General features: G+C 70.3%; 54 protein-coding genes (2 of these 54 running past the window's edge). 30 read left to right on the plus strand and 24 right to left on the minus strand.

Features of this window, described 5'->3' with window-relative positions:
* The 7 genes from ACQ5SO_RS00475 to ACQ5SO_RS00505 form a co-directional block, all read left to right on the plus strand.
* On the plus strand, positions 1-348 hold the final stretch of the coding sequence (locus ACQ5SO_RS00475; protein ID WP_430939593.1) for an ABC transporter ATP-binding protein. 741 nt of this gene lie to the left of the window's left edge; 348 of the gene's 1089 nt are visible here — the last part of the coding sequence; the start codon falls outside the window, past its left edge; it ends in the stop codon at positions 346-348.
* A 95-nt stretch (positions 349-443) separates the two neighbouring features.
* Positions 444-1562 carry an extracellular solute-binding protein gene (locus ACQ5SO_RS00480; protein WP_430939594.1) on the plus strand — a complete coding sequence of 373 codons (1119 nt, stop codon included), beginning with the start codon at positions 444-446 and terminating at the stop codon, positions 1560-1562.
* A 128-nt stretch (positions 1563-1690) separates the two neighbouring features.
* Positions 1691-1984: a DUF1330 domain-containing protein gene (locus tag ACQ5SO_RS00485; RefSeq protein ID WP_430939595.1), complete on the plus strand. Its 294-nt coding sequence runs from the start codon at positions 1691-1693 to the stop codon at positions 1982-1984.
* Complete coding sequence (locus ACQ5SO_RS00490) at positions 1977-3245, plus strand: ABC transporter permease (protein WP_430939596.1); 1269 nt, start codon at positions 1977-1979, stop codon at positions 3243-3245. Before ACQ5SO_RS00485 ends, ACQ5SO_RS00490 begins: the two co-directional genes overlap by 8 nt.
* A gap of 7 nt (positions 3246-3252) precedes the next feature.
* Positions 3253-4107: an ABC transporter permease gene (locus ACQ5SO_RS00495; protein WP_430939597.1), complete on the plus strand. Its 855-nt coding sequence runs from the start codon at positions 3253-3255 to the stop codon at positions 4105-4107.
* A complete protein-coding gene (locus ACQ5SO_RS00500) occupies positions 4107-4910 on the plus strand; it encodes a hypothetical protein (protein WP_430939598.1) in 804 nt (267 codons plus the stop codon). Before ACQ5SO_RS00495 ends, ACQ5SO_RS00500 begins: the two co-directional genes overlap by 1 nt.
* Before the next feature lie 112 nt (positions 4911-5022).
* Positions 5023-5583: a hypothetical protein gene (locus tag ACQ5SO_RS00505; RefSeq protein ID WP_430939599.1), complete on the plus strand. Its 561-nt coding sequence runs from the start codon at positions 5023-5025 to the stop codon at positions 5581-5583.
* Positions 5584-5655: 72 nt separating this feature from the next.
* Here the strand turns inward: ACQ5SO_RS00505 and ACQ5SO_RS00510 are convergent, their stop codons facing one another.
* From ACQ5SO_RS00510 to ACQ5SO_RS00530, 5 genes are all read right to left on the minus strand, one after another.
* Complete coding sequence (locus ACQ5SO_RS00510; protein WP_430939600.1) at positions 5656-6303, minus strand: hypothetical protein; 648 nt, start codon at positions 6301-6303, stop codon at positions 5656-5658.
* 117 nt (positions 6304-6420) lie between these two features.
* Positions 6421-7209: an SDR family NAD(P)-dependent oxidoreductase gene (locus tag ACQ5SO_RS00515; RefSeq protein ID WP_430939601.1), complete on the minus strand. Its 789-nt coding sequence runs from the start codon at positions 7207-7209 to the stop codon at positions 6421-6423.
* A gap of 2 nt (positions 7210-7211) precedes the next feature.
* A complete protein-coding gene (locus ACQ5SO_RS00520) occupies positions 7212-8252 on the minus strand; it encodes a phosphotransferase family protein (RefSeq protein ID WP_430939602.1) in 1041 nt (346 codons plus the stop codon).
* Between the two features lie 41 nt (positions 8253-8293).
* Entirely contained in the window at positions 8294-8824 is a 531-nt protein-coding gene (locus tag ACQ5SO_RS00525) for a MaoC family dehydratase (RefSeq protein ID WP_430939603.1), read from the minus strand.
* Positions 8824-9648, minus strand: a complete 825-nt coding sequence (locus ACQ5SO_RS00530) for an SDR family oxidoreductase (protein ID WP_430939604.1) — start codon at positions 9646-9648, stop codon at positions 8824-8826. The genes ACQ5SO_RS00525 and ACQ5SO_RS00530 overlap by 1 nt, the downstream gene beginning before the upstream one ends.
* 213 nt (positions 9649-9861) lie before the next feature.
* Here ACQ5SO_RS00530 and ACQ5SO_RS00535 point away from each other — a divergent pair, with 213 nt between their 5' ends.
* The 8 genes from ACQ5SO_RS00535 to ACQ5SO_RS00570 all read left to right on the plus strand — a co-directional run bounded on the left by ACQ5SO_RS00535 (position 9862) and on the right by ACQ5SO_RS00570 (position 18281).
* A complete protein-coding gene (locus ACQ5SO_RS00535; RefSeq protein WP_430939605.1) occupies positions 9862-10587 on the plus strand; it encodes a TetR/AcrR family transcriptional regulator in 726 nt (241 codons plus the stop codon).
* A gap of 80 nt (positions 10588-10667) precedes the next feature.
* Positions 10668-11846 carry an acyl-CoA dehydrogenase family protein gene (locus ACQ5SO_RS00540; protein WP_430939723.1) on the plus strand — a complete coding sequence of 393 codons (1179 nt, stop codon included), beginning with the start codon at positions 10668-10670 and terminating at the stop codon, positions 11844-11846.
* A gap of 553 nt (positions 11847-12399) precedes the next feature.
* Complete coding sequence (locus ACQ5SO_RS00545) at positions 12400-12999, plus strand: DUF4082 domain-containing protein (protein ID WP_430939606.1); 600 nt, start codon at positions 12400-12402, stop codon at positions 12997-12999.
* 301 nt (positions 13000-13300) lie between these two features.
* Positions 13301-13891 (plus strand): DUF4082 domain-containing protein, encoded by a 591-nt coding sequence (locus ACQ5SO_RS00550; RefSeq protein WP_430939607.1) that lies wholly within the window; start codon positions 13301-13303, stop codon positions 13889-13891.
* A gap of 179 nt (positions 13892-14070) precedes the next feature.
* On the plus strand, positions 14071-14769 hold the full coding sequence (locus tag ACQ5SO_RS00555; RefSeq protein WP_430939608.1) for an HAD family hydrolase: 699 nt from the start codon (positions 14071-14073) through the stop codon (positions 14767-14769).
* A 28-nt stretch (positions 14770-14797) separates the two neighbouring features.
* Positions 14798-15829, plus strand: a complete 1032-nt coding sequence (locus tag ACQ5SO_RS00560; RefSeq protein WP_430939609.1) for an alcohol dehydrogenase catalytic domain-containing protein — start codon at positions 14798-14800, stop codon at positions 15827-15829.
* Positions 15830-15976: 147 nt separating this feature from the next.
* A complete protein-coding gene (locus tag ACQ5SO_RS00565; protein ID WP_430939610.1) occupies positions 15977-16936 on the plus strand; it encodes an NAD(P)H-dependent flavin oxidoreductase in 960 nt (319 codons plus the stop codon).
* Between the two features lie 424 nt (positions 16937-17360).
* Complete coding sequence (locus tag ACQ5SO_RS00570) at positions 17361-18281, plus strand: pyridoxal-phosphate dependent enzyme (protein WP_430939611.1); 921 nt, start codon at positions 17361-17363, stop codon at positions 18279-18281.
* A 95-nt stretch (positions 18282-18376) separates the two neighbouring features.
* Here ACQ5SO_RS00570 and ACQ5SO_RS00575 read toward each other — a convergent pair whose 3' ends face one another.
* The 3 genes from ACQ5SO_RS00575 to ACQ5SO_RS00585 all read right to left on the minus strand — a co-directional run bounded on the left by ACQ5SO_RS00575 (position 18377) and on the right by ACQ5SO_RS00585 (position 21147).
* Complete coding sequence (locus ACQ5SO_RS00575; protein ID WP_430939612.1) at positions 18377-19357, minus strand: porin; 981 nt, start codon at positions 19355-19357, stop codon at positions 18377-18379.
* A gap of 404 nt (positions 19358-19761) precedes the next feature.
* Positions 19762-20733, minus strand: a complete 972-nt coding sequence (locus ACQ5SO_RS00580) for an MBL fold metallo-hydrolase (protein WP_430939613.1) — start codon at positions 20731-20733, stop codon at positions 19762-19764.
* Positions 20734-20928: 195 nt separating this feature from the next.
* Positions 20929-21147, minus strand: coding sequence for a hypothetical protein (locus ACQ5SO_RS00585; RefSeq protein WP_430939614.1), 219 nt, complete (start codon positions 21145-21147; stop codon positions 20929-20931).
* 330 nt (positions 21148-21477) lie between these two features.
* Between ACQ5SO_RS00585 and ACQ5SO_RS00590 the strand changes: the two genes are divergently transcribed.
* The 5 genes from ACQ5SO_RS00590 to ACQ5SO_RS00610 all read left to right on the plus strand — a co-directional run bounded on the left by ACQ5SO_RS00590 (position 21478) and on the right by ACQ5SO_RS00610 (position 27515).
* Positions 21478-23184: an ArnT family glycosyltransferase gene (locus ACQ5SO_RS00590; protein ID WP_430939615.1), complete on the plus strand. Its 1707-nt coding sequence runs from the start codon at positions 21478-21480 to the stop codon at positions 23182-23184.
* 243 nt (positions 23185-23427) lie between these two features.
* Positions 23428-24513, plus strand: a complete 1086-nt coding sequence (locus ACQ5SO_RS00595) for a polyamine ABC transporter substrate-binding protein (protein ID WP_430939616.1) — start codon at positions 23428-23430, stop codon at positions 24511-24513.
* Positions 24514-24520: 7 nt separating this feature from the next.
* Positions 24521-25732, plus strand: a complete 1212-nt coding sequence (locus ACQ5SO_RS00600; RefSeq protein ID WP_430939617.1) for an ABC transporter ATP-binding protein — start codon at positions 24521-24523, stop codon at positions 25730-25732.
* Positions 25733-25875: 143 nt separating this feature from the next.
* Entirely contained in the window at positions 25876-26727 is an 852-nt protein-coding gene (locus ACQ5SO_RS00605) for an ABC transporter permease subunit (RefSeq protein ID WP_430939724.1), read from the plus strand.
* Positions 26724-27515: an ABC transporter permease subunit gene (locus ACQ5SO_RS00610; protein WP_430939618.1), complete on the plus strand. Its 792-nt coding sequence runs from the start codon at positions 26724-26726 to the stop codon at positions 27513-27515. Before ACQ5SO_RS00605 ends, ACQ5SO_RS00610 begins: the two co-directional genes overlap by 4 nt.
* A gap of 36 nt (positions 27516-27551) precedes the next feature.
* Here ACQ5SO_RS00610 and ACQ5SO_RS00615 read toward each other — a convergent pair whose 3' ends face one another.
* From ACQ5SO_RS00615 to ccrA, 7 genes are all read right to left on the minus strand, one after another.
* A complete protein-coding gene (locus tag ACQ5SO_RS00615) occupies positions 27552-28100 on the minus strand; it encodes a hypothetical protein (protein WP_430939619.1) in 549 nt (182 codons plus the stop codon).
* 57 nt (positions 28101-28157) lie between these two features.
* The gene (locus ACQ5SO_RS00620; protein WP_430939620.1) at positions 28158-29099 is read right to left on the minus strand and encodes a hypothetical protein; all 942 of its coding nucleotides are present in this window, start codon (positions 29097-29099) and stop codon (positions 28158-28160) included.
* Positions 29096-30676: an AAA family ATPase gene (locus ACQ5SO_RS00625; RefSeq protein WP_430939621.1), complete on the minus strand. Its 1581-nt coding sequence runs from the start codon at positions 30674-30676 to the stop codon at positions 29096-29098. The genes ACQ5SO_RS00620 and ACQ5SO_RS00625 overlap by 4 nt, the downstream gene beginning before the upstream one ends.
* A gap of 173 nt (positions 30677-30849) precedes the next feature.
* Complete coding sequence (locus tag ACQ5SO_RS00630) at positions 30850-31476, minus strand: acyl-homoserine-lactone synthase (RefSeq protein ID WP_430939622.1); 627 nt, start codon at positions 31474-31476, stop codon at positions 30850-30852.
* 109 nt (positions 31477-31585) lie between these two features.
* Positions 31586-32314: a helix-turn-helix transcriptional regulator gene (locus ACQ5SO_RS00635; protein ID WP_430939623.1), complete on the minus strand. Its 729-nt coding sequence runs from the start codon at positions 32312-32314 to the stop codon at positions 31586-31588.
* 217 nt (positions 32315-32531) lie between these two features.
* On the minus strand, positions 32532-32780 hold the full coding sequence (locus tag ACQ5SO_RS00640) for a hypothetical protein (protein WP_430939624.1): 249 nt from the start codon (positions 32778-32780) through the stop codon (positions 32532-32534).
* Positions 32781-33168: 388 nt separating this feature from the next.
* Positions 33169-34464 (minus strand): crotonyl-CoA carboxylase/reductase, encoded by a 1296-nt coding sequence (gene ccrA, locus ACQ5SO_RS00645; RefSeq protein WP_430939625.1) that lies wholly within the window; start codon positions 34462-34464, stop codon positions 33169-33171.
* Between the two features lie 520 nt (positions 34465-34984).
* Here ccrA and ACQ5SO_RS00650 point away from each other — a divergent pair.
* Positions 34985-36970, plus strand: a complete 1986-nt coding sequence (locus ACQ5SO_RS00650; RefSeq protein ID WP_430939626.1) for a methylmalonyl-CoA mutase family protein — start codon at positions 34985-34987, stop codon at positions 36968-36970.
* A gap of 100 nt (positions 36971-37070) precedes the next feature.
* Here the strand turns inward: ACQ5SO_RS00650 and ACQ5SO_RS00655 are convergent, their stop codons facing one another.
* Both ACQ5SO_RS00655 and ACQ5SO_RS00660 read right to left on the minus strand, forming a co-directional pair.
* Complete coding sequence (locus ACQ5SO_RS00655) at positions 37071-37859, minus strand: hypothetical protein (RefSeq protein ID WP_430939627.1); 789 nt, start codon at positions 37857-37859, stop codon at positions 37071-37073.
* 39 nt (positions 37860-37898) lie between these two features.
* A complete protein-coding gene (locus ACQ5SO_RS00660; RefSeq protein WP_430939628.1) occupies positions 37899-39086 on the minus strand; it encodes an MFS transporter in 1188 nt (395 codons plus the stop codon).
* A 221-nt stretch (positions 39087-39307) separates the two neighbouring features.
* On the opposite strand from ACQ5SO_RS00660, the gene ACQ5SO_RS00665 reads away from it, so the two are divergent.
* The 9 genes from ACQ5SO_RS00665 to ACQ5SO_RS00705 all read left to right on the plus strand — a co-directional run bounded on the left by ACQ5SO_RS00665 (position 39308) and on the right by ACQ5SO_RS00705 (position 48356).
* The gene (locus ACQ5SO_RS00665; RefSeq protein ID WP_430939629.1) at positions 39308-40690 is read left to right on the plus strand and encodes an aminotransferase; all 1383 of its coding nucleotides are present in this window, start codon (positions 39308-39310) and stop codon (positions 40688-40690) included.
* Positions 40691-40991: 301 nt separating this feature from the next.
* Entirely contained in the window at positions 40992-41330 is a 339-nt protein-coding gene (locus ACQ5SO_RS00670; protein ID WP_430939630.1) for a DUF952 domain-containing protein, read from the plus strand.
* Positions 41330-42376 (plus strand): quinone-dependent dihydroorotate dehydrogenase, encoded by a 1047-nt coding sequence (locus tag ACQ5SO_RS00675; protein WP_430939725.1) that lies wholly within the window; start codon positions 41330-41332, stop codon positions 42374-42376. Before ACQ5SO_RS00670 ends, ACQ5SO_RS00675 begins: the two co-directional genes overlap by 1 nt.
* 303 nt (positions 42377-42679) lie before the next feature.
* Positions 42680-43240: a F0F1 ATP synthase subunit delta gene (locus ACQ5SO_RS00680; protein WP_430939631.1), complete on the plus strand. Its 561-nt coding sequence runs from the start codon at positions 42680-42682 to the stop codon at positions 43238-43240.
* Positions 43240-44778 (plus strand): F0F1 ATP synthase subunit alpha, encoded by a 1539-nt coding sequence (gene atpA, locus ACQ5SO_RS00685; protein ID WP_430939632.1) that lies wholly within the window; start codon positions 43240-43242, stop codon positions 44776-44778. The genes ACQ5SO_RS00680 and atpA overlap by 1 nt, the downstream gene beginning before the upstream one ends.
* Before the next feature lie 26 nt (positions 44779-44804).
* Complete coding sequence (locus ACQ5SO_RS00690) at positions 44805-45677, plus strand: F0F1 ATP synthase subunit gamma (protein ID WP_430939633.1); 873 nt, start codon at positions 44805-44807, stop codon at positions 45675-45677.
* 18 nt (positions 45678-45695) lie between these two features.
* Positions 45696-47111 (plus strand): F0F1 ATP synthase subunit beta, encoded by a 1416-nt coding sequence (gene atpD / locus ACQ5SO_RS00695; RefSeq protein WP_430939634.1) that lies wholly within the window; start codon positions 45696-45698, stop codon positions 47109-47111.
* Between the two features lie 15 nt (positions 47112-47126).
* Positions 47127-47525 (plus strand): F0F1 ATP synthase subunit epsilon, encoded by a 399-nt coding sequence (locus ACQ5SO_RS00700; RefSeq protein WP_430939635.1) that lies wholly within the window; start codon positions 47127-47129, stop codon positions 47523-47525.
* A gap of 159 nt (positions 47526-47684) precedes the next feature.
* On the plus strand, positions 47685-48356 hold the full coding sequence (locus tag ACQ5SO_RS00705; RefSeq protein WP_430939636.1) for a VPLPA-CTERM sorting domain-containing protein: 672 nt from the start codon (positions 47685-47687) through the stop codon (positions 48354-48356).
* A gap of 76 nt (positions 48357-48432) precedes the next feature.
* On the opposite strand, the gene ACQ5SO_RS00710 is transcribed toward ACQ5SO_RS00705, so the two are convergent.
* From ACQ5SO_RS00710 to ACQ5SO_RS00740, 7 genes are all read right to left on the minus strand, one after another.
* Entirely contained in the window at positions 48433-48804 is a 372-nt protein-coding gene (locus ACQ5SO_RS00710; RefSeq protein WP_430939637.1) for a PEP-CTERM sorting domain-containing protein, read from the minus strand.
* A gap of 325 nt (positions 48805-49129) precedes the next feature.
* A complete protein-coding gene (locus ACQ5SO_RS00715; protein WP_430939638.1) occupies positions 49130-50155 on the minus strand; it encodes an acyltransferase family protein in 1026 nt (341 codons plus the stop codon).
* Between the two features lie 38 nt (positions 50156-50193).
* Positions 50194-50673 (minus strand): RNA pyrophosphohydrolase, encoded by a 480-nt coding sequence (locus ACQ5SO_RS00720; protein ID WP_430939726.1) that lies wholly within the window; start codon positions 50671-50673, stop codon positions 50194-50196.
* An 11-nt stretch (positions 50674-50684) separates the two neighbouring features.
* Positions 50685-52016 (minus strand): S41 family peptidase, encoded by a 1332-nt coding sequence (locus tag ACQ5SO_RS00725; RefSeq protein ID WP_430939639.1) that lies wholly within the window; start codon positions 52014-52016, stop codon positions 50685-50687.
* Positions 52017-52091: 75 nt separating this feature from the next.
* A complete protein-coding gene (locus tag ACQ5SO_RS00730; RefSeq protein WP_430939640.1) occupies positions 52092-53225 on the minus strand; it encodes a murein hydrolase activator EnvC family protein in 1134 nt (377 codons plus the stop codon).
* Complete coding sequence (gene gpmI, locus ACQ5SO_RS00735) at positions 53225-54772, minus strand: 2,3-bisphosphoglycerate-independent phosphoglycerate mutase (protein ID WP_430939641.1); 1548 nt, start codon at positions 54770-54772, stop codon at positions 53225-53227. The genes ACQ5SO_RS00730 and gpmI overlap by 1 nt, the downstream gene beginning before the upstream one ends.
* A 104-nt stretch (positions 54773-54876) precedes the next feature.
* Positions 54877-55082 carry the final stretch of a hypothetical protein gene (locus ACQ5SO_RS00740; protein WP_430939642.1) on the minus strand. Its footprint extends 328 nt past the window's final position, so only the last 206 of its 534 coding nucleotides appear in the window; its start codon lies off the right edge, out of view; its stop codon occupies positions 54877-54879.

Below are 55082 nucleotides of genomic sequence, written 5' to 3' on the forward strand. Positions count from 1 at the left end.
GCCAAGGTGATCGGCATGGACGGCGACAAGGCCACCGTGCAGTTCGCCAATGGCGAGACGGCCACCGCGCTGGCCGTCAACTGCGGCGGCGTCGGCCAGGCCACGCGCCTGTCCCTGCGCCCCGAGCGTGTCGAGGTGGGCGCCCAGCCCGACTTCAACTCCGTCACCGGCAAGGTGCTGGAGCAGATCTATCTCGGCGACCACATCCGCGTGCGCATGTCCGTGCACGGGAATGAGGAATTCGTCGTGAAGGTCCCGAATTCCTCGCACCACGCGCAGCTCGCGGTCGGTCAGACGACCGAGCTGAGCTGGCGGTACGAGGACTGCCGCGCGCTCGACGCGGCGTGACGACCGGCGCCGGACGGAGGGAAGCGGGCCGCGGCAAGACGGTCCGCCCTCCGGCGTCGATGAAACAACGAACCAAGTCCAACAGGAGTGACCCCATGAAAATCGCTCGCCTTCTCGGCGCCTCGGCCATCGTCGCCGTGTCCGCCCCCGCCTTCGCCGCGGATGAACTGCCGGCCTGCGAAAACTGCGCCGACGAAATGACCATCGTGTCCTGGGGCGGCGCCTACTCGAACTCCCAGATGCAGGCCTATCACAAGCCCTACATGGAGAAGACCGGCGTCACGATCGTGAACGACGAGTCCTCGAACGAGGCGGTCGCCAAGCTGCGCGCCATGTCCGAGGCCGGCAACGTGACCTGGGACGTCGTGGACGTCGTGGCCTCCGACGCCATGCGCCTGTGCGACGAGGGCCTCGCGCGCCCGATCGACCCGGCGACCGAGCTGGCCGCCGCGCCCGACGGCACCCCGGCGGCCGAGGACTTCGGCGAGCTGATGGTCTCCGAGTGCTTCATCCCGCAGATCGTCTACTCGACCACCGTGGGCTACCGCACCGACGCCTTCTCCTCGAAGCCCGACAGCATCTGCGCGATCTTCGACACCGAGGGCTTCCCGGGCAAGCGGTCGCTGGAGAAGCGCCCGATCAACAACATGGAGTGGGCGCTGCTGTGCGACGGCGTCGCCAAGGACGAGATCTACGACGTTCTGGAGACGGACGAGGGCCAGGCCCGCGCCTTCGCCAAGCTCGACACCATCAAGGACTCGGTCGTGTGGTGGTCCGCCGGCGCCGAGACCCCGCAGCTGCTCGCCGACGGCGAAGTGGTGATGGGCTCGACCTATAACGGCCGTCTCTTCGCCCTGATCGAGGAGCAGAAGCAGCCCGTCGCGATGCTCTGGGACGCCCAGATGTTCGACCTCGACGGCTGGATCATCCCGGCCGGCCTGTCGGAAGAGCGCCTGAACCGCGCCCTGCACTACATCAAGTTCGCGACCGACACCCAGCGCCTCGCCGACCAGGCCGCCTACATCTCCTACGGCCCGGCCCGCAAGTCCTCGGCCCCGCTGGTCGGCAAGCACGCCGAGCTCGGCATCGACATGGCCCCGCACATGCCGACCGACCCGGCCAACGCCACCAACACCTTCCTCTACAACTACGAGTGGTGGGCGGATTACCGCGACGACCTGGACGCCAAGTTCCAGGCCTGGCTCGCGCAGTGACCAGGGGGTCAGTGATCGAGGGGTCGGGGATCCCGGCCTGAACGACCAGGGGGCCCGCCGCGGGCGGGCCCCCTTCTCTTTTCCCGGGCCCGGGGGGGAACGGGAACGCAACGCGGCGGCGAGGGGCGATGGCCAAGGGATACTGGATCGGACATGTCGACATCTCGGACCCCGGGGCCTACGCGGCCTACGTGGCCGGGAACAACGAGATCCTGCCGAAATACGGCGGCCGGTTCATCGTCCGGGGCGGCGAGATGCAGATCGTGGAAGGCGCCATGCGCGGCCGCCACGTGGTGATCGAGTTCCCCAGCTACGCCCAGGCCCTGGCGGCCTACAATTCTCCCGAATACCGCGAAAACATGAAGATCCGGCTGCCCGCGGGCGAGGCCGACCTTACGATCGTCGAGGGATATGATGGCTGACGCTTCTTCCACCGCGGAAATGCTCGCCGCAGACGGGACCCCGCTGCGCAAGTCGCTGGCGCGGGCCGAGCGGGCGTTGCGCATCCGCGCCTTCCTGCTGGTGCTGCCGCTGCTGGCCTTCATCCTGTTCAGCTTCATCCTGCCGATCGGCGACATGCTGCTGCGCTCGGTCGAGAACCAGATCGTCTCCGACACGCTGCCGCGCACCGTCGTGGCGCTGGACGGCTGGGAGGCCGAGGGCGACGCCCCGCCGCCCGAGCCGGTGTTCGAGGCGTTCTACGCCGACATGCAGGACGCGGTGGCGGCCAAGATCCACACCCGCCTCGGGTCCCGCCTGAACTACGAGCAGTCGGGCATGTCCTCGCTGTTCCGCAAGACCAACAGCCGGCGCCTCGGGCGGATCGACCCGGCCGAGCCGCTGGGCCCGCAATTCGCGAAGATCGACGAGGACTGGGGCACGGCCGCGCCGTGGAAGGTGATCCAGACCTTCTCGCCGAACTACACCCCGGGCTATTTCCTCGCCGCCGTCGACAAGCAGCTGACCCCGGACGGGATCGAGAGCGTGTCGGATTTCGAGGCGATCTACATCAAGCTGTTCTGGCGCACGATGGTGCTGTCGGTGACGATCACCTTCACCACGCTGCTGCTGGGCTATCCCATCGCGTGGTTGCTGGCGAACCTGCCGATGCGCAGCGCGAACCTGATCATGATCCTCGTGCTGCTGCCGTTCTGGACCTCGCTGCTTGTCCGCACTTCCTCCTGGAAGGTGCTGCTGCAGGAGCAGGGGGTGATCAACGACTTCCTGGTCTGGACCGGGATCATCTCGGACGCCGGGCGGCTGGTGATGATCAACAACCAGACCGGCACCATCATCGCGATGACGCATATCCTGCTGCCCTTCATGATCCTGCCGCTCTACTCGGTCATGAAGACGATCCCGCCGAGCTACCTGCGCGCGGCGAAATCGATGGGCGCGACCGACTGGACGGCGTTCTGGCGGGTGTATTTCCCGCAGAGCGTGCCGGGCATCGGCGCGGGGGCGATCCTCGTGTTCATCCTGGCCATCGGCTACTACATCACGCCCGAACTGGTCGGCGGCACCTCGGGCACCTTCATCTCGAACCGGATCGCCTACCACATCTCCAGCTCCTTGAACTGGGGCCTGGCGGCCGCGCTCGGGTCCATCCTGCTGGCCCTGGTCCTGGTGCTCTATTACATCTACGACCGCATCGTCGGCATCGACAACGTGAAGCTGGGGTGACCTGACAATGAGCGCTCTTCCTCCCTACGCCTCGACCGGCCAGCGGGCCTGGTATTACGGGTTCCGCGTGATCTGCGCCGCGATCCTGTTCTTCCTGATCTTCCCGATCCTGGTGATCATCCCGCTGTCGTTCAACGCGCTGCCGTATTTCACCTTCACGCCGGGGATGCTGGCGTTCGAGGCGGATGCGTACAGCACCGAGCACTACGTGGACTTCTTCACCAACTCGGACTGGCAGCTGGCGCTGGCGAACTCGTTCAAGATCGCGCCGGCGGCGACGCTGCTGTCGGTCTCGCTCGGCACGCTCGCGGCCATCGGCCTGTCCTCCGGCAAGATGCCGTTCAAGGGCGCGGTGATGGCGATCCTGATCTCGCCGATGATCGTGCCGCTGATCATCTCGGCCGCGGGCATGTACTTCTTCTACTCCCGCGTCGGGCTGGCCGGCACCTACTGGGGCGTCGTGCTGGCGCATGCCGCCCTCGGCACGCCCTTCGTCATCATCACCGTGACCGCGACGCTGGTGGGCTTCGACCGCTCGCTGACCCGGGCGGCGGCGAACATGGGCGCGGACCCGGTGACCACCTTCTTCAAGGTGCAGATGCCGCTGATCCTGCCCGGCGTGATCTCGGGCGGCCTGTTCGCCTTCATCACCTCCTTCGACGAGGTGGTGGTGGTGCTGTTCCTCGGCTCGGCCGCGGAGAAGACGCTGCCCTGGCAGATGTTCACCGGCCTGCGCGAGCAGATCTCTCCGACCATCCTGGCGGTGGCGACGATCCTGGTCAGCATCTCGATCCTTCTGCTGCTGACGCTGGAGATCCTCAGGCGGCGGTCCGAGCGGCTGCGGGGCATGAGCCCCGGCTGATGCGCGCCCGCCTGATTTCGCGGGTCCTTCCCGCGCTGCTTTGCGCCCCGGCGATCTTCGCCGGGGCGTCCCTGTCCGCGGGGGCGGCCCATGCCGGGGGCGGCTGCCCCTCGGGCGCCGGGATCCGCGCGGCGGTCTGCGGCGATGCGGGGCGGGTGGAGATCCTGCTGATGCCCGGCGACCTCGCGCTTCTCGACGCCGGGCCCGCGGGGGCGGTGAGCGTGACGGGCGCCTATACCGGCGCCGGGGTGCGCGACAGCGGCGACGGGCCGAAGCCCGTCGGCGTGTTCATCGCGCGGGGAGAGCGGATCTCGCTGGAATTGGCGCGCATGGACGGGCTGCTGGTCGCGGGCGCCGACGGGCGCGCGCGGATTTCCACGGTCAGCGATGCGCGGATCGGCGCGGAGGCGTTCGACCTGCGGGACCTTGCGGGCCGGGTGGCCTTCGCGAAGGCGGCCGAGGCGGCGGGCGCCTCGGCGTTGCAATCGCACCTGCTGATCCGGGACGGCGCGCTGGACCTGCGCGAGGTGGAGGGCGCCCCGACGGCGCGGCGGCGGATCCTGTTCCAGGCGGCCTCGGGCGATCTCGCGATCTGGGAGAGCGGCGGGGCGCGGACGCTCTACGCCGCGGCGGTGGAGCTCCAGGCCGCGCACGCCCCGGTCATGGCGCTGAACCTCGACATGGGCGGGCATGATTTCTGCGAGGAGGCCCGCGACGGCCATCCCCGCTCCTGCGGGATCGTCGGGCGGGGCGAGCAGATGGCCAAGCTGTCGAACCTGGTGCGGCTGGTCCCGGCGCCGTGACGCTGCGGCGCCTCTTCGACACCGAGACCTCAACCATGACGGCGAGCAGGTCTTCCTGCCCCGCGCCTGCCTGGCCGAGGCGCTGGCGATCCTGGCGCTCGAGGGGAGCGGGATGTCGCCCGAGGACCCCGACATCGCCCGGTTCCGCGACATCGGCCTGGCGGCGGGCGAGCCGTGGTTCATCCAGTCGGCCTGGGTCCCCGCGGGCTTGCCCGATGCCGAGGCCGACGACTGGGTCGCCGCCCGGATCATCGAGAAGGCGGGGCGCGGCGATCCGGGCGCGCGCTACCTTCGGGCGGTGCGCGCGGACCTGCACCGGCGGACCGGGACGCCGGATTTCGCGCCGTATCGCATGCCGCGGGACGCGCTCCGCGCGGAACTCCTCGCGCTCGCCCGGATGGGGCATCACGCGCCGATGCACCGGATCGGGCAGGGCGTCTTGCTGGACGCGGGGGACTGGGCGGGGATCGCGACGCGGCGGGAAGCGGCGCGGTTCTTCGGCCGCGCGGCCCTTCTGGGCAACTATTGCGCCCTGCGCGCGCTGCGGGACTCGCCCGTCCGCGCCGAGGTCCTCGCCGCCCTGACGGCGGAGGAGGCCGGGGACATCGCGGACTGGTGGGCGCGGCTGAAGGACGGGCCCGACCAGGACGCGGATTTCCTGACCTCCTGGTAACGCGCCCGCAGACGCGCAAACGCCCGCGCCGGTTCCCCGGCGCGGGCGCTTTCCGTCTGGCGGCGCGGGCGCTCAGCCCCGGCGGCGCAGCAGCCCGAGACCCGCGAGCGCGGCGGCCAGCAGCGGGGCAGCGGCGGGGACCGGCACGTCCGACACGATCAGCGCCTCGGCGATCGTGAAATTGCCGAACAGCTCGTTGTCTTGGGTGCCCACGGTCTCGGTCACCCGGATCTCGTTGAAGCTCTGCGCGAAGGCGATGCCGATGAAATCCAGCGCATTGTCGTCCGGCGAGATGGTGGCCGAGCCGACCAGCGTGCCGCCGTTGAAGGCGCTGATCTCGAAGCTGCTGTCGACGCAGGGGGTGACGTTGCAGCCGTCCAGGGTGACCGTTGAGGTCGGCTCGTGGATGTCCATGCCGAAGCCGCCGACCAGGCCGCCGAAGCTGATGATGAAGTTCTCGGGGCCGCTGATCGCCAGCTCATTGGTCAGCAGGGAGCTGAAGCTCTCGGAAAAGCCGAGCGAGGTGGCGCCGGTATGGACGCTGAAGGTCACGCCGCCGACGGCCTGGCTCGCCGCGAAGCCGGTGGCGGCGGGCGCGAGGTCGGCGGTCCCGGTCACCGCGGCTTCGAACGCGGCGCGGTCGGTGAAGGTCAGGGCCGTGGCCGGGGCCGCGAGGGCGCAGAGAAGCGCGGCGGCGGCGGCGGAGCGCAGGAACGTCATGGGAATCCCCCTCTGGAAATGCGGGGAAACCCTAGGCCGATCCCGGGTGTTCATCAATCATCAAGGGCGCGGCAGGCCCCCGCCCGCCGCGCCCCTTGCCTGCGCCGGCGCGCGCCGTCAGACCGAGGTCACGCCGCCGTCGATGGCGATGGCCTGGCCGGTCATGAAGCCGTTCTCGGGCGACCCGGCCCAGAGGATCGCCTGCGCGACCTCCTCGGGGGTGCCGAGGCGGCGCATCGGCACGCCGCGCACCACGTGGGCCTCGGCCTGCTCGGGGGACAGCCCGTCATTGGCCACGCTCGCGTCGATCCCGGCCTGCACCATGGCGGTGCGGGCGAAGGCGGGGCAGATGGCGTTCACCCGGATCCCGCGCCGCGCGTATTCGGCGGCGGCCGAGCGGGTCAGCCCCACCACCCCGTGCTTGGCGGCGGAATAGGCCGAGATCAGCGGCGCGCCCGCGATCCCCGCCAGCGAGGCGAGGTTGACGATGGCGGCGGGTTTGCCCGTCTCGCGGTACCGCTTCTCCATCGAGGGGATCTGCGCCTGCATGGCCCAGAGGACGGCCAGCAGGTCGACCTCGATCACCTTGCGGGCCACGTCCTTGTCCACGTCCGGCACCCGCCAGTGCGGATGCGCGATCCCGGCATTGTTGATGGCCACATCGACGCCGCCCCAGGCGTCCTCGGCGGTCTTCACCAGCCGCTCGTGCAGCGCCGGGTCGCAGACGTCGCCCGCGATGCAGATCGTCTCGCACTCCAGCCCCCGCGCCAGGTCGTCGAGCTTGCCCTGGTCGAGATCGGTGAGCAGCAGCTTGGCGCCCTGCGCGGCCAGCATGTTCGACACGGCGACGCCGAAGCCCCCGGTCGCGCCCGTCAGAAGAACGCCAAGTCCCGTATACGCGCCCATCCTCAGGCCTCCTTGTCGATAAGGTCGCAGCCGAGGCGGGCCATCTGCGGCACCGCCTTGCCATAGGTCATCGCCTTCTCCGGCTGGCTCGCGTTGCCGTCCAGGGCGCGCTTGTAGACGCCCTGTATGATGGCGGCGAAGCGGAACACGCTGAAGGCCAGGTAGAAGGCCCAGTTCGGGATGCCGTCGATGCCGCGCCGCTCGCAGTATTTCGCGACATAGGCTTCCTCGACCGGCAGGCCGGTGCCCTCGCGCGGGACCCCGCCCAGCCCGCGGAACGAGGCGGAGTAGGGCAGGCGCCAGTTCATGCACTGGTAGCCGAGATCGGCATAGGGATGGCCGAGCGTCGACAGCTCCCAGTCCAGCACGGCGAGCGCCCGCGGCTCGGTCTTGTGCATCATCACGTTGTCGAGGCGGTAGTCGCCGTGGACGAGGCTGACCTGCCCGTCATCCTCGGGCTCGTTGTTCTCGAGCCAGGCGATCAGCCGGTCCATCTCGGGGATCGGCTCGGTCTCCGAGGCGCGGTACTGCTTGGTCCAGCGGTTCAGCTGCCGGGCGAAATAGCTGCCGGGCTTGCCGTAGTCTTCAAGGCCCGCGGCCTTGATGTCCACGTCGTGCAGCGCGGCCAGCGTTTCATTGAGCGAATCGTAGACCGCGGCCTGGTCCTCGGGGGACAGCTCCTGCACCCGCGGGTCCCAGAACACCCGGCCGTCGAGATGCTCCATCAGGTAGAACTGGCGGCCGATCGGGCTGTCCTCGCCCTCCTCCGACAGGTGCAGCATCTTCGGCACCGGCACGGCGGTTCCGGCCAGCGCCGACATCACCCTGAACTCCCGATCCACCATGTGGGCGGATTTCAGCAGCTTGCCCGGGGGCTTGGCGCGCAGCACGTAATCCCCGCTCTCGGCCTTCAGCCGGAAGGTGGGGTTGGACTGTCCGCCGGAAAATTTCTCATAGCCCTGCAGCCCCTTGAAGCCCGCGACATGGGCTTCGAGATAGGGGCCGAGCACCGCTTCATCGAGCGTGGCCGCCGCGTTGGACATGCCTGTTCCTCCCTGTTTCCTTGGCGTGCGCCGGGGCCCCCTCAGGCCCCGAGGCTCGCATGGGTCAGCCAGCGCGCCTTCAGCGCCGGGCGGCCGCCATTCGCGACCTCCTGCCCCTCGATCTCCACGATCACGTCGTAACCGACGACGAAGCCGGTCTCGCCTCGCCGCTCGGCGGTCGCCAGCGCCAGGCGCCCGCGCACGCGGGACCCCACCGGCACGGGGGTGATCATCCGCACCGCGTCGACGCCGTAATTCAGCCCCAGCGTCGCGCCCTTGACGGCGGGCATGACCTGGTAGCCGAACTGCGACAGCAGGCTGAGCGTGTAGAACCCGTGCGCGATGGTCCCGGGCAGGGGGGTCTCCGCCCGAGTCCGCTCGGGGTTCACATGCACGAAGTTCACGTCATGGGTGGAGACGGCGAAGGCGTCGACCGCCTCCTGCGTCACCTCGATCCAGTCCGAGACGCCGATCTCCTCGCCGATATGGGCGCCGAATTCCTCCGGCGCCCAGGCGGGGACGTCCCGGGCGCGGGGATCGTAATCCTCGAAGCCGCCGGGGGTGAGGGCCATCAGTGCAGGCCCTTCTCGAACAGGTTGCCGCCGGTGACGACGCCGAGCCCGCCGTCGAGCGGCAGGATGCAGCCGGTGGTGTAGGCGCCGGCCTTCGAGCACAGGAACAGCGACGCGCCCTGGATGTCCGACGGGATGCCGATGCGCCCGAGCGGGACGTCCGAGCCGACCGCGGCGGCCTGCTCGTCCGAGGCGGTGGCGAAGGCGGTCATGTTCGACTGGAACGGCCCCGGCGCGAAGGCGTTGACGGTGAAGCGGCGCGGGGCCAGCTCTTTCGCCAGGATCTTCGTGAGGTGGTGCACCGCGGCCTTGGAGGCGGAGTAGGAATAGGCCCCGTCGCCCAGCGGCCAGTGGCCCATGACGGAGCCGAGGTTGATCACCCGCGCAGGGTCTTCATCCGTCGCGGTCTCGGTCATGATCGGCATCAGCGCCTGGGTCAGGTCGAACAGGCCCGCGACGTTGACGTTCATCACCTTGTCGAAGCCGAAGCGGGGGAACTTGCCCAGCTCGGCGCCCCAGGTGATGCCGGCGTTGTTGAACAGGATGTGGAGCTTGTCGGTGCGGGACGCGACCTCGGCCGCCAGCGCCTGCACGCCCTCGGCCGTGCCGACGTCGCCGCCGAAGCCCTCGACCTTGCCCGCCGGGCCTTCCGCGTTGATCTCGTCCGCGACGCGGGCGCAATCCTCGCCCTTGCGCGACGCGATCAGCACCCGGGCGCCGCCATGGGCGAGGCCGGTGGCGATCATCCGCCCGATGCCGGTGGCGCCGCCGGTGACCAGCGCGGTCTTGCCGTGCACGCCGAACATGTCGTCGAGATAGCTCATGGGTCCTGTTCCCTCCCTGGGCGCCCCGGCGCGCCGGGGATGGCGCGGCGCGTGGCGGAATTCCGTGTCGCCGCCGCGCGCGCCCCTTCGGACGGGGGCGGTTCGGCAGGCGGCGGGCAGCTTGCTGCGGATCGTCTGACGATTCAAGTCTTGCCAACCTACCGGGTAGTATGTAGCCTTCCCCTCGACCGCACAAGACCGGATGCCGCAGCCATGACCGCCCCCCGTCCCGCCCCGCAGACCGACGCCGCCGCCCCCCGGGCGGGCGCGTCCGGCGCGTCCGGGCAGGGGGATGCGGCGCGCCCCGATCCGCGGCCCGACCCGCGCCCCGATCCGCGGACCGAGATCCTGCACGCCGCCGCCAACTGCTTCATGGCGCGCAGCTTCAACGCCACGTCCATCGACGACGTGGCCCGCGCCATGGGGGCCACCAAGGGGCGCGTCTATCACTACTGGCGCTCCAAGCTGGACCTGTTCCTCGACGTCGTGCGCCTCAGCCTCGACCTGATCTACGACAAGGTGGCGGCGGCCGAGGGCGAGGGCGCCCCGGAAGCGCGCATGGCCCGGATGGCCCGCGCCCATGTCGCCTCGATCCTTGAGGACCGGCCCTTCCACCGCTGCGCCCTGCAGGGCGTGGACATGCACCTGCGCGGCGCCGCGACGCCCGAACAGCGCGAGGCGCTGCTGGGCATCATCGCCCTGCGCGACCGGCACGAGGCGCTGTTCCTGCGGGTGCTGCAGGAAGGCCAGGCGGCGGGCGTCTTCGCCGCCTCGGACCCGCGCCTGACCGTGCGCGCGATGATGTCCGGCATGAACAGCCCCGTGTTCTGGTACCGCCCCCGCACGGGCGAGACCGACGCGGACCGGGCAAGAATAATCGATGAAATCGCCGCCTTCGCCCTGCGCGGGCTGGGCTGCGCAGACTGGGAGGAAAACTGATGTCAGAAGAGCTGCCGAACGGCCCGATGAGCCTCGGCGTCACCGACAAGGTGCGCCCGATCCTCGAGAAGGTCACGAAGATGATCAAGGAGGACATCGAACCCGCGTCCGAGGAGTTCGAGTCCCTCATCGGCGCCGAGGGCGACCGCTGGTCCTACACCGCGCGCCAGACCGAGATCCTGGAAGGGCTCAAGCAGAAGGCGAAGGACCAGGGTCTCTGGAACTTCTGGCTGACCGATTCCGAGCGCGGCTACGGCCTGTCGACCGTCGAATACGCCTATCTCGCCGAGCAGATGGGCAAGGCGCATCTCGGGGCCGAGACCTTCAACTGCTCCGCCCCCGACACCGGCAACATGGAAGTGCTGGAGCGCTACGGGAACGACGAGCACAAGGAAAAGTGGCTCAAGCCCCTGCTGAACGGCGAGATCCGCTCGGCCTACCTGATGACCGAACCGGGCGTGGCCTCCTCGGACGCCACCAACATGCGCATGTCCTGCGTGCGCGACGGCGACGAGTACGTGCTGAACGGCGAGAAATGGTGGTCCTCGGGCGCCGGCGACCCGCGCTGCAAGGTCTACATCACCATGGTGTACACCCCCGACGCCAACCGCCCGCGGCACCAGCAGCACTCGATGATCCTGGTCGACGCGGACACCCCCGGCGTCACCAAGCTGCGCGCGATGGAGGTGTTCGGCAACGATGACGCCCCCCATGGCCACCTGCACCTGAAGTTCGAGAACGTGCGCGTTCCGGCCGAGAACCTGCTTCTGGGCGAGGGCCGCGGCTTCGAGATCAGCCAGGGGCGGCTTGGCCCGGGCCGCATCCACCACTGCATGCGCGCCATCGGCCAGGCCGAGAAGGCGCTGGAGCTGATGTGCAAGCGGTCGCTCGAGCGCGAGGCCTTCGGCAAGAAGCTCGCCCAGCTCGGCGCCAACTACGACATCATCGCCGAGTGCCGGATGGAGATCGAGCAGGCCCGCCTGCTGTGCCTGAAGGCCGCCTGGATGATGGACCAGGGCGACCCGCGCGCGGCCGCGCCGTGGATCTCGCAGATCAAGGTCGTCGCCCCGCGCGTCGCGCTGAAGGTGACGGACGAGGCGATGCAGATGTTCGGCGGCGCGGGCATGTCCCAGGACACCCCGCTGGCGAAAAGCTGGACCCACCTGCGCACCCTGCGCCATGCCGACGGCCCCGACGCGGTGCACCGCCGCCAGGTCGCCCGCAAGGAGCTGCGCAAGTACACCCAGGAAAAGGTCTGACCCCCTTGGCCTGACCTTGCGGCCCGCGCCAGGCGGGCCGCCGCGCCCCCGCCCCGCGCGGGGGAAAGGGATCGGGCGGCGGCCCCCGTCGCCGCCCGCAGCAGACGCGGAAGACCGGGGGGATGGGAGAGGCGGGCCGGGCCGGGTTCCGCCGCCCCCGCCCTCCAGGCCCCCGGGCCGACGCGCCGTTTTCCCGAGCGGCGCTTCGGGGGCGCCTTCCGCGCCGGCGTCGGTTGGAACGTCCTCCTCCGACCGGGCGCCGCGCGTCCGCCCGCTTTCTTGCCGCGCGGGCGGCGCGCATGGCCGTCATGCCGGGCGACTCAGGCCCCGGCGGATGGCGGAAAGGGGCGGCTCGGCGGAGCCGCCCCTTTCTTGCGTTCGGGCGGCCGGCCGCACGCGCGGGGGGGGCATCCCGGCCCGCTGCACACGCCGCGCGCGAAAAGATGGCGCACGCCCTGCGTTCAGGCTGCAAGCGCGCAACGCGGCGCGGGTTTGTCTTCGTATTTCGATGCGCCTGTTCTGGGTTCAGGCATCGTTTAACACGGGGCGATCCATGAATTTCTTCGTCAAGCTCTCCGCCGCCGCCGCCGTCGCGACGGTCGCCTTCGCGCCGTTGCAGGCCGGCGCCGTCACCTATGCCCTGGACGGCGCCGCGCCGAGCAGCATCGGCCCCGACGCCTTGAACTACCAGCTCGGCTGGGAATTCATCGCCAACCAGGACCTTTCGGTCGTCGAGATGGGCTTCTATTCCGAGGCCGCGCGCACCCGCACCGTCACGCTGTGGGACATCGGGGGGGCGGTCCTCGGGTCGGTCGACGTGACCGCGACGGGCGCCGGGTGGTTCTACGGGACCCTGTCCTCGCCCATCGCGCTGACGGCGGGGAGCAGCCATGTCGCCTCCTACTCCTATCTCAACGGCGACCACGTGTATGGCCTCAACGCGCCGGTGACGGCGCCCGAGGTGAGCTACGTTCAGGCGCGCTGGGGCGTGAACAACGCCTTCCCGACCAATCTGCAGGGCAGCTTCGCCTACCCGGCCGATATCGGCTTCGAGGCCGCCCCGTCCGCCGACGTGCCGCTGCCCGCCGCGGCGCCGCTGGCGGTCCTCGGCATGGCCGCGCTGGGCTTCGCGGCGCGCCGCCGCAAGGGCTGAGCGCTTCCCGGCGCAGCGCGAAGGGGCGGCCCGCCTGGGCCGCCCCTTTTGCATGCGTGGAGAAGGGTTTTCGCGGCCTTTCCGGGCGTCTGGCCATGGTGGGGCAGGGGCGCGCGGGCCCTGCATGCATCCACCCGGCGGGGCTTTCGACGCGGGGCGCAAACTTTCACTACTGGTTCAGCCTAAAACCGGTTTAAGACATGTGTACGTCTCCCCTCCCCATGGGGGCGTGCGTTCATCGTTTTCGTATGCGTCCCGCCTGCGCCGGTTGCGCGGGCGTCAGAATCAAGGATTTCGCGTCTTGCGCTTCACCGTTTCCGCGGCCGCCATGCTGGCCGCCCTCGCCCTTCCGGGCGCCGCTTCCGCCATCTCCATGACCCAGACCGGCCTCGGCGAAGTCGCCGCCGATGGCGCGGGCACCGATTCCGACGAGTACGGCTGGCGCTTCACCGCCAATGCCGACCTGCTGGTGACCGAGCTGGGCTTCTTCGCCTCCACCCCCGCCACCGGGTTCATGAACCTGTGGGATGCGTCCACCCAGTCGCTGATCACCACCGTGACCGCGACCGCGACGGCTACCGGCTGGATCTGGGGAGAGGTCGCCAGCCCCGCGCTGCTGACCGAGGGCGACAGCTATGTCGTCTCGTTCAACGCGGGCTCCAACAACGCCTCCTACGTGGCGGATGGCGGCTACAGCGTGAATTCGCTGCTGACCTTCGAAGGCACCTTCTTCAACGGGTTCGAGGGGGTGTACCCGTCGATCGCGACGACCGGGGGCATCTTCCTCGCCGACATCGCCTTCCAGGTGGTGGACACCCCGCTGCCGGGCGCCGCGGGCTTCGCCCTGCTCGGCCTCGGCGCGCTGGGCCTGGTCGGCCGCCGCAAGGCCTGAGCCGCGCCGAATCGCGCGCAGAAACAGGGGCGGTCCCGCGCGGGGCCGCCCCTTTTTCGCGCCCGTCCGGCCCTTGCGAAACGCTATTTCAAAAAAGTATCCACCTCCCCCCACGTCGCCCTTGCGCCGTCCCGCCGCGCCTGAAACTCTGCCCGCCGCAACAGGCCGGATCGGGGGAGATGATGGCGATCAAGGCGCTTGGCTTCGACGCCGACGACACGCTCTGGCACAACGAGAGCATCTTCCGCGTGACCCAGTCGCGGTTCACGGCGCTGCTCGGCGACCATGCCGGGGAGGAGGACGTGGTCGCGCGGCTGGTCGAGGCCGAGCGGCGCAACCTGGCGTTCTACGGCTACGGGGTGAAGGGCTTCACCCTGTCGATGATCGAGACCGCCCATGCCGTCTGCGGCGACGACCTGCCCCCGGCGGCGGTGCGCGAGATCCTCGATTACGGGCGCGAGATGCTGACCCATCCCGTCGACTGCCTGCCCGGCGCGGCCGAGGCGCTGGCGGCGCTGGCCCCGGATCACGAGATGATCCTGATCACCAAGGGCGACCTGTTCGACCAGGAGCGCAAGCTGGCGCAGTCCGGCCTCGGCGACCTGTTCGACGCGGTGGAGATCGTGTCCGAGAAGACCGCCGCCACCTACCTGTCCGCCTTCGCCCGCCACGGCGTCGGTCCCGAATCCGCGCTGATGACCGGGAATTCGCTGAAATCCGACGTGATCCCCGCGCTCGAGGCCGGGGCCTGGGGGGTGCACATCCCCTATCACGTCACCTGGGCGCACGAGATGGCGCCGGAGCCGGTGGGGCGCCCGCGCTACCGCGCGCTGGACCGCATCGACGCGCTGCCCGCATTGATCGAGGGGCTGGCCTGACCGGCCCCCGGAAAGAATGGGAGAGAGCATGACCCTGCCTGCCACGATGAAGGCGCTGATCCAGCGCCATGACGGCTATGCCGACACCTCGACCGGCCTGGAGCTGGCCGATGCCGGCGAATGGATGGAGCTGGGCGAGGTCCCGGTCCCGACCCCCGGCCCGGGCCAGGCGCTGGTGCGCGTGGCGCTGTCGCCGGTGAACCCGTCGGACGTGCATTTCCTGAAGGGCGAATACGGCCAGCCGCGCCGCAAGGGGAGCCCGGCGGGGTTCGAGGCCTGCGGCGAGGTGGTCGCCGCGGGCGAGGGCGCCGAGGGGCTGGTGGGCAAGCGGGTGGCCTTCGTCGCCACCGCTTCGGGGACCTGGGCTGAATACGCGCTGACCGACGGGGCGATGTGCATCCCCCTGATCGACGGGGTGCGGGACGAGGACGGCTCGGCCCTGATCGTCAACCCGCTGACGGCGCTGGCGATGTTCGACATTCCGCGCCAGCAGGGCTGCGCCTTCGTGGCGACGGCGGCGGGCTCGCAGCTCGGCAAGCTGCTGGCGGGGCTGTCGAAGGACCATGACGTGCCGATGATCGCCGTGGTGCGCCGCCAGGCCGTGGCCGACCAGGTGGCGGCGCTGGGCGCGCGCGTCGCGCTGGCCACCGAGGACCCGGAGTTCCAGGCCAAGTTCGCCGCCGCGTGCAAGGAGCTGAAGCCGCGGGTGCTGCTCGACGCCGTGGGTGACCAGGTCACCGCCGACATGTTCTTCGCCATGCCCAACCACACCCAGTGGATCAGCTACGGCAAGATCGCGACCGAGCCGCCGGCGCTGACGCAGATGGGCCAGTTCATCTTCACCGGCAAGACCATCGGCGGCTTCTGGCTGTCCAAGTGGCTGAAGGAGGCCCCGGCCGACCGGCGCATGGCGGTTGTGGGCGAGGCGCTGCAGCGTTTCGCCTCCGGCGCCTGGGGCATCGACGAGGCCGCGCGCCTGTCGCTTGACGAGGCCGTGGGCGGCTTCGCCGAGGCCTGGGGCAAGGGCGGCGGCAAGGTGTTCATCGCGCCGGGCGCCTGAGCCGCGCCGCGCCCCGCCGGGGGCGCCGGTCGATCCATGGGGCCGGGGGCGGGACGTCCCCGGCTTTACACCGTCAAGTTCCGCTTGCGCTCGGCCCCCCGCGGTGGTTGAGTGCGGCCTAAAGCAATGTTTCAGGGAGAACGCTCGATGGCTCTGCCCAAGATCCTCGCCGACATGTCGCTGCCCGTGGTGGGCTCGCCGCTGTTCATCATCTCGAACCCCGATCTCGTGATCGCGCAGTGCAAGGCGGGGGTGGTCGGCAGCTTCCCGGCGCTGAACGCGCGCCCCGAGGCGCAGCTGCACGAGTGGCTGGAGAAGATCACCACCGAGCTCGACGCCTACAACCAGGCGAACCCGGACAATCCGGCGGCGCCCTTCGCGGTGAACCAGATCGTGCACCGGTCGAACAACCGGCTGATGCACGACGTGGAAGCCTGCGTGAAGTACAAGGTGCCGGTGGTGATCACCTCGCTCGGCGCGCAGAAAGAGGTCAACGACGCCATCCATTCCTATGGCGGCATCGTTCTGCACGACGTGATCAACAACAAGTTCGCCAAGAAGGCGATCGAGAAGGGCGCGGACGGCCTGATCGCCGTGGCCTGGGGCGCGGGCGGCCATGCCGGCCAGCTGTCGCCCTTCGCGCTGGTCAACGAGATTCGCGAGTGGTTCGACGGGCCGCTGCTGCTGTCGGGCTCGATTTCGCATGGCGGCGCGGTGCTGGCGGCGCAGGCGATGGGGGCGGACATGGCCTATATCGGCTCGCCCTTCATCGCGACGGACGAGGCGCGGGCGACGGATCAGTACAAGCAGTCGATCGTCGACAGCGGGGCCGAGGACATCGTGTACTCGAACCTCTTCACCGGCGTGCATGGCAACTACCTGCGCTCCTCGATCGAGGCGGCGGGGCTGGACCCGGACAACCTGCCGGAATCGGATCCGTCGAAGATGAACTTCGCCTCGGGCGGGAACCAGGACGCGAAGGCGTGGAAGGACATCTGGGGCTGCGGCCAGGGCATCGACACGGTGAAGTCGGTGGTTCCGGCGGCGGAGCTGGTGGGCCGTCTGCGCAGCGAGTACGAGGCGGCCAAGGCGCGCCTGTGCCCGTGAGGGATGGGCCCGCGAGGGATGGGCCCGTGAGTGATGGGCCAGTGATGCGCCGCGCGGCCTGAGCGCCGCCTGGCGGGAGATGCACCGCCCCCGCGCCGGATGACGGCGCGGGGGCGGTTTGCGTTCGGGGGAGCGCGCGTGCGGGGGCCGTGCGCGCATCGCGGCGGGGGAGGCGCGCGGGTCGGCGGCTGCGCTGCGCTTGCCGGCCGCCCGCCCGCCCGGCCCTTCCGGGCCTCTCCCCGCCTCGCGCCCCGCCGCCCCCGATGCGCGTCGTCCCGGGCCGGGCGCAGCGGCGCGATGCGCCGCTTCCGGGCGCGAACGGGGGGCTTGTCCCCCCCTGAGCGGACGGACCCTCCCCCGGCTGGCTTCTGCGCGCGCGCTTCGCGGGCTAGGCTGCGCGCCGATCCGCCGACAGGAGCCGCCGATGACAGGGTTCGCCCCCCCGACCGCGCCCGACGCCGCCGCGTCCCTCGACCGCCTGCGCGGGATTGCGGGCGGCACGCCCCTGCGCCCCTGGCCGCGCCTGTCGGAGCGGCTGGGCCGCGAGGTGCGGGTGAAGCGCGAGGACCTGGCCCCCGGCGGCGCGATGTTCCGCGGGGCGGCGAACGCCGCGCTCTGCGCCTCGCCGGGGGCGCAGAGCCAGGACCTGGTCTGCGCCTCGGCCGGGCCCTTCGCGGAGGCGGTCGCGGCGATGGCGGCGCGGCTGCAGGTGCGGGCCGTGCTGGTGCTGCCCGAGGGCGCGCCCGCCCCGGACGCGCCGGGCGCCGGGATCCGCCGCCACGGCGCGACGCTGGCCGCGGCGCGGGAGGAGGCGGCGCGGCTGGCGCGGGTCGAGGGGCTGCGGCTGCTCGACCCGGCCTCTCCGGCCGCCATCGCGGGGAGCGCGGGGGCGGCGCTGGAATGCCTCGGGGAATGGCCGGAGCTGTCGGGAATCGTCGCGCCCGCCTGTTCCGGCGCGCTCTGCGCGGGGCTGGCGCTGGGGCTGCGCGGGGCTGGCTCGGCCGCGCTGCTGACCGCGGCGGCGCTGCAGGCGGGGCCGTCGCTGCGCGCGACGCTGACCGCCGCGGCGCCGGACGCAACCCCGCCGGGCGCGGATGCGCCCTGGCCGCTGCGCGCCGCGGTGACGCCCGAGGCGCCGGCGGCCTTCATGCTGCTCTCGGCCGGGATGAACGCCTTCACCGACCTCTCGGGCGCGGAGCTGGCGGCGGCCGAGGTTTTCCTGGCCGAACCCGATCCCGACGCGCCCGCCCCGGGCAAGGGCACGGCGCTCGCCCTCGCCGCGCTCATGTTCCGGGAGGAGAGGCTGTTCGGCCCGCGCCCGGTGCTGCTCGCCTCGGGCGGCTGAGGGGGGGGCGGGGCGAAGGCGACGGGGGCGCAAGGGAAAACCGGCGGCGGGGCATCCCCCGCCGCCGGTTCGAATGTCGTCGCTGACGCGCCGGATCAGAAGTTCAGGCTGACCCAGGTGGCGGCGATCATGGCGTCGTCGTTGTCGTCCGAGGCGTGCGCGGCGCCGGCCGAGAACGAGACGCCCGGGGCCACGGCGTAGGACGCCCAGCCGGCGAAGGTGTCGACATCGGCCGCGCCGGCCGCCTCGGAGTGGCCGAAGCCGCCCGCGAAGGTCCAGGGGCCGGTCTCGTAGGCCAGGCCCAGGTTCCAGTCGTTGGTCTCGTCGAAGTTCTCTTCCCAGTAGGCCGCCAGGGTGATGCCCGAGCCGGAGATCGTGCCGCCGACGTTCCAGCTTTCCATGTCGCCCGTGGGGGTGTCGACATCCTCGTAGCCCGCGCCCAGGGCGAGGGAGATGCCGGCGCCGGTGAACTCGTACTCGTAGACGAGGCCGACCGAGAACACGTTCTCGCCGTCGGCGAAGACGGCGGTGTTGGTGTCGTTGGGGCCGTCGGAGTCGACGGAGGGCAGGTAGGAGACGCCCGCCGAGAAGCCGGCGAAGGACGGGGTGTAGTAGTGGATGCCGACCTGGTCGCCCGAGCCGTCGATGCCGCCGGTCAGGCCCTGGTTGGCGTCGTCGTCATAGTAGCCGACCTTGTCGCCCGGGGCGTAGAGCACGCCGACCGCGAGCTCGGTCTTGGCGGTGTCGTTGCCGCCGATCATCACGGCGCCGAACGGGCCGGAGACGCGGACCCAGTTCTCGTCGATCTGGTCGTCGGTGTCGGTGAAGGCCTCGAGCTCGACGCGGCCGTCGAAGGTCAGGCCGTTGTCGGACACGCCGCGGAAGGTGAAGTGGATTTCACCGTCGCGGATCACCGAGAAGTCGCCGTCGGTGGTGGCGGTGTCGACCCAGGCGACGCCGCCGAACATGAAGCCGCTGACCTGGGCGGTGAGCGGTTCGGCGGCCTGCGCGGCGCCGGCGCCGAGGGCGATGGCGAGCGCGAGGGGGGACGCGGCCAGAAGGGAGGTGCGGTTCATTCGTCTTGCTCCATGGGAGGGAACTGGAGTGTTCACGCGCAGGAGGGAGGTCCTGCGCAACGCCCCTTTTGTTTCCCGATTCCATGGCGGCCTCAATGCGCCGCGGCAAAGCTGAGTGAAACATTCAGGAAAATGTTGCGTCGCGGCATCAGTTGCCGGGGAAAGCGGGGTGCGCGACTGCAAGCGCCCTTTTTCACGCGCTTCGACGAAGGCGTGCGAGGAAGGTCGGGCGGTAACCTTTACGTTGCGAGCGCAAGGGGTTCGCAGGTTCTCCGGGCGATTCGGCCCGGAGGGGGCGGCGGCGCGCCGGGGCGCGGCGCCGTTCGTCTTGAAGGGTTATCTAGGCGCTGCACCGCGGCATGCAAGGGAAGGCCGGTATGCCCCCCCTGCAAGTCGCGCGCTTGTTACTCGCTCCAGCGCCACAGGGCGGGGAGGAAGCGGAACTTCCCGCCGTCGCGCACCACGTGGCCGACGCCGGGGAAGGGGAAGTGATAGCCGACCACCACCATCTCCTCGTCCGCCGCGCGGTTGAGGAGCGCGAGGCGGCTCTGCACCGCCAGCTCGCGGTCGGTGTCGAAGCCGAAATGCCACTCGGGATGCTCGAAGCTGACATAGCCGTGGTTCAGCGCGTCGCCCGTGACCAGCATCTTGCGGCCCGCGCTTTCGACGATGACCGACATGTGGCCCATGGTGTGGCCGGGGGTGTCGATCATCTGCACGCCGGGCGAGATCTCGGCCTCGTTCGCGGTCATCTGCAGCAGGTCGAGATCGCCGAGCGGCCCGAGCGTGTTCTGCGCCCCGGCGACGAAGCCGTGCATCTCCTCGGGCAGGCGCGACAGCAGGGTGTCGTCCATCCACCAGCCATGCTCGGCCGCGCCGATATGGTGCGCGGTGTCGGGGATCAGCGGCTCGTCGAAATCGTCGAAGGCGCCCCAGACATGGTCCGGGTGGGCATGGGTCAGCGCCACGTCCGAGATGTCGCCGGGGCCGAAGCCCGCCGCTTCCATGTTCGCCAGCAGCCTGCCGGCCGAGGCCTGGAACTTCACGCCCGATCCGACATCCACGAGGGTGACCTTGTCGCCCATGCGCACGATGACGTGGTTGGTATGGGCGTAGTTGATGTCGGTCGGCAGGCGGTGGGCGCGCAGGAAGGCCTCGACCTCGGCCGGGTCGGCGTTGACCCCGAGGGTGGAGGCGGGGGTGACCAGGTTGCCGTCCGAGCAGATGGTGATCTCGGCGTCCCCGAGGGTGAAGCGGAACCAGCCGTCATTCTGCGCGGCGGCCGCGGCGGCGGCGCGGAACGGGGTCGGCAGCGCCAGGGCCGGGGCCATGGCGGCGAGCCGCAGAAGGTCGCGGCGGGTCGGGGCGAAGGTCATCTCTCGGTCCTCCCATGAACGTCGGGACGCAACGATAGCGGGAGAAAACCCGGAAAAGAAATGTCCTTTTCGAGAGGGGGCGCGCGCCGGAACCGGCCGCGACTCCTGGGACGGGGGCGCCGGAAGATGTCCCCTCCCCGGCGCCCCCGCCGCGCGCGGGAAGGCTTCCCCTCCGACCCGCGCGCCCGCGCCGCGTCAGTCGCGCAGCACGTCGTCCTTCAGCCGCCCCACGGCGTACCAGATGGCGACCGCCGTCAGCCCCGCCGCGGCGGTCAGCAGGAGTTCCATCGACGAGGCGCCGGTGACCAGCCCCTCGACGCAGCGGATGGCGAGGTAGACCGCCGCCGCCACGCCCCCCCACCGCATCGTGTGGTAGGCGCCGTGGATGAAGAGGTGGTTCAGCCCGTATTCCATGCCGCGTCTCCTGCGCCCGGGGCCCGCTTCTGCTCCCGCTTCTGCGGTCCCGGCTCCCCCTTGCCGGGGTCATTATCCCAAATTGAACGCCTTGTTGTCCAGCGTTCATCTTGGGGGCGATTGCGCGGCGTGTGGTCCCGGTCGGCCCGCGCCGTTGCGCCGGGGCCGCCTTTGGGCGAGAACGCGGAGGAGCGCCGCCGCCGATGCGCGGCGCGCGCGGTCGGAACGGCGGAGCGGATGGTCATGGCAGGCGGCAGGCGACGGGCAGGGGACAACGGCGCGCAGACGGCATCGCCGCGGGAGCCCGAACTGCCGCTGGAGATGCCGGTGATGCGCGACCCGGACGATGCCGACGCGGTGATCGACGATCTGTTCGACGTCGACCCCAACGCCCCCGCGCCCCGCGCCGAGGGGAACGGTGCGGACGGGGAGGCCGGGCAGGGCGCCGCGGCCCCCGCCGCCCCGAAGAAGCGCAGGACCCCCGCCCGCAAGGGCGGCGGCAAGGGCCGGGCGAAGCTCCCCAAGCCCGACGATCCGAAATGGAGCCGCTGGGCGCTGCTGATCCTCCTCGCCGTCTGCGCGGCGCGGGTGGCGGTCAACGCGCTGCCGCTGATCCCGATCCATTTCGACGAGGCGCAGTACTGGGTCTACGGGACCAATTTCGACTTCGGCTATTTCTCCAAGCCGCCGCTCGCGGCCTGGATGATCCGGCTGTCGACCGAGATCTTCGGCGACACCGCCTTCGGGGTGCGGTTCTTCGCGCCCTTCTGCCACCTCGCCATCGGCGCGCTGATCCTGGCCATCGGCGCGCGGCTGTTCGACCGGCGCACCGGGTTCTGGGCGGCGATGTTCTACACCGCCGGGCCGGGGGTGGTGCTGTCCTCGATGCTGATGACCACCGACCCGCCGATGATGATCGGCTGGGCGATCGGCATCTACGCCTACCTGCGCGCGATCGAGCCGGTGCGGATCGGGCGGCGCAAGCCGCAGCCGGCGCCGCTGCGCCCGCTGTGGTGGGCGCTGGCGGGGCTGGGGATCGGCCTTGGCATGATGGCGAAATACACCGCGGGCGTCGCGCTGATCGGGATCCTCGGCCACCTGCGCTTCTCGGCCGAGCCGGGCCCCGAGCGGGCCCGGGCGGGCGTCGCGCTGATGGCGCTGACCACGGTGCTGGCGCTGTCGCCGAACCTGGTCTGGAACGCGATGAACGGGTTCGTGACGGTCGCGCATCTCGGCGACAACGCCGATTTCGGCGGCGGCGGCGGGGCCTCGTTGCGCCCCGAGAAGCTGGCCGAGTTCATCGGCGCCCAGTTCGGGGTGATCGGCCCGGCGGCGGCGGCGGCGATCTTCGCGGGGCTGGGGCTGATGGCGTGGAAACGGGCCTGGCGCTCGGCGCCGGGGATGGCCTTCCTCGGCTGGTTCACCGCGCCGCTGCTGCTGGCCATCGCCATCCAGGCGCTGCGCGAAGGGGCCAACCCCAACTGGGCCGCGCCCGCCTTCGTGTCGGGCTCGGTCCTCGCCGCCCACGTGCTCTCGGCCGACCGCTGGCGCTGGGCGCGGCTGGTGCAGGTCTGGGCCGGGGCGGTCTCGGCCGTGTTCCTCGTCGTCATGGCGGTGCTCTACGGCGTCGCGGGCCAGGACCTGCCGCGGACCTTCGACCCCTACAAGAAGATGCGCGGCGGGGCGGAGCTGTGCGAGATCGCCCTCGGCGCGCTCGAGACCGAGGGCGCGGACGCGCTGCTGATGGACAACCGCCGGCGCCTCTCGGACTGCATGTACATGGGCGATCTGCGGCTCGGCGACGTCGCCTTCCTCGACATGGACGGGCGCATCGACAACCACTACGACCTGACGGTGAAGCTGAAGCCCGGGGATGAGCGGGTGTTCGTCTACATCACCCAGAGCGCGGAGCTGGGCGAGGCGGTCGCGGCCGATTTCGACGACGCGCTGATGGTGGGCGAGGGCGAGATCGCGACCCATGGCGACTCGGTCTTCCCCTGGGTGATGTGGCGGCTCGAGGGCTACCGGGGCGAGTGACGGCGGCCCGGGCCCGGGGCCGATCCCGGGGGCGGGCCGGGGCCCAAAGGGTCCCGGCGCGCTCGCGCCGTGGAAACGCCGGGTAAACTATGCGGCGCCCGCGAAATCGCGCTTGTCGGCGCGATTTTCCTCTGACTAAGGTTTTCCTGAACGGCGGCGCGGGCCGAGTCCCCGCCGCCGGACCGACCCCATGCCGGGGGGACGAAGACGCCCCCCGGGTCCGACAGGAAGGACGACCCCCCAATGAGCACCCGCGCCACTTTCGCCGCGCTCGCCGCCCTCGCCGCCGCCACCCCCGCGGCCGCCGAGGAGTTGCACATCTTCAACTGGTCCGACTACATCGCCGAGGACACGATCGCCAAGTTCAAGGCGGCGACCGGCATCGACGTGACCTATGACGTGTTCGATTCCAACGAGGTGCTGGAGACCAAGCTGATGGCCGGCGCCTCGGGCTATGACGTCGTCGTGCCCACCGCCGACTTCCTCACCCGCCAGATCGCCGCGGGCGTGTTCCAGAAGCTCGACAAGTCCCAGCTGCCCAACCTCGCCAACATGAACCCGGTGGTGATGGAGCGCGCGGCCGCGTTCGACGAGAACAACGACCACGCCATCGTCTACATGTGGGGCACCACCGGCATCGGCTACAACGTGGCCAAGGTGACCGAAGCGCTGGGCGAGGACGCGCCGACGAACAGCTGGTCGCTGGTCTTCGATCCGGCCAATGCCGAGAAGCTGGCGGGCTGCGGGATCTCCCTGCTCGACGCGCCGACCGAGATCCTGGCCGCGGCGATGAACTATCTCGGGCTCGACCCGCGCTCCACCGAGAAGGCGGATATCGAGGCGGGCGCCGAGCTGCTCAAGACCATCCAGCCCCACGTGCGCTACTTCCATTCGTCCCAGTACATCAACGACCTGGCGAATGGCGACATCTGCGTCTCGGTCGGCTGGTCGGGCGATGTGTTCCAGGCCCAGGCCCGCGCGGCCGAGGCGGAGAACGGCGTCGACATCGCCTACGTGATCCCCAACGAGGGCGCGCTGATGTGGTTCGACATGATGGCGATCCCCGCCGATGCGAAGAACCCCGAGGCGGCGCTGAAGTTCATCAACTTCATCATGGACGAGCAGATCGCCGCCGACATCACCAACTACGTCTGGTACGCGAACGCCAACAAGGCCTCGACCCCGCTGATCGACGCCGAGGTCACCTCCAACCCCGGCATCTACCCGTCGGACGAGGTGCTGAACCGGCTCTGGACCGCCAAGGTGTATGACGCGCGCACCTCGCGCACCATCAACCGCGCCTGGACCGCCGTGAAGACCGGCCGCTGATCCACGCATGACCCAAGCGTCCGACCCCGCGGCGGCCGCCGCGCCCGCCGCGCCCGCCGCGGTCGCCGCCGCCCCTCGCCCGGCCCCCGCGCCGGGCGAGGGCGCCCGCGAATTCATCCGCATCTCGCGCCTCGTGAAGACCTTCGACGGCCACCGCGCCGTGGACGACGTGTCCCTGTCGGTGCGCGAGGGCGAGATCTTCTGCCTGCTCGGCGGCTCCGGGTCCGGCAAGTCCACCCTGCTGCGGATGCTGGCGGGGTTCGAGACGCAGGATTCGGGAACCATCGAGATCGACGGCCAGGACATGGCCGGGGTCGCGCCCTGGGCGCGGCCGGTGAACATGATGTTCCAGTCCTACGCCCTGTTCCCGCACATGAGCGTCGAGAAGAACGTCGCCTATGGCCTGAAGCAGGAGGGGGTCCCGAAGGCAGAGCGGGCCGCGCGCACCGCCGCGATGCTCGACCTCGTGAAGCTGTCGCAATACGCAGGCCGCCGCCCCGCCCAGCTGTCGGGCGGCCAGCGCCAGCGCGTGGCGCTTGCGCGCGCGCTGATCAAGAACCCCAAGGCGCTCCTGCTGGACGAGCCGCTCTCCGCGCTCGACAAGAAGCTGCGCGAGGAGACCCAGTTCGAGCTGATGGACATCCAGGAGCGGCTGGGGACCACCTTCATCGTCGTCACCCATGACCAGGAAGAGGCGATGACCCTCGCCGACCGGATCGGGGTGATGGACCAGGGCCGCCTGGTGCAGGTGGACCGCCCGCGGGACATCTACGAGTACCCGCGCAACCGCTTCATCGCCAATTTCATCGGCGCCGCGAACATGATCGAGGGCGAGGTGGTCGAGGACGAGGCGGACCACGTGAAGCTGTCCTCCGCCATGCTGGGGGACGAGGTGTTCATCCATCACGGCCTCTCGTGCCAGATGGGCCAGACCATGTGGGTCGCCGTGCGCCCCGAGAAGCTGCGCATCACCCGCCGCCACCCGTCCGAGCATCCCGACGCGGTCGGGGCCGGGCCCCTGGGGGGCATGGCGAAGGCGGTGGTCGAGGATGTCGCCTACATGGGCGGGCTGACGCGGTTCCGCGCGCGGCTGCCCTCCGGCGCCACCGTTTCGGCCACCCGCGCCAATCTCGACCGCCGCGACGCCGACGCCCTGACCTGGGAGGACGAGGTCTATGTCTGGTGGCCCGCCGAGGCGGGCGTGGCGCTGACGTCATGAGCGGCGCAGGCGATCCCGCCCCCTCTTCGGCCCCGACCCCCGCCCCGGCCCCCGCCCCCGCGCCCTTCGACCGCGACGCCGCGCTGGCCGAGCGGCTGGGCCGCGCGCGGCGCTGGTTCTCGGGCTGGCTCGGGCGGCGGGGCATGGCCGTGGTCTCGGGCCTGCCGATGGCCTGGCTCGGCCTCTTCTTCCTCGCGCCCTTCCTGGTGGTGCTGCGGGTGTCGCTGTCCGAACCCGCCATCGCCCGCCCGCCCTATACCGAGATCTGGGAGTGGGCGGACGGGATGCTCACCCTCACGCTCAACTTCTACAACTACATCTTCCTGACCGAGGACGCCCTCTACGTCGATGCGTACCTGAACTCGATCTGGACCGCGGCGACCTCGACGCTGACCTGCCTCGTGGTCGCCTACCCGATGGCGCTGTTCATCGCCCGCGCAAGGCCGGAGCGCCGCCCGCTGCTGCTGATGCTCGTGGTGCTGCCGTTCTGGACCAGCTTCCTTCTGCGCATGTACGCGCTGATCGGGCTGATGGCGCCGACGGGGTTCATCAACGGCTTCCTCGGCTGGTTCGGGATCGAGCCGATCACCATGCTGCAGACCCAGTTCGCGGTGCAGGCGGGGATCGTCACCGGCTACCTGCCGCTGATGGTGCTGCCGCTGTATTCCACGCTGGAGAAGCAGGACCCGGCGCTGCTCGAGGCCGCGCATGACCTCGGCGCGACGCCGCTGCGCGCGTTCCTGAGCGTGACGCTGCCGATCTCGTTGCCGGGGATCCTGGCCGGGAGCCTTCTGGTCTTCATCCCCGCCGTGGGCGAGTTCGTGATCCCCGCGCTGCTGGGCGGCCCGGACCAGCTGATGATCGGCAAGGTGCTGTGGACCGAGTTCTTCAACAACCGCGACTGGCCGGTCGCCTCGGCGGTGGCGGTGGCGATGCTGGCGCTGCTGGTCGCGCCGATCATGCTGATGCGCAACGCGCTGGGGGTGAAGGGATGAAACGCGGCTGGACGCTTCCGGCGCTGGCGGCGGTGGGGTTCGCCCTGCTGTACCTGCCCATCGTGGTGATGGTGATCTACTCGTTCAACGCCTCCAAGCTGGCCTCGGTCTGGGGCGGCTGGTCGGTGCAATGGTATGGCGAGCTGCTGCGCAACGAGCAGATCCTGGAGGCGGCCTTCGTGTCGCTCCAGGTCGCCACCTTCTCGGCCACCATCGGCACGGTGTTCGGCACGCTGATCGGCTATGCGATGTCCCGCTTCGGGCGGTTCCGCGGGCGGCTGCTGCTGGCCGGGATGGCCACCGCGCCGATCGTGATGCCCGAGGTGGTGACGGGGCTGTCGCTGCTGCTTCTCTTCATCTCGATGGAGAGCATCCTGGGCTGGCCGGCGGAACGGGGCGTGCTGACGGTGGTGATCGCGCATTCGACCTTCTGCATGGCCTTCGTGGCCGTCGTCATCCAGGCGCGGCTGTCGGACATGGACCGCTCGGTCGAGGAAGCGGCGATGGATCTCGGCGCCCGCCAGCCCTTCGTGTTCTTCGACGTCACGCTCCCGGCGCTGATGCCGGCGCTGGTCTCGGGCTGGCTGCTGGCCTTCACCCTGTCGCTGGACGACCTGGTGATCGCGAGCTTCGTGTCCGGCCCGGGGGCGAGCACGCTGCCGATGGTGGTGTTCTCGAAGGTGCGGCTCGGCGTGACGCCCGAGATCAACGCGCTGGCGACGATCATGATCGGCTGCGTCGGCATCGCGGTCGGCTTCGCCACCTGGGCGATGACGCGCAAGCGTTGAGCGGGGCGGGGCGGGGCGCGTCGGCGTCCCGCCCCGTCAGGCCCGGCGCCGCGCGCCGAGGCCGAGCGCCCCGAGCGCGCCCGCCAGCAGCAGCGCCGCGGCGGGCGCGGGGGTGTCGACGGGTTCGGCCGCCCGGTCGACCGAGCCGGTCACCAGCGCCGTGCCCGGCCCCCATCCCGTCCCCACCGCGACGATGAAGAACCCCCATTCCGCGCCCGCGCTCACCGCGAAGCTGCGGTTGAAGACCTGCACGTCGTCGGCCCACTCGCTGGACAGCTGGTTGAAGTTTCCGTCGATGATGTAGCCGAACGGGTCATAGACCGGCCCGCCGCTGTCCAGCGTCTCGTAGCGCGCGTGGAAGCTCACCACCTGGTCCACCTGGGCGATGCGGGTCACGAACAGGTAGGCCTCGCTCGGCCCGGTGTCGGCCCCGGTCATGTCGAGGGTGAATTCCAGCGGCGCGGGTTCGGACATCACCGCCGTGCTGTCGCCGTCGCTGCGCGCGATGGTGAAGGTGATGGCGGACGCGGGGGTGGCGACAAGAATTCCGCTGAAGATCGCGGCGGTATATTCAAAGAACTTCATGATTTCACCGAATAACTATTTGAGTCGATGTGAAACCATACCGTGTTCCTGGGTGAATTACGACGCCGCCCCGCCGTTGAACCGCAGGAGCCGCGCCAGCCCCTTGCCCTCGATCGCCGCCACGTCGGCGTCGAAGCGGGCCCGCAGGCGGGCCTTCTGGTCGGCGCTGAACGGGTCCCAGCGCGGCTCCCCGGCCTCGACCGAGGCTCGGAAGCGCTCGCCCGTCTGCACCTTGCGGCCATAGAGGTCGAGGTCCTTCGGCAGGGCTTCCGCCCAGGCCACGGCCTCGGCCGAGGGGGTGCGGGTGCCGAACGGGTTCTCGGGTTCCGGCAGGCGGGGCAGGGGGGCGCCGCAGATCGCCTCGCGGATCGCGTGGGAATTGGCGCGGTAATCGTCGTGCCGCCAGATGCTCAGCGTCGCCCGCGGCAGGGTGAGCCGGATCAGCCGCACCAGCGGCAGCCAGCTTGGCGGGCGGGCGAGGGCGCGGGCGGCCACGGCCTCGAAACTCTCGGGCCAGGGGCGCAGGCGCAGGCGCTGGGCATAGGCCGCGGGGAGCATCTCGTCGAAGCTGCGGATGGCGAGGAAGAGGTGCGTTTCCCCGCCACCCTGCGCGGCGATGCGCGAGAGGGCGCGGACCGGGCGCAGGAAGAACGGCGCGGTCCAGTAGGGCGGGCGGCGCAGCGGCCACTGGCTGGTGCCGATCAGGTTCTCCTCGGTCAGCACCAGGCGGCCCGGGCCGCGGCGGGCGGGGGCGAGGGCGCCAAGACAGGCCGCCCCCAGCGCCCGTCCCATGCGCCGTCCCCCGGGCTTTCGCGGGTCCATCAGCGGCCCGACCGCGCGGCGCAGGTCGCGCTGCGGGATCGCGTCGATCCCCTGCGCCAGCAAGGCGTCCCGCGCGTCGTAAAGCGTCATCTGCAAGTGGGTGCTGGCGGTCTTGTGCGCCCCGAGATGCACGCGCAGCTCCGAGAGGGGGGCCAGGGGGGAGAGGGGGGCGTTCACGCCTCCGGCTCCTCCGCCGTGAGCGAGAACGGCGCGGGCGCGACCGCCTTCAGGTCCTCGATGCTCAGGGGCGCGCCGGGCTTCTTCATCGAATAGCGGGTGACCCAGACGAGCCGCTCCTCGGCCCGGGTGACGGCGACATAGGCGAGGCGCTTCCACAGCGGCAGGCCGGCCTCTTCCCGGTTCATGCGGGCGGCGGCGTAGAGGTCGGGGGCGAAGACCTGCACCGTGGGCCACTGGCTGCCCTGCGCCTTGTGGATCGTCGCCGCGGCGCCGTGCAGGAAGGCGGCGCCCATGCGGGCGGCCGAGGGGATGAAGGGCTCGTCCTGGTCGGGGCGCTCGATCTGGATGATGGCGGCGGCGTTGACCTGCGGCTCGGGCGCGCCCATCACGTGCAGCTTGGCGAAGCCCGGCTTGCGGCCCGGCCCCAGGTAGACGCATTGCGCGCCTTTCACGAGGCCGCGGGCCTCGAGGTCGATGCGCTTGCGCCGGTGCTTGAGGGGCAGCTCGATCCCGTCGCAGATCAGCGGCTCGCCGGGCAGGAGCGCATCCTCGGGGGCGCCGTTCACCCGCCGGAACGCGTCGATCAGGCGTTTGCGGGTGGCGTTGCGCCAGACCAGCATGGGCGAGCGGGCCATGAGGGCGCTGTCCGCGGGCGCGCCATACACCACGCGGTCGTCGCGCGCCGCCGCCGCGCGCACCATGTCCTCGAACCGCTCGAAATGCAGGTCCGGGTCGGCCAGCGCGTGGGCGAGGTCGAGGATCGGGTTGTCCGCCGCCTGCCGGTGGACGCGGGAGAGGCGCTTGACCGCGGGGGCGGGCAGCTTGTCGAACACCATCGCGCCGGACTGGCCCACGGGGGCCAGCTGCGCCGGGTCGCCGAACAGGATGGCGAGGCCGAAGATGCGGCGGATGTCCTCGAGCTGCTTGTCGTCGAGCATGGAGGACTCGTCCACCAGCGCGATGTCCAGCTCATCCTCGCGCCGCGCCCAGCCGGTGATGAAGTCCGACCCGCGCAGGCCGAGGATCGCCAGCGCGCCGGGGATCGAGCCATGGATCTTGAACGCGTCCATCGCGCGGTCGAGATCCTCGGGCGTGATCTGCTCCATCTCGGGCTTGTCGCCCTCGCCCGACAGCCATTCGGCGATCTTCTCGTATTCGGGGTCGTAGACGGGGGAGTAGAGGATCCGGTGCAGCGTGGTCGCCGGAACGCCCCGGTTGCGCAGCACCGAGGCCGCCTTGTTGGTCGGCGCCAGCACCGCGAAGGTGCGGCGGCCCTTCTTGGAGCGTCCTTCCCAGTCATGGGAGATCGCCTCGGCCCCGGCGGCCTTCAGCGCGTTGACGATTTCCACCAGCAGCAGCGTCTTGCCCGAGCCCGCCTTGCCGAGCACCGCCATCACCTCGGCGTTCTCGGGGCGGGCGCCGGCGTCCTCGGCCGTCTCGGCGGCGAGGTCGATCCCGTGCGCGCCGAGCCGCGCGGCCACGGCCGAAAACGCCGCCTGCTGGTCCTCGGACAGGGCGAGCGGCGCGGCGGCTTGGGCCGAGGGGACGGCGGCGTCGGGGAATAGATCGGTCATCGGCGCTCCGGTCAGGCCGGCGCGGGCCGGTCCGTTCCCGGTTTAGCCCGAGGCGCGCCGGGATGCGAGCGCGGGATGGCGCCGAGCAAGGGGTCGGCGCGGGGCGCAGGGGCAGGGGGTGCGATGTCGGGGCGGCGACGGGGTGCGCCGCCGCCCCTCCCCCACGCCCGGGGTCAGGCCGCGATCGCGGCCATCCCGGGCAGCCCGGTCATCGCCGGAACCTCGTCCAGGCGGTCGATGATGTTCTGGCGGGCGGCCTCGGAGACCTCCCACAGCCCGAGGCAGAGCTTGTTGCGCCCTTCCCCGTCCTCGCCGATCACCTCGGGCGCCCAGCCGGTCTGCCGGTAGATCCGGCGCATCGGCGCATCGAACACGGCGAGGTAATGCGAGAGGCCGTAACGCAACGCGACCTCGCAGCCGGCAAGCATCAACGCGGTGGAGATCTGCTTCGCCGCCGCCAGCCCGCCCGACAGGCGGGGCGAGGCGCAGAAGCGGGTGCTCTCCCAGATCAGCGGCGAAGAAATCTCGACGCCGTCCGACAGGAAGGTGAAGTGTTCGCCGTACATGTTGCGCCCGGTGGTGGGCATCAGGCGGCCCGAGCCGCCATGCGTGCCGTCGGGCAGCTCGTAGATGCAGTAGAGCGGGTTCAGGACGTCGTACTGGTCTTTCTCGTGACCCTGCTCGTCCAGGGTCAGGTCCCAGGCGAGCCGATCATGGAACTGCCCGGCCCGGTCGCGATACATGCTGTTCGCGAGAACGGGGTGATTGGGCAGGTCGTCGGCATAGATGAAACGGATCATGTGACGCACTCCGGTCGTGGGGGTGCGCCAATATTGTGATTACTTGGATAATTTTATGTAAATTCAGGGGTTTAACCCTGTTTGTTGAGGGTTGTTAACCCTTTGTTGGTCAGACCTTAATCGCTCCGGTCTTCATGGCCAGCGCGACGGCGTGGAAAGTATTGAGGGCGCCCAGCTTGTGGCGGGCGCTGTCGATGTAAACGCGAAGTGTACTTTCGGAAATGCCGAGCGCATCCGCGATCTGGGCGCGCCGACGGCCCGCCGAGATCATGGTTAATACATCGCGCTCGCGGGGCGAGAGCTTCTGCGTCGGCCCCGCGGCCGCCTCCGCGCCCGTCGTCTCCATCACCTGTCGGTGGATATAGTGGGACAGGAGGAGAACATCCTGGCTGATTTCGGGAATCAGCGTCGCCCACTCCGAATCGGTGCAGGCCTTCGAAATGGTAAACATCGCGAGCTGCCCCTGGGGGCCGTGAATCGGCACGGTAAGCCCGTGATTCCCCACCCGATATTCATGCGCCTCGGCCAGGAAGCGGCGAATCGGGCGCCCGGTCCAGTCCAGCGTGCGCCATTCGACCGGGGCGAAGCCGTGCCCGGCGGCCTGCACCACGGGGTCGAGCTCGCGGTAGTTCACCTCCTCGTAGCGCTGGTGCCACTCGGGGGCGTAGGTCATCGCGCCGAACTCCTCGCCCGCGCGGTCGCCGCCGAGGGACAGCGCGTAGTAGATGGCGTTGTCCACGTCGTAGAGGCCCCGGAGCCGATCGAGCAGACCGGCCAGCGCGACCGGGTCCGCCTCCTCGGGCAGGGCCTCGACGATTTGTTGAATCCGGTCCGTCATCCGTCGCCGCTCCGTCTTCGGCGCGTCGGCCCCTTGCGTCACGGGGCGGCCTCCGTCCGGCGGCTTGCCCTGCATACAGGCGCGACGTCGCGTTCCCCCACGCGTCCCGCCTGTCAGGGTAGATGATGGATGACTAGAAACAACCTAAAATTGATTTTGTCCTGTTAACTCTCCTTTCACGTTGTTTTACGGGGGGCTGCGGGCCGCGCGGGGCGGCTCAGCAGACCGGGGCGAAGCCGCGCTCGTCCTCGTCGCCCTTCTCGCGCGTGTGGCGGCGCGCCAGGGCGGCCTCGACGCCGGGGGCGGGGCGGGCGGGGGCGTCGCCGGCGGGGTCGGCCGAGCAGATCAGTTCGCCCGCCGCGACGACGATGGCGTCGTCGAGCTGTTCGGCCAGGGCGATGTAGTTGTTGCGCAGCGCGTACTGCCGCAGGTCCGCGAGAACGTCGATGATCCAGTCGTTCGCCATGTCGCCGGTCCTTTCCGTCTTTGCGTCAAACTCTGATCAAACTGTGCCCAAGACAGGGTAACGGCGCCATTCGCGAAAAACTCCTCCCCAGAAATGGCGAGGGGGGGCGCCGCAAGGGTTTGAAACTTGGAGGTCGGGCGCGGCGGCCCCGGCGCCGGGCGGGGCGGGGGCGGGCCGGGCGATGATTCGCCGGGGGCCCGCCCGGGCGGCCGGGGCGCCCCCCCCCGGAACGCGAAAACGCGCCGGGGGTCGCCCCCCGGCGCGTCCGCGCTTCCTCCCTGGTCCGTCCGGCGGCGATCAGCGTCTCCCTGCGCCTGCGCCGGGCCTCGGACGGCCTCCGCTTTCGGGCGGGGACCGGCGGCCCCCGGTCCCCGCGCCCGCGCGCGGCTCAGTCGCGGGCGCCGACCTCGACCGCGTCCTCGAGGGTCCGCAGGCCGGTGGTGGCAGCGCCCACGAGCACGGCCATGTTGCCCGGTTTGTGCTCGTTACGCAGCATTTTCATGTGCGCCTCGGGGATGTCGCGCCACGGGAACACCTCGGACATGCACGGATCGAGGCGGCGCTCGATCATCAGCCGGTTGGCCGAGGCGGCCTGCTTGAGGTTCGCGAAGTGCGAGCCCTGGAGGCGCTTCTGGTGCATCCACATGTAGCGGACGTCGAAGGTGCAGTTGAAGCCCGAGGTGCCGGCGCAGATGACGACCATGCCGCCCTTCTTCACCACGAGGGTGGAGACGGGGAAGGTGGCCTCGCCCGGGTGCTCGAACACCATGTCGACGTTCACGCCCTTGCCGGTGATGTCCCAGATCGCCTTGCCGAACTTGCGCGCTTCCTTCAGCCACTCGTTGTACTCGGGCGTGTTGACCGTGGGCAGCTGGCCCCAGCACTTGAAGTCCTTGCGGTTGATCACGCCCTTGGCGCCCTGCGCCATGACGAAGTCGCGCTTGGATTCGTCCGAGATCACGCCGATGGCGTTGGCGCCGACGGTGTTCGCCAGCTGGATGGCGTAGGAGCCGAGGCCGCCCGAGGCGCCCCAGACCAGCACGTTCTGGCCGGGCTTGAGCTCATGCGGGTGGTGGCCGAACAGCATCCGGTAGGCGGTGGCGAGGGTCAGCGTGTAGCACGCGCTCTCTTCCCAGGTCAGGTGGCGCGGGCGCGGCATCAGCTGCTGAGCCTGCACGTTGGTGAACTGGGCGAACGACCCGTCCGGCGTCTCGTAGCCCCAGATGCGCTGGCTGGGCGAGAACATCGGGTCGCCGCCGTTGCACTCCTCGTCGTCGCCGTCGTCCTGGTTGCAGTGGATCACGACCTCGTCGCCCACCTTCCAGTTCTTCACCTTGTCGCCCACGGCCCACACGATGCCCGAGGCGTCGGAGCCGGCGATGTGGAACGGCGCGCCATGCACGTCGAACGGCGAGATCGGCTTGCCCAGGCCCGCCCAGACGCCGTTATAGTTCACGCCCGCAGCCATCACGAAGACGAGGACCTCGTGGCTGTCCAGGGTCGGGACGTCCACCACTTCCTCGAGCATCGCGGTGTTCGGCTCGCCATGCCGCTCGCGGCGGATGGCCCAGGCGTACATCTGCTTCGGGACGTGGCCGAGGGGCGGGATCTCGCCGACCTCGTAAAGGTCCTTCACCGGAGCGTCGTACTCGGCGACGGGGGTTTTTTCGTCGAGCGGCGCCATGGGGCGTCTCCTTGTCTGTCGGTGCGGCGCGTGCGGCGGAAGGCCGGGACGGGCGCGCAATGATCTTTCGTTTTCGGATCGCTGGGATGAATGACATTGCCGAAGGGGTGTTGCAAGCCCCTTTGTGCGCCGCAGCGCCCGCCTTTGGCGCCAAGGGGGCGCGGCGCCCCCGGGGAAGGGCCCGGCCGGCGGCGCCGCGGCGCGGCGAAACCGGGGTTTTCGAGTGCTGTGAAACTCGCAAACCGCTGTGCGGTATGTGTTTCGAGGCCATCGCCGCCGCGTCCCGCGCCCGCCGGCCCGGTTCGAATCGCCTCCGGGCGCGGCGTGCTGCGCCGCCGAAGGGGGGCCTGCGGCGCCGGTCCCATCGACCGGAAGCCGCGCGCATGTCACTCTTGCCTGACCCTTTTCGGTCATGCCGCAGCGCGGCGAATTGACGGGATGCAATCTTTCGCGTATCCCGCCATCGACGCAATATTCATGCGGGCGGCCCAGCCGCCCCCGCCATCAGGAGGCCCCCCAGGTGAGCACCCCGACCAGCGCCGCGCCCAAAGACCGTCCCTGGCTGTTCCGCACCTATGCGGGCCACTCCACCGCCGCCGCGTCCAACGCGCTCTACCGCTCGAACCTGTCGCGCGGGCAGACCGGCCTGTCGGTGGCGTTCGATCTGCCGACCCAGACCGGTTATGACAGCGACCATGCGCTGGCGCGGGGCGAGGTGGGCAAGGTCGGCGTCCCCGTCTCCCATATCGGCGACATGCGGGCGCTGTTCGACCAGATCCCGCTCGAGCAGATGAACACCTCGATGACGATCAACGCGACGGCGGCCTGGCTGCTGGCGCTCTACATCGCCACGGCCGAGGAGCAGGGGGCGGACACCTCCAAGCTCCAGGGCACGGTGCAGAACGACATCATCAAGGAATACCTCAGCCGCGGCACCTACGTGTTCCCGCCGCGCCCCTCGCTGCGGCTGATCGCGGACATCGCCGAATACACCTATCGTGAGGTTCCCAAGTGGAACCCGATGAACGTGTGCTCGTACCACCTGCAGGAAGCCGGCGCGACGCCGGAGCAGGAGCTGGCCTATGCGCTGGCCACCGGCATCGCGGTGCTGGACACGGTGAAGGAACAGGGCGCGGTCAGCGATGAGGACTTCCCCAAGGTCGTCGGCCGGATCTCGTTCTTCGTGAACGCGGGCATCCGCTTCGTGACCGAGATCTGCAAGATGCGCGCCTTCGTCGACCTGTGGGACGAGATCTGCCGCGAGCGTTACGGCGTCGAGGACGAGAAGTTCCGCCGCTTCCGCTACGGCGTGCAGGTGAACTCGCTGGGTCTGACCGAGCCGCAGCCCGAGAACAACGTCTACCGCATCCTGATCGAGATGCTGGCCGTGACCCTCTCGAAGAAGGCCCGCGCCCGCGCGGTGCAGCTTCCGGCCTGGAACGAGGCGCTCGGCCTGCCGCGCCCCTGGGACCAGCAGTGGTCGCTGCGCATGCAGCAGATCATGGCCTATGAGACGGACCTCCTGGAATACGGCGACCTCTTCGACGGCAACCCGGCGGTCGAGGGCAAGGTCGAGGCGCTGAAGGAAGGCGCCCGGGCCGAGCTGGCGCGGATCGACGACATGGGCGGCGCCGTCGCGGCCATCGACTACATGAAATCCAAGCTGGTCGAATCCAACACCGCGCGCCTCTCGGCCATCGAGCGGGGCGAGACCATCGTCGTCGGCGTCAACAAGTGGCAGGAGACGGAGCCCTCGCCGCTCACCGCCGGCGATGGCGGCATCATGGTGGTCGATCCGGCGGTCGAGCAGGCGCAGATCGACAGCCTCAAGGAATGGCGCGCCAGCCGGGACCAGGCCGCCGTCGACGCCGCGCTGGCCGCCCTCAAGGACGCCGCGCGGGGCGGGGACAACATCATGCCCCCCTCGATCGCCTGCGCGAAGGCGGGCGTCACCACCGGCGAATGGGGCGCGGCGATGCGCGAGGTGTTCGGCGAGTACCGGGCCCCGACCGGCGTCGGCAAGGCCGCGGCGACCGACGCCTCCGGCCTCGAGGAGGTCCGCGCCGAGGTCGAGGCCGCGACGTCCCAGATCGGCCGCCGCATCAAGTTCGTGGTCGGCAAGCCCGGCCTCGACGGCCATTCCAACGGCGCCGAGCAGATCGCCGTGCGCGCCCGCGATTGCGGCATGGAGGTGGTCTACGAGGGCATTCGCCTGACCCCGGCCCAGATCGTCAACGCGGCGCTCGAGGAATCGGCCCATGTCGTCGGCCTCTCGATCCTCTCCGGCTCTCACCTGCCGCTGGTGAAGGAGGTGATCGACCGGATGAAAGAGGCGGGCCTCGGCGACGTCCCCGTCGTCGCGGGCGGCATCATCCCCGAGAAGGACGCCGAGGAGCTGCGCGCCTATGGCGTCGCCCGGGTCTACACCCCGAAGGATTTCGAGCTGAACCGGATCATGTCCGACATCGTCACCCTGGTGTCCGAGGCGGACCGCGCGGCGGCCTGACCGGCCCTTGCGCCCGGCGGAAACACGAAGGGCCGGCCCCGTGCGGGGCCGGCCCTTTTCGTTCCCGCGTCCGCGCGTCGCCCGCGCGGCGCGGGGGCGCTTATTTCAGCGCCAGCCCCTCGAAGCTGTAGACCGACTTGTTGGCGGCGATGGACAGGCGCGACACCGTCTCGGCCGGGCCCTCGACCGGGCCGAAGGCGATCTCGATGGTCCCGACGCTCTGCGGCGCGATGTTCAGTGCGGTGGTGTAGCCGAACACCGGCTGCCCCGGCTGGCGCATCCGGATCGAGGAGAAGCTGTCCCCGCCCTCGATCCGCGCGGCGCTGCCCGACTGGCTGAAGCTGACCGCGGTCGAGGAGATCGCGTTGTTGCGCAGGTTCACCCGGCACACCACCAGCCCGTCGGCATCGGGCTTGGCGCAGTCGGGCTGCATCACGATCAGCAGGCGCTTCTGCACCGCCTCGCGGTCTTCCAGCGCCGAGATGGCGGCGGCGGCCAGCCCCTCGGAGCTGAGCAGCTCGCGCCGCCGCGCCTCGGCGTCCTCCGGGCTCTCGGGCGCGGCCTCCTCGGCGGCGCGGGCGGCCTCCTCCTCCTGGCGCTGGGCGGCGTTGACGGCGGCGATCAGCTCGGCGCGCGGGCCGCCCGCGCTGACCGCCTCCATCTCGAACCGCATCCGGGTCAGCGATTCCTCGAGGCGGTCGGTCTTCTGCTGCAGCTCGGAGATCTGGGTGTAGAGGCGGCGGATGTCGGTGTTGTCGACGCCCCCGCCGCCGCCCAGCAGGCCGCTGGCCACGGCGCCGCCGACGATGACCACGGACACGATGGTCGCGGTGACGGCCGAGCGGCGGATGGAGCGCGAGCGGCGTCCGCTTCCCGATGAAGATGCCATGGCTGTTTCCCCCCCGAGAGGTCGTCTTGTACGCGGCGCTCAGCCCTCGGTTCGGGCGTCGCGGCTGAACAGGTAGATCGCAAGCGCCCCCAGCAGGGCGAGAGCGTAATATCCGAACACGGCCTGGTAGGCGAGGGCGCCCGAGGACCATGTTGCATCCGCGAAGGAGTGTATCCGCGCGGTGACGATCTGGCCAAGCCCCACGCCCCCGATGGAGAAGAAATTCATCAGCGTCACGCCCCGCCCGGTCAGGTGCAGCGGCACGAAGCTACGCGCCTGCGCCATCAGCAGCGCATAGGTCGCGCCGCACAGCCCGATCAGCCCGAACAGCCAGGCCGCCGCCGCCTCGCCCGTCCCGCCGAGCGCCAGCGCCCCGGTGCAGCCCGCGGCGGCGAGGTTCAGGGTGAACACCACCCATTTCGTGGTCCCCAGCCGGTGCGCCAGCGGGCCGACCACGAAGTTCCCCGCCACCATCGCCAGCGCCATCCACAGCGTCACCGCGCCGATCCCCTCGGCGTCGAGCCCGTGCACGTCCTCGAAATACGGCCCCGCCCAGGACCCGCGCAGCCCGGCCGAGACCGCGTAGTTGAAGATGCCCAGCGGGATCAGCCACCACAGGATCCGAAGCTTCATCACCGCCACGAAGCCGCGCAGCGGGGAATCGCCCGCCTCGGCCGCCAGCGGCGGGTCCTTGACCATGGTCAGCACCAGCCCGCCGATGGCGACCCCGAGGCCCGCCAGCGCCAGCATCACCTCGCGCCAGCCGAACGCCTCGACCCCCCAGGCCAGCGGCGCGGCCCCCAGCACGTTGCCAAGGCTGCCGAAGCCGATCATCGCCCCCGACAGCGTCGCGAAGCGGGCGGGCGGATAGCGGCGCGCGAAGATCACCATCCCCGACATCAGCACCGGCGCGCAGCCGACCCCGATCAGCGCCATCGAGGCGATCAGCATCTCGGCGCTCTCGGCCATGGCGAACAGCGCGCCGCCGCCCCCGGCCCCCCCGATCATCAGCCAGCCCGCCACCCGGCGCGGCCCGATCCGGTCGAGGCCCATCCCCACGGGGATCTGCGCCACCGCGAAGGCCAGGAACCACGCCCCGGCGGCGTCCGACAGGGTGGCCGGGTCCACGCCCAGCTCCTCGCGCAGGGCGGGGGCGAGGACGGCGAGGAAGCTGCGGTAGAACTGGCTGACCAGGTAGGCGATGAAAAGCGCGGCGACGTCGATCATAAGGTGTCCTGACGAGTTTGCTCCCGTCTTGTCGGTGCAGGGCGGCCCGCCGTCAAGGCCCGTGCAGGTCCGCGCGAAAACGCGCCGAAACCCCGCCTCCCGTGCGCGCGCCCTTGCGAAATGCCGCGCGCGGCGCCACGCAAGGGGACCGCACCTGCCCGGACGCGGCCGCCGGTGCGGCCCGCCGGGGGGCGCCCGAGCTTCATTCCAGGAGACCGATCATGGCCGACGGCGCGCTGACCAACACCCAGACCCGCGACGTGGAGGCGCTGCTCCACCCCTATACCAACGCGGCCCAGCTGCGCCGCGACGGCGCGCATGTCATCTCCTCGGGCCGGGGCGTCTACGTCACCGACGAGGGCGGCAAGGAGTATATCGAGGGCATGGCGGGCCTGTGGTGCTGCGGCCTCGGCTTCGGCGACGCGGAGCTGGTCGAGGCCGCGAAGGCCCAGCTCGACACGCTGCCCTATTACCACCTCTTCGGCGGGCGCTCCCATGAACCCGCGATCGAGCTGGCCGAGCGGATCAAGGAGCTCGCCCCCGGCATGGCGCGGGTGTTCTACCAGTCCTCGGGTTCCGAGGCGAACGAGACCCAGGTGAAGCTCGCCTGGTACTACAACAACGCCCGCGGGATGCCGCAGAAGAAGAAGATCATCTCGCGCAAGAAGGGCTATCACGGGGTCACCATCGTCTCGGCCTCGATGACCGGGCTGCCGATCAACCACGGTGATTTCGACCTGCCGGTGGACCGCATCCTGCACACCTCCACGCCCCACCACTGGCGCGAGGCCATGCCCGGGGAGAGCGAGGCGGAGTTCGTCGCGCGGCTGAAGGCGGACCTCGAGGCGCTGATCGAGGCCGAGGGCGCCGACACCATCGCCGCCTTCATCGCCGAGCCGGTGATGGGCGCGGGCGGCGTGATCGTGCCCCCGAAGGGCTATTTCGAGGCGATCCGCCCGGTGCTCGAGGCCAACGACATCCTGATGATCTCGGACGAGGTGATCTGCGGCTTCGGGCGCACCGGCAACTGGTTCGGCGCCGACACGCTCAACATGAAGCCGACCTCCATGTCGATGGCCAAGCAGCTGACCGGGGGCTACGCGCCCCTCTCGGCCGTCGCCATCAACCAGGACATGGCCGACGTGATCGAGGCGAACACCGCGAAGATCGGCAATTTCGGCCACGGCTTCACCTATGGCGGCCACCCGATGGGCTGCGCCGTGGGCGTCGCCGCGCTCGACATCTACAAGAAGCGCCGGATCGTCGACCATGTCCGCGCCGTCGCCCCCGGCTTCCAGGAGAAGCTGCGGGCTTACGCCGATCACCCGCTGGTGGGCGAGGCGCGCGGCATCGGCCTGATGGGCGCGCTGGAACTGTCGCCCGACAAGACCGGCAAGGCGGTCTTCGCCCAGCCGGGCAAGGTCGGCGGACGGCTGGCGGCGGAGCTGGTGGCGCGGGGCGTGATCCTGCGGGCCATCGGCGACCAGCTGGCCTTCTGCCCGCCGATGATCATCTCGGAGGAGGAAATCGGCGCGCTGTTCGCCCCGCTCGAGGACGCGCTGGACGCGACCGAGGCCTGGGCGCGCGCCGAGGGGCATCTCTGACGCCCCCCCGCGGGGGTCCGGTCTCCGGGCCCCCGAAAAAAAGAAAAGCCCCGCCAACGTGGCGGGGCTGTCGCAGACCGGAGGGACACGCCTTGGCGACGGTGTCGCGTCCCTCCCGGAGGCTTGGGGCCTCCCCTGCGTCTTACGCTTACTTCTTCCCTCAGTCGCCTTCGGAACTCATACGCGATACGCACGTCACACACCGGCCCGAAGGCGCGCCTCCTGACCGGTGAATGAAGGTAACCATCATCCCGCCATGCCTGTCAACGACAGTTAAGGCGCCGTCAAAGGGGACGGGACCGTGATCTACAAGATTCTTCGCGCCGCGGAATGGGCGTCGTTTCAAGAGAAAGGCGCGTTCTCCGGGGCGCCAGTTGATATTCAGGATGGGTTCATCCACCTGTCAAACTCTGAACAAGTTGCTGAAACCGCGCGGAAACACTTCGCGGCGGAAACGGGCCTCGCTCTACTTGCGGTTGAGGAAAGATCCCTGGGCGACGCCCTGAAGTGGGAGGTGTCGCGCGGGGGGGCGCTGTTCCCCCACCTTTACGCCGATTTGAAGATGTCGCAGGTGGCGTGGGCGGCGCCCCTGCCGCTGGGGCCCGACGGGGCGCATGTCTTCCCGGAGCTGGACGCATGATTCGATTCGCCGAAGCCCTCGCGCTGCCGCTGCTGCACCGCCTCGACCCCGAGGACGCCCATGCCTGGGCGCTGCGCGCGCTGGCGCTGGCGCCGGGCTCCGGTCCGGCCTCGTCCGACGCGCTGGAGACCGAGCTCTGGGGCCTGCGTTTCCCCAACCCGATCGGCATCGCCGCGGGGTTCGACAAGAACGCGACGGCCGTGCGCGCCGCCCTGCGCGCCACCGGGGCGGGCTTCATGGAGGTGGGCGCCGTCACGCCGCGCCCGCAGGCCGGCAACCCGCGCCCGCGCCTGTTCCGCCTGACCGAGGACCGCGCCGTCATCAACCGCTTCGGCTTCAACAACGAGGGCATGGAGGCGGTCGCCGCGCGGATGGAGGCGCTGCCCGAGCTGCCGGGAATCGTCGGCGTGAACCTCGGGGCCAACAAGGACAGCGAGGACCGCGGCGCGGATTTCGTCGCCGTGCTGCGCCGCTTCGCCGAGTGCGCGGACTTCTTCACCGTCAACGTCTCCTCGCCCAACACCGAGAAGCTGCGCGACCTGCAGGGCAAGGCGGCGCTGGACCGGCTGCTGGCCGACTGCCTCGCCGCCCGCGACGAAGGGGCGCCGGGCAAGCCGGTGCTCCTCAAGATCGCGCCGGATCTCGACGACCAGGGGCTCGAGGACGTGGCCGAGGCCTGCGCGGCCCATGCCGTGGACGGGATCATCGCCACCAACACCACCCTGTCGCGCGACGGGCTGCGCAGCCCCCACGCGCACGAGGGCGGGGGGCTGTCCGGCGCGCCGCTGTTCGAGAAATCGACCGCCATGCTGCGCCGCCTCGCGCTGCTGACCGAGCGCAAGGCGCCGCTGATCGGGGTCGGGGGCGTCGCCGACGCCGACCAGGCCTATGCCAAGATCAAGGCGGGGGCGTCGCTGGTGCAGCTCTACTCGGCCATGGTCTATGGCGGCGCCGGGCTGCCGGGACGGATCGCGGAGGGAGTCGCGGAGCGGCTGGCGCGCGACGGCTTCACCCATGTCTCGCAGGCCGTGGGGGCCGACCTCTGACCCCGCCGCGCGGCCTTCCGGGGGCGGATTCGCGCCCCCCGGGGGCCGGGCGGGTCAGAAAACCGCAGCCGCAGGGCTGCGACGATCAGACAACAAGGTCGCACCCGCGGCTGAATTTTCGCCCAAGGCGTTGAGCGCAAAGGATTATACCCCTGCATGCGGCCCCCTGCCGCCGTATTGCCTAGGTATAAACGCTGTGTTAGCAACCGCCCAATCTTCGGGGGAGGGACCCGCGCCGCAACGCGCGCCCGCCGCCGTGCATGCCCGAACCGGCCGCCCGAGCCGGCAACCAGAGGGGATCCCGTGGCCGATTCAGCTTCACTGTCTTCGGAACTGGCGGGTCGCTATGCGACGGCCCTTTACGAACTCTCCGAGGAGGCAGGTCTGCTCGAGACCGTCGAGCGCGACCTGCTGTCCCTGCGCCAGGCCCTGGCCGACAGCGCCGAGCTGAGCGACGTGATCGCCAGCCCGGTCTACACGCGCGCGGAGCAGCAGTCCGCCATGGGCGCCGTCGCCGACGCGATGGGCCTGGAGGGGCTGACGAAGAACACGCTCAAGCTCATGGCGTCCAAGCGCCGCCTGTTCGCGCTTCCGGGCGTGATCGGCGCCTATGCCGAGAAAATGGCCGCCTATCGCGGCGAAGTTTCGGCCGAGGTCACCTCGGCCGTGCCGATGCGCGACGACCAGCTGCAGGCCCTCTCCGAGGCGCTCTCGGCCGCCGTCGGCAAATCGGTCAACGTGAATGTCACCGTCGATGAGGCGATCATCGGCGGGCTCGTGGTCAAGGTGGGCTCGAAGATGATCGACACGTCGATCGCCACGAAGCTCTCCAAGCTGAACAACGCAATGAAAGAGGTCGGGTGATGGCCATTCAGGCTGCTGAGATTTCTGCGATCCTCAAGGACCAGATCAAGAATTTCGGTCAGGAAGCCGAAGTGGCCGAGGTCGGCCGCGTCCTGTCCGTCGGCGACGGCATCGCGCGCGTCCACGGGCTGGACAACGTGCAGGCCGGTGAGACGGTCGAGTTTCCGGGCGGCATCCAGGGGATGGCGCTGAACCTCGAGCAGGACAACGTCGGCATCGTTATCTTCGGCGACGACCGCTCGATCAAAGAGGGCGACACCGTCAAGCGCACCGGCGCCATCGTGGAAGTCCCCGTCGGCAAGGGCCTGCTTGGCCGCGTCGTCGACGGCCTGGGCAACCCGCTGGACGGCAAGGGCCCGATCGACTCGGACCTGAAGGCCCGCGCCGACTCCAAGGCCCCCGGCATCATCCCGCGTAAATCGGTGCACGAGCCGATGGCGACCGGCCTGAAGGCCGTCGACGCGCTGATCCCGATCGGCCGCGGCCAGCGCGAGCTGATCATCGGCGACCGCCAGACCGGCAAGACCGCCGTCGCGCTCGACGCCATCCTGAACCAGAAGTCGTACAACGACGCCGCCGGCGACGACGAGAGCAAGAAGCTCTACTGCGTCTACGTGGCGATCGGCCAGAAGCGCTCCACCGTGGCGCAGCTGGTGAAGAAGCTGGAAGAGACCGGCGCCATCGACTACTCCATCGTCGTGGCCGCCACCGCGTCGGACCCCGCGCCGATGCAGTACCTCGCCCCCTACACCGCCTCGGCGATGGGCGAGTACTTCCGCGACAACGGCATGCACTCGCTGATCATCTATGATGACCTGTCGAAGCAGGCCGTGGCCTACCGCCAGATGTCCCTGCTGCTGCGCCGTCCGCCGGGCCGCGAAGCCTACCCGGGCGACGTCTTCTACCTCCACTCGCGCCTGCTCGAGCGCTCGGCGAAGATGGACGACGCCTTCGGCGCCGGCTCCATGACCGCGCTGCCGGTGATCGAGACCCAGGGCGGCGACGTGTCGGCCTTCATCCCGACCAACGTGATCTCGATCACCGACGGTCAGATCTTCCTCGAGACCGAGCTGTTCTACCAGGGCATCCGCCCGGCGGTGAACACCGGCCTGTCGGTGTCGCGCGTGGGCTCCTCGGCCCAGACCAACGCGATGAAGTCGGTCGCCGGCTCGGTGAAGCTGGAGCTCGCGCAGTACCGCGAGATGGCCGCCTTCGCGCAGTTCGGCTCGGACCTCGACGCCGCGACGCAGAAGCTGCTGAACCGTGGCGCGCGCCTGACCGAGCTGCTGAAGCAGCCGCAGTACGCGCCGCTGACCAACGCCGAGCAGGTCTGCGTCATCTTCGCGGGCACCAACGGCTATCTCGACGACCTCGCCGTGGGCGATGTCGGCCGCTTCGAGCAGGGCCTGCTGGGCCACCTGCGCTCGAACTGCGCCGACCTGCTCGAGGACATCACGGTCAACGACCCGAAGATCAAGGGCGACGCCGCCGACAAGATCAAGGCCGCGATCGAGGCGTTCAAGAAGGGCTTCGCGTAAGCCGCTGTTGAGGAGGAGTTAGGCGCATGCCGAACCTCAAGGACCTGAAAATCCGGATCAACAGCGTGACCTCCACGCGGAAGATCACCAAGGCCATGCAGATGGTCGCGGCGGCCAAGCTCCGTCGCGCCCAGGAGGCGGCCGAGGCCGCGCGTCCGTACGCCGAGCGTATGGACGGCGTCCTCGCCAACCTCGCCCGCGGGGCCAAGGACCAGCCTTCCGCGCCGAAGCTCCTCTCGGGCACCGGCAAGGACGACGTTCACCTGCTCATCGTGGCGACCGCCGAGCGCGGTCTCTGCGGCGGCTTCAACTCCTCGATCGTCAAGCTGGCCCGCCAGCACGTCGAGAAGCTGAAAGCGCAGGGCAAGACCGTCAAGATCCTGACCGTCGGCAAAAAGGGCCGCGAGCAGATGAAGCGTGAATACGCCGACCTGTTCGTGGACCATGTCGACCTCTCCGCGGTGAAGCGCCTCGGGTACAGCAACGCGCAGGACATCGCGCGCGACGTGCTCGGCCGCTTCCACGAGGGCGAGTTCGACGTCTGCACGCTGTTCTTCAACCGGTTCCAGTCGGTGATCTCCCAGATCCCGACCGCCCAGCAGCTGATCCCGGCCCAGGTCGAGGAGCAGGAGGACGCGTCCTCCACGCTCTACGACTACGAGCCCGAGGAGGAGGCGATCCTCGCCGACCTCCTGCCGCGCGCGATCACCACGCAGATCTTCACCGGTCTGCTGGAGAACGCCGCGTCGGAGCAGGGCGCGCGCATGTCCGCCATGGACAACGCGACGCGCAACGCCGGCGAAATGATCGACGCCCTGACCATCGAGTACAACCGTACCCGCCAGGCGCAGATCACCAAGGAACTCATCGAAATCATCTCGGGCGCCGAGGCGCTCTAACGAACGGAGGCACAACCAATGTCCACCGGCAAGATCACGCAGGTCATCGGCGCCGTCGTCGACGTTCAGTTCGAGGGCGAGCTCCCGGCCATTCTCAACGCGCTGGAGACCGACAACAACGGTCAGCGGCTCGTGCTCGAGGTCGCCCAGCACCTCGGTGAGAACTCGGTCCGCGCCATCGCCATGGACCAGACCGAAGGTCTCGTCCGCGGCCAGTCCGTCACCGACACCGGCTCCGCCATCTCGGTGCCCGTCGGCGACGCCACCCTGGGCCGCATCCTGAACGTCGTCGGCGAGCCGATCGACGAGAAGGGCCCGGTCGAGGCCACGGAAACCCGCCCGATCCACGCGACCGCCCCGGCGTTCGAGGAGCAGGCGACCGAGTCCGAGATCCTCGTCACCGGCATCAAGGTCATCGACCTGCTCGCCCCCTACTCGAAGGGCGGCAAGATCGGCCTCTTCGGCGGCGCGGGCGTCGGCAAGACCGTTCTCATCATGGAGCTCATCAACAACATCGCGAAGGTGCACTCGGGCTACTCCGTGTTCGCCGGCGTGGGTGAGCGCACCCGTGAGGGCAACGATCTCTACCACGAGATGATCGAATCCAACGTCATCAAGCCGGACAACCTGTCCGAGTCGCAGGTGGCGCTGGTCTACGGCCAGATGAACGAGCCGCCGGGCGCCCGCGCCCGCATCGCGCTGACCGGCCTGACCCTGGCCGAGCAGTTCCGCGACGCCTCGGGCACCGACGTTCTGTTCTTCGTCGACAACATCTTCCGCTTCACCCAGGCGGGTTCCGAGGTGTCGGCGCTTCTCGGCCGCATCCCCTCGGCGGTGGGCTACCAGCCGACGCTGGCCACCGACATGGGCGCGATGCAGGAGCGCATCACCTCCACGAAGAACGGCTCGATCACCTCGATCCAGGCCGTGTACGTCCCCGCGGACGACCTTACCGACCCCGCGCCGGCCACGACCTTCGCCCACCTCGACGCCACCACGGTTCTGTCGCGCGCCATCTCGGAGCTCGGCATCTACCCGGCGGTCGACCCGCTCGACTCGTCCTCGCGCCTCATGGATCCGCAGATCCTGGGTGAGGAGCACTACGAGGTGGCCCGTTCGGTGCAGGGCATCCTGCAGCGCTACAAGTCGCTCCAGGACATCATCGCCATTCTCGGCATGGACGAGCTGTCGGAAGAGGACAAGCTGACCGTTGCGCGCGCGCGCAAGATCCAGCGCTTCCTCTCGCAGCCGTTCGACGTCGCGAAGGTGTTCACCGGCTCCGACGGCGTGCAGGTTCCCCTCGAGGACACCATCAAGTCGTTCAAGGCGGTGGTGAACGGCGAGTACGATCACCTGCCCGAGGCGGCCTTCTACATGGTCGGCGGCATCGACGAAGTGATCGCCAAGGCCGAGCGCCTCGCCGCCGCGGCCTGATAGGGGACCGAAAGCATGGCTGACGTGATGCAGTTCGATCTCGTGTCGCCCGAGCGCATGCTCGTGTCGACCGAGGCCGAGCGGGTGCAGGTTCCGGGGATGGAGGGCGACATGACCGCCCTCCCGAACCACTCCCCGCTCATGACCACCCTGCGTCCGGGCGTCGTGTCGGTTCATGCCGGCGGCGGCGTCGAGGACTTCGTGGTGACCGGCGGCTTCGCCGAGATCTCTCCGGCCGGGACCTCGATCCTGGCCGAGGAGGCTCTGCCCAAGGCCGACGTGACCCGCGAGTGGCTGGACGCGAAGATGAAAGAGGTCGAGGGCGAGATCGAGATCGCCGAGGGCGATGCGAAGATCGCCGCGGGCATGCGCCTGAACGACCTCAAGCAGGTGGGCGCCGCGCTCGGCCTCTGAGCCGCCGCGATCCCGACCGGACCAAGGCCCCCGTGCGCTGCGCGGGGGCCTTTTTCGTGCGCGCCGCGACGTAAGGGAACGTGATCCTGTCGCCCAGTTTCGATTAACCAATGAGGAACGTGGCGTTCACCACGGTTTTCGAGAGTGAGGATAGCGATCATGCGTGCGCTTGTTCTGATCCCGGCCCTGCTGATGGCCGCCCCCGCCGCCGCCGATGTCTGGCGGATCGAGGCCTCGGGCCCCGGCTGTCACGCGTCGCTGACCTGCCAGGACCGGACCCTGTCCTTCAATTACGACGACGGGACCGGCGCCTTCTCGCAGGTCGCCTGGGACATGACCTATGCCGATTCGCGCGGCTGGGTGTTCCGGGACGTGAAATACGCGGACTCGCCGGTGCTCGACGGGCTGATGGACGAGAACGCGAATGACGGCGTGATCCTCGAGGCGATCCAGGGCGCCGCCCTGCGCTTCGACTACGTGTTCTACTCGACGGCCGGGCAGGACTATTACGGCGCCCCCGCCGGGGCCCCCGCCGACGCGCCCGATCCCGTCGGCGCCTTCAGCCATTATCAGCAGGGCGCGCCGATCTACGCCTGGGGCGCGGCGCTGGACTGGGACCCGGCGATGACGCTGGATGACGGCGAGGGCCAACTGGCCTTCTACGTGCGCTGGACCGACGGGTCGAACCTGCTCGGGTCGTATTTCGGGATCGGCGGCACGGCGACCGCGACGCTGGTTGAAAGCCCGGTTTCGGACGTGCCGGTCCCGGCGGCGGGCGGGCTGCTGGCCGCCGCCCTGGCCGGGTTCGCCGCCCTGCGCCGCCGCCGCTGAGCCGCGCGGCCAGGCCGGAACGCCAAATGCCCGCCGGATCGCTCCGGCGGGCGTTTTGCATCGCAGCGCGCGTCCCTCAGGCCCGGCGGCGCAGCAAGCCCAGCAGCCCCAACCCGCCCAGCAGCAGCGGCGCGGCGGCGGGGACGGGCACGTCCGACAGCTCGGCGATGGCCGCGTCGCCGATGGCCAGCGTGATGCTGTCGGTCCCGATGCTGTAGGTGTGGATCCCGCTGTAGAGCCCCGCCGAGCCCACCGTCCAGCCGTCCCAGCGCGCCGTCGCGGCATAGGGCGTGCCCGACGCGTAGCGCTTGTCGATGACGAAGGAGCCGGGCGAGAACGACATCGCCGGCCCGCTCGCCGCCGAGGCGTTCCCCACCCCGCGCGAGGCGAAGAGGTTGGTGGCCACGCCGATGGAGTAGCCGTAATCGGGCGCGACGCCATCATCCACGCCGATCCCGAAGGAGGGTTGATCGCCATAGAGGAACGCGCTGGTGAAGGCGGGGTAGTCCGAGGCCCCGGGCAGGACCAGCGAGCCCCGCGCCTGCGCATGCAGGTTCGCGCCGTCATCCCAGATGTCGATGATGACGGCGGCCCCGGCGGTGGATGCGGCGGTGCACAGAGACGCGGCGCGGGCGGCGGCGGCAAGCGAGCGGAACTTTGCGGTCCTTCGGTCTGGATTGGATGTCGCGGGTCGGTCGGTGCGGCGTCGGGGGCTGTGGGAGAGAGGGCGTGGCGGCCGGGGGCGGCGGCGGTTGGGGGCGGCCCAGGTCCCGTCAACCCCGGCGCTGCCACCAGCGCAGGATCAGCGTCTGCACGGGCCGTTCGAACCACCAGGTCGACGCGGCGGCCATCAGGATGCACAGCAGCAGGAGCGGCGCCAGTCCCACCCATTCATAGGGCAGGCCCAGCTTCTGGAACGCCGTGCGCACGAACCACACGCCGACCATGTGGGTCAGGTACAGGCTGTAGGAGATGTCGCCGAGAAAGGTCAGCGGGCGCGTGGACAGGACGCGCTGCACGACGGGTTCCCCGAAGGCGAGGGCGAAGAGCGCCACCGTCCCGGCCATGATGTAGGGGTCCGTCCAGGTCTCGTAGACCGGCAGGTCCAGCACCCGCCGCACGCCGGGGATCGAGAGCGCGACGAGCGCGAGGCAGAGCGGGGTCAGCGCCCCCCGCGCCCGCGCATGGAGCGCGCCGTACCGCTCCGCGCCGCCATTCGCGCCGTAGACGCCGCAGGCCGTGCCGAAGATGAAGAAGTACTGCCAGCACAGCAGGATGCTCGAGACGCCGACCTCCGGGGTCCAGGCCTGGATCACCACCGCCGCCAGCGCGGCCGACAAGGCCGCCGTCCAGAGCCAGAAGCGCCGTCCCAGCTTCGCGGACAGGGCCCACAGGCCGACGAAGACGACGTAGAACTGCACCTCGACCGGGATCGTCCACAGGATGCTGGACCCGTGGAGGAGGAACAGGTTGAGCGGGAAATCCTCCGGCCGGACCTTGATCGGGAAGGTGCCGACGGCCGCGCTCATCGCCGCGGAGACGAGCAGCACGGCGTAGAACAGGGGCAGGACCCGGGCGATCCGGGCGATGGCGTAGCGGCGCCAGTGCGCCGACGGATCGCGATGGGCATAGAGCATCCCCATCAGGTAGCCGCTGAGGCAGAAGAAGATCGCGACGCCGTACTGGCCCAGCCCGTAACCGAACAGCCGCGCCGGGGCGTAGCCGTGGTTCGCGCCGTGCGAGATCACGACCAACAGGGCGGCGATGCCGCGCACGCCGGTCAGAAAACGGGTATCCATGGAGCGCGCTCCCCCTGCATGCGCTGACGCGGCGGGCCTCAGAACAGGTCCGCGAATTCCGCCATCACCTGCTCATAGAGGTCTTTCTTGAACGGGACGATGTCCGAGACGACCTGCTCGGGCGTCGACCAGCGCCAGCGGGAGAATTCCTGGTGCTTCTGCTCGATCTTCACGTCCGAATCCTCGCCCGAGAACCGGAACGCGAACCACAGCTGCTTCTGGCCGCGATACCGGCCCTTCCACACCTTGCCCACCAGGTCGTCGGGCAGGTCATAGGCGATCCAGTCGCGGGTCCGGCGCACCATCTCCACCTGGCGCTGGGAGATCCCGGTCTCCTCCTCCAGCTCCCGCAGGGCGGCCTGGAAGGGCTCCTCGCCCGCGTCCACGCCGCCCTGGGGCATCTGCCATGCGCCGGGGGTGTCGATCCGCTCGCCGGTGAAAACGCCGCCGCGGCCGTTGAGCACGACCACGCCGACGCAGGGGCGGTAGGGCAGGGCCTCGATCTCGGCCCTGCTCAGCACCGCACCGCTCATTTCGAGGCCTGGTAGACCGACAGGCCCTGGAGCATGTCGATCGCGTAGGCCAGCTGCAGGTCCTCGCGGCGCAGCTTCTGGGTGGCCTCGTGGCGGGCGCGCTCTTCCTCGAGCATCTTGCGCTCGTCCTCGGACAGCTCCTCGGACAGGCGGCCGCGCAGGTCGGCCTCCGAGCGGGTGCGGCGGGCGGCCTCGGCCGCGTCCTCCTCGCTCTCGGGCGCAAGGCGGCGCTGTTCGATCAGGATGTCGGGTTCGATCCCGAGCGCCTGGATCGAGCGGCCGGAGGGGGTGTAGTAGCGCGCGGTGGTCAGCCGGATCGCGCCCTTGCCCTGCAGCGGCATGATCGTCTGGACCGAGCCCTTGCCGAAGGACTTGGCCCCGAGGATGATCCCGCGGCGGTGATCCTGCAGCGCGCCCGCGACGATCTCGGAGGCCGAGGCCGAGCCGCCGTTGATCAGCACGATGATCGGCTTGCCGTCCGCGAGATCGCCCTCCTGGGCGTTGTACCGCTCCGAATCCTGCGGGTCGCGGCCGCGGGTCGACACGATCTCGCCCTTGTCGAGGAAGGCGTCGGAGATGGCCACGGCCTGCGACAGCAGCCCGCCCGGGTTGTTGCGCAGGTCGAGCACGTAGCCCTGGACGTTCTCGGCCCCGCCGAGGTCCTGTTTGATCTTCTCGATCCCCGCGGCGACGTTGTCATAGGTCTGCTCGGTGAACGAGGTCACGCGGATCACGCCCACGTTGCCTTCCACCCGGGCGCGCGCGGCGCGGACCTTGATGTTGGCGCGGGTGATGGTGACGTCGAAGGGCTCCTCGGCCCCTTCGCGGGCGATGGTGATGATGATGTCGGAGCCGACCGGCCCGCGCATCACGTCCACCGCCTCGGCCAGGGTCAGGCCCAGCACGGACTGCCCGTCGATATGGGTGATGAAGTCGCCGGCCTCGAGGCCCGCCTCCGCCGCCGGGGTCTCGTCGATGGGCGAGACGACCTTCACGAAGCCGTTCTCCATCGTCACCTCGATCCCGAGGCCGCCGAACTCGCCCTTGGTCTGGACGCGCATGTCGTCGAAGGCGTCGGGCGGAAGGTAAGACGAATGCGGGTCGAGCGAGGTGAGCATCCCGGCGATGGCCGCCTCGATCAGCTCCTTCTCGTTGACCTCTTCGACATAGACGCCGCGGACCCGCTCGAAGATGTCCCCGAACAGGTCGAGGTATTCATAGGTGGTGCGGGCGTCGTTCTCCTGCGCCTGCAGGGGGGCCACCAGGGGGGCGGCCAGCAGGGCGCCGGCGACGGCGCCGCCCAGCGCGGCGGAGATGAGTTTCTTCATGTGTCGACAGCCTTCGTTTGCGTCGTTTCGGGCGTCGCCCCGGGGGCGGCGGTCTGGGCCAGGGCCCGGCGCGGGTCAGTCGGCGCCAAGCCTGAACCAGCGCGCGGGGTCGACGGGCGCGCCGTCCTCCCGCGCTTCAAGGTAGAGCGTTCGGTCCGAGATTGCCCCGCCGTTCCGCTGCGCTTCAATCAAAAACTCAGGAGAATCCGGCCCCGCGACGCCAAGCTGCGCCACCGGCTCCCCCGCGCGCAGGGACGCGCCCTGTTCGCGCAGCACGGCGCCGAGCCCGGCGAGGATCAGGAGGCGCCCCGGCGCGGGCTCGAGGATCGCGACCTGGCCGTAGCCGTCGAGCGGGCCCGCGAAGCGCAGGGCCGCGTCGAAGGGCGCGAGGACCTGCGCCCAGGGCGGGGCGGCGATCTCGATCCCCTCGCGCGCGAAGCCGTCCGCGTCGGGGGCGCCGAAGGAAGCGGTCACGGCGCCGGACACGGGAAGCGGCAGCGCGCCCCAGTCGGGCGCCTCGGGCGGGGTCGGGGCGGGCAGCGGGTCGTCGCCGAGCAGCGCGGCGAAGTCCTTCAGCGCCCAGCCCCCCTCGCGCAGCGCCTTGCGCGCGGCGACGGGGAGGGGGGCGCGGGCGCCGTCCCTTTCCCGAAGCGCCTCGGCCTGGGCGGCGCGGGCGTCCTGCAGGGCGGCCAGCGAGACCCGCATCCGCGCCTGCAGCGCGTCGCGGGCGTCGGCCAGCGCGTCCGCCTCGGCCGCGCGGGCGGCCAGCGCTTCGGCCCGCGCGCGCAGGGCGGGGCCGATGACCGACAGCGCGTGCCCGGCCCGCAGATGCGCCACCGGCCCGCCGGGCGACAGGGCCACGGCGGGGTCGGGCGTGCGCTCCATCCCCATCAGCAGCGCCAGCGCGGTTTCCGTCTGCGCACGCTCGGCGTCGAGCCGCTCTTGCAGGATCGCGCGCCGCCGCGCCACTTCGCGCAGGCCGCCGCGCATCGCCGCCAGCCCGCGCTCATGCGCCGCCGCGGCCTCGGCCAGGGCGGCGAGGCGGTCTTCGCCGGTCACCGCCGCGGCCAGCCGGTCGCGGGCGCTTTCCACCAGGGCTGCGGCGAGGGCGGCTTCGGAGCGCGCCACCTCCAGCGGGTCGGCCGCACGCGCCCCGCCCGCCGCAAGGGCGAGGGCGAGGAGCGATGCGGCCAGCCGCGTGCGCATCATCAGGCGATCAGGCTCTCGCCGGTCATCTCGGCCGGCTGGGGCAGGCCCATCAGCTGCAAGAGCGTGGGCGCGAGATCCCCCAGCACGCCGCCCTTGCGCAGGGTCGCGCCCTCGGGGCCGCCGACAAGGATCACCGGCACGGGGTTGAGGGTGTGGGCCGTGTGCGGGCCGCCCGTCTCCGGGTCCACCATCATGTCGCAATTGCCGTGATCGGCGGTCACGATCATCGCGCCGCCGGCCTCCTCCAGCGCCTTCAGCGCCTCCCCGAGGCCCCGGTCCACCTCGGCGCAGGCGGCCATGGCGGCCTGCAGGTCGCCCGTGTGCCCGACCATGTCCGGGTTGGCGTAGTTGCAGACGATCAGGTCGTAGTCCCGGCTGCGGATGGCGTCCGCCAGGTGCTCGGTCACCTCGGGGGCCGACATCTCGGGCTGCATGTCATAGGTGCGCACCTTCGGGGACGGCGCCATGTAGCGCGTCTCGCCCTCATACGGGTTCTCGAGGCCCCCGTTCAGGAAGAAGGTGACGTGGGGGTATTTCTCGGTCTCGGCGATGTGGAACTGGGTGCGGCCATGCTTGGCCGTCCATTCCCCGAGGGTGTTCACGATGTCGTCCGAGGGGAACAGCACGCCCATGAAGTCGTTGTGGCGGTCGGAATATTCCACCATCCCGGCGACCGCGGCGAAGGCGGGGCGGGCGGAGACGTCGAAATCGGAGAACTCAGGGTCCGCCAGCGCGCTCAGGATCTCCCGCGCGCGGTCGGCGCGGAAGTTGAGGAACAGCAGGCCGTCGCCGTCCTTCATCCCCTCGTAGCCCTCGATGACCGTGGGGGTGATGAACTCGTCGGTCTCGCCCTTGCTGGCGGCGATGATGATCGCTTCCTCGGCGTCGGGCGCGCGCTCCCCCTCGGCCGCGGTCATGGCGCGGAAGGCGGCCTCGACCCGGTCCCAGCGCTTGTCGCGGTCCATGGCGTAGAAGCGGCCCGAGACGGTGCCGATGGAGACGCCGGAATGGGGCAGGGCGGCGACAAGGTCCCCGAGGAACTTGCGTGAGGAGGCGGGCGGCGTGTCGCGCCCGTCGGCATAGAGGTGCAGCACCACGGGGATGCCCGCGGCGGCGATCACCCGCGCGGCGGCGGCCATGTGGCGCGAATGGGCGTGGACGCCCCCCGGGCCAAGCAGCCCGGCGAGATGCGCGGTCCCGCCCGAGGCGGTCATGTCGGCGATGAACTTCTGCAAGGCGGGCCGGGCGGCGAAATCGCCGGTCTCGATCGCCTTGTCGATCTTCGGCAGGTCCATCCACACGATGCGGCCCGCGCCGATATTCATGTGCCCGACCTCGGAATTGCCCATCTGCCCCTCCGGCAGGCCCACGGCGTTGCCGCAGGCGGTGAGGGTGGAGGCGGGGCATTCGGCGTGGATGCGGTCGAAATTCGGCGTCTCGGCCAGGGCGACGGCGTTCGCCTCGGTCCGGTCCGACAGGCCCCAGCCGTCGAGGATCACGAGGACGACGGGGCGTTTTTCGCCGGGCGCGGGGGCGGTGTCGGACATGGAACGGGCCTTGGATCTGGAAACGGGATGCGGCGCGGCGCGGGCCGCCCTTTCGCATCTACTCCCCGCCGCTTCGCCCTTCAACCGGGCGCAAGCGCGCGCGCTCAGCCCTCGGACATGAAGCTGGGCGCGTAGGACTCGTGCGGGGCCATCGCCTGCTCGCCGGTCACGCAGCGGGCGTTGAAGGACGCGACGTCGGCGCGGTGGGTCTTGATGTCCTTGCGGAACCAGCCGCGGCGGTTGTCCTGCTTGTGCCGGGCGGTCAGCAGGCGGCTGTCGGGCTGCCCGCCGGCCTTCGCGAACTCGGCCT

The organism is Rhodovulum sp. DZ06 (assembly GCF_050586345.1).
GTDB lineage: Bacteria > Pseudomonadota > Alphaproteobacteria > Rhodobacterales > Rhodobacteraceae > JBOCEF01.

Coding starts and splice junctions, on each gene's coding strand:
- ACQ5SO_RS00480 (WP_430939594.1), top strand. CDS start 444: ATGAAAATCGCTCGCCTTCTCGGCGCCTCGGCCATCGTCGCCGTGTCC.
- ACQ5SO_RS00485 (WP_430939595.1), top strand. CDS start 1,691: ATGGCCAAGGGATACTGGATCGGACATGTCGACATCTCGGACCCCGGG.
- ACQ5SO_RS00490 (WP_430939596.1), top strand. CDS start 1,977: ATGGCTGACGCTTCTTCCACCGCGGAAATGCTCGCCGCAGACGGGACC.
- ACQ5SO_RS00495 (WP_430939597.1), top strand. CDS start 3,253: ATGAGCGCTCTTCCTCCCTACGCCTCGACCGGCCAGCGGGCCTGGTAT.
- ACQ5SO_RS00500 (WP_430939598.1), top strand. CDS start 4,107: ATGCGCGCCCGCCTGATTTCGCGGGTCCTTCCCGCGCTGCTTTGCGCC.
- ACQ5SO_RS00505 (WP_430939599.1), top strand. CDS start 5,023: ATGTCGCCCGAGGACCCCGACATCGCCCGGTTCCGCGACATCGGCCTG.
- ACQ5SO_RS00510 (WP_430939600.1), bottom strand. CDS start 6,303: ATGACGTTCCTGCGCTCCGCCGCCGCCGCCGCGCTTCTCTGCGCCCTC.
- ACQ5SO_RS00515 (WP_430939601.1), bottom strand. CDS start 7,209: ATGGGCGCGTATACGGGACTTGGCGTTCTTCTGACGGGCGCGACCGGG.
- ACQ5SO_RS00520 (WP_430939602.1), bottom strand. CDS start 8,252: ATGTCCAACGCGGCGGCCACGCTCGATGAAGCGGTGCTCGGCCCCTAT.
- ACQ5SO_RS00525 (WP_430939603.1), bottom strand. CDS start 8,824: ATGGCCCTCACCCCCGGCGGCTTCGAGGATTACGATCCCCGCGCCCGG.
- ACQ5SO_RS00530 (WP_430939604.1), bottom strand. CDS start 9,648: ATGAGCTATCTCGACGACATGTTCGGCGTGCACGGCAAGACCGCGCTG.
- ACQ5SO_RS00535 (WP_430939605.1), top strand. CDS start 9,862: ATGACCGCCCCCCGTCCCGCCCCGCAGACCGACGCCGCCGCCCCCCGG.
- ACQ5SO_RS00540 (WP_430939723.1), top strand. CDS start 10,668: ATGATCAAGGAGGACATCGAACCCGCGTCCGAGGAGTTCGAGTCCCTC.
- ACQ5SO_RS00545 (WP_430939606.1), top strand. CDS start 12,400: ATGAATTTCTTCGTCAAGCTCTCCGCCGCCGCCGCCGTCGCGACGGTC.
- ACQ5SO_RS00555 (WP_430939608.1), top strand. CDS start 14,071: ATGATGGCGATCAAGGCGCTTGGCTTCGACGCCGACGACACGCTCTGG.
- ACQ5SO_RS00560 (WP_430939609.1), top strand. CDS start 14,798: ATGACCCTGCCTGCCACGATGAAGGCGCTGATCCAGCGCCATGACGGC.
- ACQ5SO_RS00565 (WP_430939610.1), top strand. CDS start 15,977: ATGGCTCTGCCCAAGATCCTCGCCGACATGTCGCTGCCCGTGGTGGGC.
- ACQ5SO_RS00570 (WP_430939611.1), top strand. CDS start 17,361: ATGACAGGGTTCGCCCCCCCGACCGCGCCCGACGCCGCCGCGTCCCTC.
- ACQ5SO_RS00575 (WP_430939612.1), bottom strand. CDS start 19,357: ATGAACCGCACCTCCCTTCTGGCCGCGTCCCCCCTCGCGCTCGCCATC.
- ACQ5SO_RS00580 (WP_430939613.1), bottom strand. CDS start 20,733: ATGACCTTCGCCCCGACCCGCCGCGACCTTCTGCGGCTCGCCGCCATG.
- ACQ5SO_RS00585 (WP_430939614.1), bottom strand. CDS start 21,147: ATGGAATACGGGCTGAACCACCTCTTCATCCACGGCGCCTACCACACG.
- ACQ5SO_RS00590 (WP_430939615.1), top strand. CDS start 21,478: ATGCGCGACCCGGACGATGCCGACGCGGTGATCGACGATCTGTTCGAC.
- ACQ5SO_RS00595 (WP_430939616.1), top strand. CDS start 23,428: ATGAGCACCCGCGCCACTTTCGCCGCGCTCGCCGCCCTCGCCGCCGCC.
- ACQ5SO_RS00600 (WP_430939617.1), top strand. CDS start 24,521: ATGACCCAAGCGTCCGACCCCGCGGCGGCCGCCGCGCCCGCCGCGCCC.
- ACQ5SO_RS00605 (WP_430939724.1), top strand. CDS start 25,876: ATGGCCGTGGTCTCGGGCCTGCCGATGGCCTGGCTCGGCCTCTTCTTC.
- ACQ5SO_RS00610 (WP_430939618.1), top strand. CDS start 26,724: ATGAAACGCGGCTGGACGCTTCCGGCGCTGGCGGCGGTGGGGTTCGCC.
- ACQ5SO_RS00615 (WP_430939619.1), bottom strand. CDS start 28,100: ATGAAGTTCTTTGAATATACCGCCGCGATCTTCAGCGGAATTCTTGTC.
- ACQ5SO_RS00625 (WP_430939621.1), bottom strand. CDS start 30,676: ATGACCGATCTATTCCCCGACGCCGCCGTCCCCTCGGCCCAAGCCGCC.
- ACQ5SO_RS00630 (WP_430939622.1), bottom strand. CDS start 31,476: ATGATCCGTTTCATCTATGCCGACGACCTGCCCAATCACCCCGTTCTC.
- ACQ5SO_RS00635 (WP_430939623.1), bottom strand. CDS start 32,314: ATGACGGACCGGATTCAACAAATCGTCGAGGCCCTGCCCGAGGAGGCG.
- ACQ5SO_RS00640 (WP_430939624.1), bottom strand. CDS start 32,780: ATGGCGAACGACTGGATCATCGACGTTCTCGCGGACCTGCGGCAGTAC.
- ccrA (WP_430939625.1), bottom strand. CDS start 34,464: ATGGCGCCGCTCGACGAAAAAACCCCCGTCGCCGAGTACGACGCTCCG.
- ACQ5SO_RS00655 (WP_430939627.1), bottom strand. CDS start 37,859: ATGGCATCTTCATCGGGAAGCGGACGCCGCTCGCGCTCCATCCGCCGC.
- ACQ5SO_RS00660 (WP_430939628.1), bottom strand. CDS start 39,086: ATGATCGACGTCGCCGCGCTTTTCATCGCCTACCTGGTCAGCCAGTTC.
- ACQ5SO_RS00665 (WP_430939629.1), top strand. CDS start 39,308: ATGGCCGACGGCGCGCTGACCAACACCCAGACCCGCGACGTGGAGGCG.
- atpA (WP_430939632.1), top strand. CDS start 43,240: ATGGCCATTCAGGCTGCTGAGATTTCTGCGATCCTCAAGGACCAGATC.
- ACQ5SO_RS00690 (WP_430939633.1), top strand. CDS start 44,805: ATGCCGAACCTCAAGGACCTGAAAATCCGGATCAACAGCGTGACCTCC.
- atpD (WP_430939634.1), top strand. CDS start 45,696: ATGTCCACCGGCAAGATCACGCAGGTCATCGGCGCCGTCGTCGACGTT.
- ACQ5SO_RS00700 (WP_430939635.1), top strand. CDS start 47,127: ATGGCTGACGTGATGCAGTTCGATCTCGTGTCGCCCGAGCGCATGCTC.
- ACQ5SO_RS00705 (WP_430939636.1), top strand. CDS start 47,685: ATGCGTGCGCTTGTTCTGATCCCGGCCCTGCTGATGGCCGCCCCCGCC.
- ACQ5SO_RS00715 (WP_430939638.1), bottom strand. CDS start 50,155: ATGGATACCCGTTTTCTGACCGGCGTGCGCGGCATCGCCGCCCTGTTG.
- ACQ5SO_RS00725 (WP_430939639.1), bottom strand. CDS start 52,016: ATGAAGAAACTCATCTCCGCCGCGCTGGGCGGCGCCGTCGCCGGCGCC.
- ACQ5SO_RS00730 (WP_430939640.1), bottom strand. CDS start 53,225: ATGATGCGCACGCGGCTGGCCGCATCGCTCCTCGCCCTCGCCCTTGCG.
- gpmI (WP_430939641.1), bottom strand. CDS start 54,772: ATGTCCGACACCGCCCCCGCGCCCGGCGAAAAACGCCCCGTCGTCCTC.